Here is a 55,220-nt window from a genome sequence, read left to right as displayed (position 1 = left end):
CTGCGCCGCTACCGCCCCGGCCAGCCGCTGGTGCCGGGCCCGGTGTTGCTCGACTCCGCCCCTGGCGGCCGCCTCCACGAGCCGGTCCGCGAGATCCTCAAGGCCGCCGGCGTCGCCGAGGAGGGCGAGTGGCACAGCGCGCTCGTCTTCGACGCGTCCGGCGTCACCGACTCCACCGGCCTCCGCGCGCTGTACGACTTCTTCCACCCCAACGCCCGCTCGGTCACCCCGTCGGGCCGGGTGATCGTGCTGGGCACCCCGCCCGAGGCGTGCGAGACGCCCCGGGAGGCCACCGCGCAGCGGGCGCTCGAAGGGCTGACCCGCAGCATCGGCAAGGAGTTCGGCCGGGGCACGACCGCACAGCTCGTCTACGTCACCCCGGGCGCCGAGGGCGCGATCGAGTCGACGATCCGCTTCCTGCTCTCCGGCCGCTCGGCGTACGTCTCCGGGCAGGTCATCCGCATCGGCCCGGCCACCGCGGTCAACCCACCGGCCGACTGGGAGCACCCGCTGGACGGCAAGGTCGCCCTGGTCACCGGCGCGGCCCGCGGGATCGGCGCGGCGATCGCGAGGGTCCTGGCCCGCGACGGCGCGCACGTGATCGGCCTCGACGTGCCCGCCGCCGGCGACGCGCTCGCCGCGGTGGCCAACGACATCCGGGGTACCGCCTACCAGCTCGACCTCACCACGGCCGGCGCGCCCGACCGGCTGGCCGACCACATCGGCGGGCGGCACGGCCGCGTCGACATCGTGGTGCACAACGCCGGCATCACCCGCGACAAGACGATCGCCCGCATGGACGCCGACCGCTGGGATTCGGTGCTCGACGTCAACCTCTCCAGCCAGGAGAGGATCAACGAGGTACTCCTCGACCGCGGCCTGATCACCGACGGCGGGCGCCTGATCGGCGTCGCCTCGATCGCGGGCATCGCCGGCAACCGCGGCCAGACCAACTACGCCACCAGCAAGGCGGGCGTGATCGGGCTGGTGCAGTCGATGGCGCCGGTGCTCGCCGAGCGCGGCATCACGATCAACGCGGTCGCGCCTGGCTTCATCGAGACCCGCATGACCGCCAAGATGCCGGTGATGATCCGCGAGGCCGGCCGCCGGATGAACAGCATGGCGCAGGGCGGCCTCCCGGTCGACGTGGCCGAGACGATCGCCTGGTTCGCCTCGCCCGCGTCCGGAGGCATCACAGGCAACGTCGTCCGCGTCTGCGGGCAGAGCCTGCTGGGGGCGTGATGTTCGCCCGCGCCGCGATCGGCCTGGTGCCCGGGTTCAACCGGCCCGGCTGGCTGCCCGAGGTCGTGCTCGACCGGTCGGGTGTGACCGTCGACCGCACCCACCTCGCCGACTACAACCGCGTCTGCGGATTCCGCCTCTCCGACACGCTGCCGGCGACGTACCCGCACGTGCTCGCCTTCCCGCTGGCGTTCCGGCTGATGTCGCGGCGAGACTTCCCATTTCCGGTCGTCGGGCTCGTGCATGTGGCCAACCGCATCGAGCTGCTGCGTCCGATCGACGCGGGCGAGCCGCTCGACCTGTCGGTGCACGCCGCCGACCTGCGCGAGCACCCGCGCGGCCGCCAGCTCGACGTGGTCGCCACCGCCTCGGTCGGCGGCGAGGTCGTGTGGCGGGACGTGTCGACATACCTGCGCCGCGAGGGCAAGGCAGCCGGCGGGCGGCGCGAAGCCGACCAGACCGAGCCGCCGGCGGCGTCGGCCCGCTGGCGCCTGAGCCCCCGCGTGGGCACCGACTACGCGCGCGCCTCCGGCGACCACAACCCGATCCACACGTCGCGGCTCGGCGCGCGCCTGTTCGGATTCGCCCGGCCGATCGCGCACGGCATGTGGAGCAAGGCCCGGTGCCTGGCCGCGCTGGAGGGCCGCCTGCCGGACGCGTACACAGTGGAGGTTTCGTTCAAGCTGCCCGTGTTCCTACCGTCCACAGTGGCGTTCTCTACGACTCCAGAGTGGACGTTCGCCCTACACGGCGCCAAGTCCGGCAAGCCACACCTGACCGGCACGGTAACGCCCACCTAGTGGGTGCGTCTGTCTTCGTGGCTTTGAAGCCAATTTCCAAAGATGTGAGCTACCGCGATGTGCGTCGTGGTCCATGCCGTTGCTCCCGCGGCCTCACCCATCCGCTGTTGCTCACGCTCACCCCAGCGAGGGCGTCGGGATTCATCGCCCAGAGCAGTCGCCGCGACGGTGCGGTCGCCGCGACTTCTGGTTACGCGGCGTTGCCCGCGGCTCTGCCGAGGTGCTGCCCCCGGGCCTCGCGGTGACCGTGACCAGCGGCGGACGGGTGAGGCCGCGGGAGCAGCGGTCCGGACCACCGCGGACGTCGCGGTAGCCCAAATCTTGATCTTGGGTTGGATCTTATCTTGAGGTCGTGAGTGGAGCGACTACGGAGTCCAGGTCTCGCCGTGCAGGAGTTGGGCGGCGCCGAGCCAGGTGACGTTCATCATCCGGGTGGCGGTCTTCTCCGGGTCGGCCTCCGGGTGGTCGGCGAGCCAGTCGGCGAGCGACTCCGAGGCGCCGACCAGCGCGTACGCCATGACCTGGAGATCGGTGTCGCGGACCTCGCGCCCCTCCGCGGCGAGCGCGCGCCCAAGCATCATCTCGACGACCTCGACCATGCGCTCGCGCATCTCGGTCAGCGCGCTGGCGAAGGGCTGCTCACCGCGCGCCTGCCGGTAGAGCACCGCCCAGCCGTCGCGGTGCGCGCCGACGAACGCGAAGAACGCCCGCAGGCCCCGCCAGAGCTGCTGGTCCGGGGTGTCCGCGCCGACGACCTCGTCCGCGATCGCCTCCATCAGGCGGTTGCCCTCGCGCTGGAGGCAGGCGACGAAGAGCTCCTCCTTGGGGCCCAGGTAGGCGTACACCATCGGCTTGGAGATGCCGGCGTCCTCGGCGATCTCGTCCATGCTCGCCGCGTGAAAGCCACGCCGGGAGAAGACGCGGACGGCGGAGTCGAGCATCATCTGCTCACGTACCGCCCGCGGCAGTCGTTTGAAGGTCGGGGTACCTGATACCGCGGTCACCCTTGCCACCATACCTACTCGTGCGTAAGGTTACGCACGAGTAACTACTCAGCCGGAGGCCACAACGATGACCGACTTCGACCTATCTGACTTCTCCAGTGTCGACCCGAAGCAGTTCGCCCAGATCGTAAAGTCCGCTCCGGACTCGCAGATCAAAGAGGTGATGTCGAGCGACATGCGCGGGAAGATCCTCGACGAGGTGTTCGCCCGCATGCCCTCGCTCTTCCGGCCCGACCGGGCCGGCTCGACCAACGCGGTCATCCACTGGAACGTCACGGACCGCCCCGACGGCGGGGTCGACACGTACGAGGTCGTGATCGAAAACGGTGTCTGCACGCTCTCGCCGTCGCCCGACCGTGACCCCAAGCTGAGCCTCACGATGGGTCCGGTCGAGTTCCTAAAGGTGGTGTCCGGCGCCGGCAACCCGGTGATGATGTTCATGACCGGCAAGCTGAAGGCGAAGGGCGACCTGGGCCTCGCGGCCAACATCGCCAACCTGTTCGACATCCCCAAGGGTTGATATGTCGGAATTCTCGCTCGACCTGAACGAGGAACAGCGGGACCTGCGGGACTGGGTGCACGGCTTCGCCAAAGAGGTCGTGCGCCCGGCCGCCGCCGAGTGGGACGCCCGCGAGGAGACGCCCTGGCCCGTGATCCAGGAGGCCGCGAAGATCGGGCTCTACGGCTTCGAGTTCCTCGCCAACTGCTGGTCGGATCCCACCGGTCTCTCGCTGCCGATCGCCAACGAGGAGCTCTTCTGGGGCGACGCCGGCATCGGGATGGCGCTGCTGGGCACCTCGCTCGTCGTCGCCTCGATCTACGGTTCGGGCACCCCTGAGCAGATGCTCGAGTGGGTGCCGCAGTGCTACGGCACGGTCGACGAGCCGGCCGTCGCGGCGTTCTGCAACACCGAGCCCGAGGCCGGCTCCGACGTCGGCGCGATCCGCACCCGCGCGGTGTACGACGAGGCCACCGACGAGTGGGTGCTCAACGGGCAGAAGGCGTACGCCACCAACGGCGGGATCGCGACCGTGCACGTGGTGACCGCCGTGGTCGACCCGGAGCTCGGGTCGCGCGGGCACGCCGCTTTCGTCGTACCGCCCGGCACGAAAGGGCTGTCCTCGCCCGGCAAGCTCAAAAAGCTCGGCCTGCGCGCGTCGCACACCGCGGACGTGTTCCTCGACGACGTCCGCGTACCCGGGCGGTGCCTGCTCGGCGGGCGCGAGGCGCTGCGGGAGCGGCTCGACCGCGCCCGGTCCGGGCAGCGGGCGGCCGGCCAGGCGGCGATGCGCACGTTCGAGCTGACCCGGCCGACCGTCGGCGCGCAGGCGATCGGCGTGGCCCGCGCGGCGTACGAGTACACGCTGGAGTACGCCCGGAGCCGCGTGCAGTTCGGCCGCCCGATCGTCCAGAACCAGGCCGTCGCGTTCGCGCTCGCGGACATGAAGATGGAGATCGACGCCGCGCGGCTGCTGGTGTGGCGGGCCGCCTGGATGGGTCGCAACAACCGCGCCTTCGAGGCGGGCGAGGGCTCGATGTCCAAGCTCAAGGCCGGCGAGGTGGCCGTGGCCGTCACGGAGAAAGCGGTGCAGCTGCTCGGCGGCGCCGGCTATCTGCGTGAGCACCCGGTCGAGCGCTGGTACCGCGACGCCAAGATCTACACCATCTTCGAGGGCACGTCCGAAATCCAGCGCCTTGTGATCTCCCGTGCCATCTCTGGAGTACAGATTCGATGATCACCCCGTTCGTCGTGGCCACCTTGACCCGACGAGGGTTGCTCACGCCCGGATCGCCGGTGCGGGTGGCCGCCCAGCTCAACGCGCTGCGCCGATGGGGTTTCAGCCTCTCCGGCGAGCTGCGCCAGGCGGCCGCCCGCGACCCGGAGGGCGTGGCGATCGTCGACGAGTGGCGCGGCGCGGTGACCTACGGCCAGCTGCTGGGCAACGCCGAGCGGCTGGCCCGGGCGCTGCGCGGCACCACGGGTGTCCGCTCCGGCGACCGCATCGGCCTGCTCTGCCGCAACCACGCCGGCATGGTCGAGGCGATGGTGGCCGGCACGCTGATCGGCGCCGACACCGTGCTGATCAACACCGGGCTCTCCCCGGCCCAGCTCACCACGGTCGCCGACGAGCAGGAGCTGCGCATCCTGATCCACGACGCGGAGTTCGCCGAGAAGGTGCTCGCGGTGCCGGCCAAGGTGGAGCGGATCACCGAGGAGCGGGCGGCCGAGCTGATCGCCGACGCACCGCCCGGCGAGCTGCGCCCGCCGGAGCGCGACGGCCGCACGATCGTGCTCACGTCCGGCACCACCGGCACGCCCAAGGGCGCCCGCCGCCGCACGCCGGCCGGCTTCGGCCCGCTCGTGTCGATCATCCATCGCATCCCGCTGCACGCCCGCGACCGCATCATGATCGCCGCGCCGCTCTTCCACACCTGGGGGTACGCGGCGCTCCAGGTCTCGTTCGCGCTCCGGGCCACCGTCGTGCTCCAGCGCCGCTTCGAGCCGGCCGGCTGCGTCGGGCTCGCGGCCCAGCATCGGGTACGTGCGCTCTTCGCCGTGCCGGTGATGGTGCAACGACTGCTGGAAGTGGCGCCACCCCAGCCCAACCCGCTTCGGATCGTGGCGGTGAGCGGCTCGGCGCTGCCGGGCGGGCTGGCCACGCGCTTCATGGACGCCTACGGTGACGTGCTCTACAACCTGTACGGCTCGACCGAGGTCTCCTGGGCCTCGATCGCCACGCCGCGCGACCTGCGTGCCGCGCCGCAGACCGCCGGCCGCCCGCCACACGGCACCCGCCTGGCGATCCTCGGACCTACCGGCCAGCCCGTGGCGGACGGGCAGGTCGGGCGGATCTTCGTGGGCAACGAGATGCTCTTCGAGGGGTACACCTCGGGAGCCGACAAGGAGTCGCACGACGGCCTGATCGCGACCGGCGACCTCGGCCACGTCGACGGCGACGGGCGGCTCTTCGTGGTGGGCCGGGAAGACGACATGATCATCTCTGGCGGCGAAAACGTCTTCCCGTCCGAAGTGGAAAACCTGCTCGCCGAGCTGCCACAGGTACGCGAAGTCGCGGTGATCGGCGTGCCCGATCCGGAGTACGGCCAGCGCCTCGCCGCCTTCCTCGCGCTGCACCGCGGCGAGACACTCGACGCCGACGCGGTACGCGAGTACGTGCGCCGCTACCGGGCCCGCTACTGCATCCCGCGCGACGTGTACTTCGTGCCGTACCTGCCGCGCAACGCCACCGGCAAGGTGGTCGTCCGCGACCTGCGCCCGTTTTGAGCGGGCGGATCAGACGTCGGCGACCTCGTAGGCCTCGGCCGTCGCGCTGAGCTGCTTCGACTTCACCGACCCACCACCGACGGTCTTCAGCAGGTAGGTGTGTCTGACCGTCTCGCCCGGGTCGTGGCCGCCGCAGGAGAACGTGAAGGTCTCCGAACCCTCGGCCGGATACGTGCCGTAGATCCCCGGGCCGTCGACGGAGATCGTGACCTTGTCGGTGCCGGTCACCTTCCACTCCAGGATCACCGGGGTACCCTCCACCGGGTACTCGCTGCTCCCTTGTGGACATTGCGGCTTTTGCTTGACGCGAAACACCACGATCCGCGGGCCCTGGTTTTGCGGCGGGCGTGTCGTGGTCGGCGCTCTCGTCGTCTCCGTATCCGTGGGCGTCTCGCGCGTCGCATCGGGGCTGGGGCTCGGAGTCGCCTCCGCCGTGCCGAGACCGGCGTCGGCGCTGGGTGACGGCGTGCTACCGGCACCGCTACCCGTTTCTCCGCCATTGGTCAGGGAGAGGCAGCCAGCGACCGCGCCGATGGTGCTGGCGAACACCACAGCGCCCGCCAGCACGAGCGTTGCCGTCTTGTTCTTCATGACACAGACGGTAGGGTCGCGGTGGCGCTGGGGTAATCCCTTGTTCGTGCCGTTAGGGCACGTAGACGCGCCCTTCCACCGCGGCGAGCGCGATGTCCGAGCGCCGGTGCGAGCCGGCCAGCGTCACCCCGTCGACGAGCGCGTAGGCGGCTTCGCGGGCGGAGGCCAGATCGGGGCCGGTCGCTGTTCCACAAAGGACCCGGCCGCCCGCGGAGACGAGCGCACCGTCGGCGGCCCGGCGCGCGGTGCCGGCGTGGATGATGCCGGCGCGATCCGCGCCGGTGATGACATCGCCAGAACGAGACGACGTCGGGTAACCCTCCGACGCGAGCACCACCGTGACAGCCGCGCCCGGACGCCACCGCAGCGGCGGGTGGTCGCCGAGCGTGCCGGTGGCGGCCGCGCGCAGCAGCCCGGCCAGCGGCGTCTCCAGCAACGCGAGGACCACCTGCGTCTCGGGGTCGCCGAAGCGCGCGTTGAACTCGATCACCCGCGGCCCCGCCTTGGTCAACGCCAACCCGATGTAGAGCAACCCGGCGAACGGCGTGCCCCGGCGCCGCATCTCGGCGAGCGTGGGATGCGCGACCGAGTCCATGACCTCGTCGACAAGTCCGGGCGGTGCCCAGTCCAGGGGCGCGTAGGCACCCATGCCGCCAGTGTTGGGGCCGGTGTCGCCGTCGCCGACCCGCTTGAAGTCCTGCGCCGGCATGAGCGGCAGGGCCGCCTCGCCGTCGGTCACGACGAAGAGCGAGACCTCGGGCCCGTCGAGGTACTCCTCGATCACCACGCGCCCACAGGCCTCCGCGTGGGCGAGCGCCGCGTCCCGATCGTCCGTGACGACCACGCCCTTGCCGGCGGCGAGCCCGTCGTTCTTGACGACGTACGGCGCGCCGAACTCGTCGAGCGCCTGCTCAGCCTCGGCTCGCGTGGTGCACGCCCGGGACTTGGCGGTAGGCACACCGGCCGCGCCCATCACGTCCTTGGCGAACGCCTTCGACCCCTCGAGCTGAGCGGCCGCGGCAGACGGCCCGAAGCAGGCAATCCCCTTGGCCCGCACCGCATCTGCAACGCCCGCGACAAGCGGCGCCTCCGGCCCGACGACGACAAGATCGGCCGCGACCTCGACGGCAAGGGCGGCGACCGCGTGGGGACTGGCGCCGTCGACATCGCGGGTGATCGCCAAGTCGGCGATACCCGGATTGCCAGGCGCCGCGACAAGCTGTGCAACGGCAGGGTCAGCGTAAATCCCCAGGGCGAGGGCATGCTCTCGCCCTCCACCCCCGATAAGCAGTACGCGCACCCGTCGGATCCTAGCCCTGCCCGTTGATCATGGTCCGGGCAGCGACAATTCGGACGAAGTTACAGGAGGTCGTGGCGCACTACGTTTTCTTCGCGGCCCGGGCCCACGCCCACGATGGACACTCGCGTGCCGACGAGCTCCTCGATGCGCTCGACATACGCGCGCGCGTTTGCCGGCAGGTCGCTGAACGCGCGGGCCTTGGTGATGTCTTCCCACCAGCCGTCGTGCTCTTCGTAGACGGGCTTGGCGTGGTGGAAGGCGGTCTGCGTCATCGGCATCGTGTCGATCCGCTCGCCGTCGATCTCGTAACCCACGCAGATCGGCACCTTCTCCATGCCGGTCATCACGTCGAGCTTGGTCACGACCAGGTCGGTGATGCCATTGAGGCGGGTGGCGTAGCGGGCGACCACCGCGTCGAACCAGCCGCACCGGCGTTCGCGGCCGGTGGTCGTGCCGTACTCGGCGCCGATTTTGCGGAGGTGTGCGCCGTTTTCGTCGAAGAGCTCGGTCGGGAACGGGCCGGAACCCACCCGCGTCGTGTACGCCTTGCTGACGCCGATCACCTTCGAGATCGCGGTGGGCGGGATGCCGGCGCCGACACACGCCCCGCCCGCCGACGGGTTGGACGACGTCACGAAGGGGTAGGTGCCGTGGTCCATGTCGAGCATCGTGGCCTGGGCGCCCTCCAGCAGCACCGTGTCGCCACGGTCGAGCGCGTCCCACAGGATCGTGCGCGTCTCCGCGATGTACGGCCGCAGCCGCTCCGCGTACGCCAGGTACTCCTCCACGACCGCGGACGTGTCGAGCGCCTTCCGGTTGTACACCTTGAACAGGATCTGGTTTTTCTCCCGCAGCACCAGCTCCAGCTTCTTGCGGAGGATGCCCGGGTCGAGGAGGTCCTGGAGGCGGATGCCCATGCGGGCGACCTTGTCGCCGTACGCCGGGCCGATGCCGCGACCGGTGGTGCCGATCCGCGACGAGCCGAGGTAGCGCTCCACCACGCGGTCGAGTGCCCGGTGGTGCGGCATGATCAGGTGGGCGTCGCCGGAGATGCGGAGCCGGGAGACGTCGACACCCCGCTCGGCGAGGCCGTCGATCTCGCCGATCAGCACCTTGGGGTCGACGACCACGCCGTTGCCGATGACGATCATCGCGCTGGGCGAGAGCGCGCCGGATGGCATGAGGTGGAGTGCGTACTTCTGGCCGTCTGGTGTGATCACCGTGTGGCCGGCATTGTTGCCGCCCGAGTAACGCACCACGTAGTGGACCCGCTCTCCCAGCAGGTCGGTAACCTTGCCCTTGCCCTCGTCGCCCCACTGGGCGCCGATGAGCACGATCGCTGGCATCTCTTTCCCGCCTTACTGGGGGCTCGGGTGCCAATGTGGCGACCGCGTGGCGAGCCCGAGGTGTCAGGCTAACAAGAAGTTACGACCAGCTCAGCGCTGGCCATAGAGATCAGCAGGGGGTCACCACCGGTGTACGACGTGGTGTTGCTCACGCTCGGCGGCGGTTGTGGCGCTCCGCGCGTGCCGGTGCTCGCCTGTGCCGACGCGTTGACGGCGGCCGGTGCCACCGTACAGACGGTAACGGCCGAGTCCGACGCCGACATCGACGCGACCCTCGACAGCCGCCGGCTTGTCGTCGCCACCGCCACCAACGGGCAGCTGCGCGCCGTCGTGCGGCGCATGGTCCGCCGGTACGCCCCGGCGCCCAGCAAGCGCCCCGCCGACCTGCCCGCCGACCGCACGGTGCCCGACCTGCCGCCGATCGGCGTGTTGCCGCTCGACCCCACGGCCGACGACTTCGCCGCCCAGCTCGACCTCCCGCGCGACCCCGCCGAGGTGGCCAAGGCCGTACTCGGCGACAAGGTGCGCCGCCTTGACCTCCTCCGCAACGATGGTGGGTCGGTCACGCTCGACGGTGCGCTGGTCGGCGGCGAGCGGGGCGCGTGGCGCGGACGTGTGGAGGTGGACGACGCGGTGCTGAGCGACGGGTCCGACCCCATACTGGCTTGTGCGGTCGGCAACGGCGCCGGCTACACGCGGCTCGACGGGCTGCCGCTGCTCACTACCCCCGACCCGGCCGACGGCGTGATCGAGGTCGCCGTGGCGGTGCCGGTGGTCGTGCCGCGCCTGCTGCGCCGCCCCCGCGTGCGCATCGAGGTACGCCGGGCGCGCGGCCGCGCGGTGGCCGTCACCCCCCGCGAGTCCGAGATCGGGTACGTCGACGACGGCGTCAGCGGCACCCTGAGCCACAAGCGGTCGTGGTGGATCGAGCCAGGAGCCTGGGCGGTATACGTCCGCTGAGTCCTGTGCGAGGCTGCCGGTTGGGAGAGGAGGTTGCACGGTGGACGAGGAACGGCCGAAGTCGCGGCAGGTGCCGGTCGGCCCAAACCGCGGCGTCAAGCCGCTCTGGCCCACGGCCGACTACGTGCCGGAGGAAGACCTCGCGCCCGCTCCCGCGGCGCCGCCACCGCCTCCGCAGCCGGTAGCTGAGCCGTTCCCACCGCCGCCGGTGGGTCACGTCGGCGAGCAGCCTTTCACCGACCCGCCCGCGCTGGGTGGCGGCGGCCCGGAGCCCGCTGTCTATGGGCAGCCCCCGGCTCAGGAGGAGACACCCGCACCCGCACCCGGCTTCGGCGAGCCGCAGGGGTGGGCCAACGGCAGCGACAACCTCCCCCCGGGCGTCTGGCACCTGGCCGGCGCGGCACCGGAGGTCGAGCCACCCACTCCGGTGCACAACGGCCCGCCGATCGCCACCACGCCGCCGGCCGGCATCCCGGTCTCCTCGGGCCACCACTCGGGCGGCATCCCGTTTCCGTCGCTGCCACCCACGTCGGCGCCGCCGGTGACGTCTTCACCACCGGCTGAGTACGCCCCGCCGATCCCATCCGCGCCGGTGCCGCCACCCACCTCCGCGCCTCCGACATCCGCTCCACCGGCTGTCTTCGGCGCCCCGGATCTGTTCGGCCCGGCAGCGGCATACGGCCAGCCCACGTCCGGCCCACCGTCGTCCGGCCAGCCGCCGTCCGGCCCACCCGCACACGGCCACCCTGGGGCCGCCCAGCCCGCCTACGACCAGCCGGCGTCCGGCCCACCCGCACACGGCCACCCTGGGGCCGCCCAGCCCGCCTACGACCAGCCGGCGTCCGGCCCACCCGCACACGGCCACCCTGGGGCCGCCCAGCCCGCCTACGACCAGCCGGCGTCCGGCCCACCCGCACACGGCCAGCCCACCTCGGCGCCACCCGCACACGACCAGCCTGCCTACAACCAGTCGGCGTCCGGCCCGCCCGCACACGGCCAGCCCACCTCGGTGCCGCCCGCATACGGCCCGCTTGCGCAGGGTCAGCCCGCGCCGCCGCCTGCTGGGCCGCCTGGCTGGGCGCCGCAGCCGAGTGAGGCGCCGACGCACAACCAGCCGCTCCAGCCGCCGGCCGACCCGTGGGCCGGTGCGGCGCCGCTCCACCACCCGCCCGGCTCGCCTTGGGCTACCCCGCCGGGCCAGCCCAGCGCTCCACCCGCCGCCCCTGAGGTGGCGCCCGCTCAGCCAGGCCACCCCGCACAGGGCTGGGCCGGCCCGGGTGAGCCGGCGACGCTGCCCACCCAGCCGCACCAGGCGCACCCCGGCGTCACCGCGATGCCGCCCCAGCCGGAAGCACCGGGGGTCTACCGGGTGCCACCGCAGGCGTACCAGGAACAGCCTGTCCGCCCGACGGAGCCGGGCGTGCCGACGGCGGAGGAGTTCGCGCGGCGCCGTGCGGTCCGTCCGCCCGAGCCGGTGGCCCGCACCGGCGTGCGCGCGGCCGTCAACAAGAGCACGCTGGGCCTGGTCAAGCTGGCACCGGGGCGGCACGAGCAGGAGTTCCGCCAGGACGTCGAGAAGGTCCGGCGCAACTTCGGCGGCCTGCGCCAGGTGACCGTGGTCAACCCCAAGGGCGGTGCCGGCAAGACCGTGGCGGTGCTGCTGCTCGCGATGACGTTCGGGCAAAAGCGCGGCGGCTACGTGCTGGCCTGGGACAACAACGAGACCCAGGGCACGCTCGGCATGCGGGCGCAGCAAGACTTCCACAGCCGCACCGTGCGCGACATGCTCCGCGACCTCTCCAGCTTCCAGGGCGCGCGGGGCCGGGTGGGTGACCTGTCGCAGTACGTGCGGGCGCAGGGCGAGGGCATGTTCGACGTGCTGGCCTCGGACGAGTCGGCGACGGCCGGAGAGATGCTGACGGCACACGCGTTCGGCGAGATCCGCGAGGTGGTCAGCCGCTTCTACAAGCTGATCTTCGTGGACACCGGCAACAACGTGCGGGCGCAAAACTGGCAGGCCGCGATCGACGCCACCGACCAGCTCGTCGTCACCATGTCGGCCCGCAACGACTCCGCCGAGACGGCCGCCCGCATGCTCGACCATCTCGAAGAGTCCGGGCGCACCCGGCTCGTGCGGCAGGCGGTCACAGTGGTGTCGATACCGCCGCGCGCCAAAGACATCGACCTGCCACCGATCCAGCGGCACTTCGAGGCACGCACGCGGGCAGTGCTGCTGGCGCCCTACGACCGCTTGATCGACACAGGCGAGCCGATGCGCTACGGCCAGCTCTCCAACGCCACCCTCGACGCCTGGCTCAAGATCGCCGCAGCGGTGTCCGAAGGCCTCTAGAGATCTTTCGGGGTCGGGGTCGCGTGGCCCCTGAATCCCTGGTCCAGACCGTTGCTCCCGCGGCCTCACCCTTCGCGGTGGTTGCGGCTACCCCTTCTGGCGTGAATTTTTGTCCACATTGTCTGTTGCCGGATCGGCGGTGAGGGGCGAACAGCGGGGCGTCGTCGTGGCAGGGGCTGCGACTGCCGCGGAGACCGCCCGACGAGCAGCGACCCGCTGCTGGTCGCGGCAGCCCCGCCATGCCGCGCGCCGGTCGGCTCTTGTCCACGATGGCGGAGGCGATGGCCCCGACCCCGTGCGCCCAGCTCGACAGCTCCCGCGACGGGGTCAGCCACAAGGGCTCATGTCGAAAGGCGTCCGGTGGCCTCGACGTATGGGATAAGGAAACCAGGAGGTACCCGATGAAGTATTTGATCATGATCTGGCATAACCCGAAGTCGCGGGAGATCTGGGAGAGCTTCTCCGACGCTGAGCGGGCGGAGGGTTGGCGGGCGTACGCCGCCCTCGACGAGAGCCTGATCGCCTCCGGCGAGATGGTGATCTCCGAGGCGCTGGCCGACCCCTCGCAGGGGCGGCGGCTGCCGGCGACCGAGGGGCAGTCGCTCGCCACCGACGGGCCCTTTCCCGAGGCGAAGGAGCAGCTTGCTGGCTTCTACCTGGTCGACTGCGAGAGCTTCGAGCGCGCGCTGGAGATCGCGGCGCAGGTGCCGGAGGCGAGCCTCGGTCTCGTCGAGGTGCGGCCGGTCCTGGCGATGAACGGTCCGGACATGTGACCGAGGTCGAGGTCCTCCTCCGCGCGCACGCACCGCAGGTGCTCACCGCGCTCGTGCGGCACCACGGCGGCTTCGAGGCGTGCGAAGACGCCGTGCAGGAGGCGCTGCTCGCGGCCGCAACCCAATGGCCGGTCGAGGGTGTGCCGGCCAACCCGCGCGGCTGGCTGATCAGGGTCGCGTCGCGCCGCCGCACCGAGCTGTGGCGCAACGAGACGGCCCGGCGGCGGCGCGAGGAGACGGTGGCGCTGCTCGAGCCGCCGGAGGTGGAGCCGCTCCCGGAGGTCGACGACACGCTCACGCTGCTGCTCCTGTGCTGCCACCCCGCGCTCACGCCCGCGTCGCAGGTGGCGCTGACGCTGCGCGCGGTCGGTGGCCTCACGACCGGCGAGATCGCCCGCGCCTTCCTGGTGCCCGAGGCCACGATCGGCCAGCGGATCAGCCGGGCCAAGCAGCGGATCAAGTCGACCGGGGCGGAGTTTCGGCTGCCGCCGCCGGATGAGCGGCCGGCGCGTGTGGCGGCGGTGCTGCGGGTGCTCTACCTGATCTTCAACGAGGGGTACACCGCCACCTCTGGCCCGGCCCTCCACCGGGTGGAGCTGACCGCCGAAGCGATCCGGCTCGCCCGCCAGCTCCACGCCCGCCTGCCGGACGACGGCGAGGTGGCCGGCCTGCTCGCGCTGATGCTGCTCACCGACGCCCGCCGGCCGTCCCGCGCCCGCCCGGACGGCAGCCTCGTGCCCCTCGCCGAGCAGGACCGGAGCCGCTGGGACAGGGCGGCCATCGCGGAGGGTGTGGCGCTGGTCAGCACCGCGCTGACCACCACCCGGGTCGGGCAGTACCAGCTTCAAGCCGCCATCGCCGCCGTGCACGACGAGGCCGCCCGCGCCGAAGACACCGACTGGGCGCAGATCCTCGGCCTCTACGACCTGCTCGACCGGGTCGCGCCCGGACCGATGGTCACGCTCAACCGCGTCGTCGCCGTCGCCATGGTGTACGGCCCGCGGGTCGCGCTCGACCAGCTCGACCGTGCCGAGGCCGACCCGGCGCTGGCCGGGCACCACCGGGTGCACGCGGTCCGGGCGCACCTGCTTGACCTCGCCGGCGAGCCGGAGGCGGCACGCGAGCAGTATCGGCTGGCCGCCAAACGCACGCTGAGCGTGCCCGAGCAGCGCTACCTGGAGATGCGAGCGGCCGGCTAGACCCCGGAGAGCGCGTCGCCCGCGGCCGGGTCGCAGTCGCGCAGGAACTGCGCGCAGCGCGCCGCCTCGTCCGACTCGCCGATCTCGTCGGCGGCCCGGGAGAGGGCATGCAGTGAGCGCAGGAAGCCCCGGTTGGGCTCGTGCGACCACGGCACCGGGCCGTGCCCCTTCCAGCCGCTGCGGCGCAGCTGGTCGAGGCCGCGGTGGTAGCCGGTCCGGGCGTACGCGTACGCCGTCACGAACTTGCCGCCGGCGAGCGCGCGGCTGGCGAGCGTCGCCCACGCCGCGCTGTATGCCGGGAAGTGGCCCGCCACCTCGGCATACGCCTCGTCGGTGTCGACCCGCTCCGCCTGCGCCAATGCGGCCGCGGCCTTGTCGTCGGCGGGCAGCAGCGTGGCGGGCGGTTCGGGCAACAGGTTCTGCATGGGCACATTCAACCCGCAACCTCGCTCATACAGTGCCTGAAAGGCTGAGGGATTCGTCACGCGTGCGGCCGGTGTGCGAGAACCCACACTGGCGTAGAAATGAAGGTCCGGAGCCTCCCCAGGACCCGGTAACGGGAGCCCGGTGGTCTTGGCCGCCGGGCTCTCTCTTGTGCTCCGCCAGGCGCCCTCTTGTGCATATGGGGCAGGATTGGCACGTGCCGTCCCTTGATGTCCTTGAGCCGTTCGACACCACTCCGGAGGAAGTGGAGTCCCGCGCCGAGCTCGATCTGCACCTTCAGGCCGGCAGCCTGGCCGGGTTGACGATCCAGGGGCTGCGCCTGGACGCCGAGCCGGTGCCCGATCTGTCACGCGTCGACGTCACGGGCACGCTCTTCGTCGGCTGCCACTTCGCCACGATCGAGGCCGAGTGCGACGTGGTGCGGCGCGGCGCGCACGTGGTGCCGCCCTTCCGCGACCTGCCCTTCCCGACGCATCCGGCCCACCTCTACACCCCGGAAGAGCTGGCCGCCGGCTTCGAGACTGGTGGCTTCGCCGGCATGTACGACACGGTGGTCTACGAGCACTTCCTGACGGTGGGCGGCGCCCTGCCGTCGGTCCGCGAGGCGCTCGCCCAGCGGCTGCACGACCATGGCATCGACAACGCGCTCGCCGACCTGACGCTCACCTGGCTGGGCAGCCACGGCCCCGGTTCGGTGATCGGCGTGATGGGCGGCCACGCCGTGCCGCGCGGCTCGTCGGCGTACCGGCTGGCGGCCGCCCTCGGCTGGGAGCTGGCCCGCGCCGGCCGGCTGGTGGTCACCGGCGGCGGCCCCGGCGTGATGGAGGCCGCCAACCTCGGCGCCTACCTCGCCACGCGCGACGCCGAGGAGCTGACCACCGCCATCGACCTGCTGAGCGTCGCGCCCGACTTCCTGGACCACGAGCCGTACACGAGGGTGGCGCTCGAGGTGCGGTCCCGTTTCACGCCGGGCGACGGCGTCGACTGGGCCCAGCGCGGTGGCCTCGCCATCCCCACCTGGCTGTACGGGCACGAGCCGGCCAACCTCTTCGCCGGCCGGATCGCCAAGTACTTCTCCAACGCCATCCGCGAAGACACGATCCTGCGCCTCGCACGCGGCGGCATCGTCTTCGCCGCCGGCCGGGCCGGCACCGTGCAGGAGGTCTTCCAGGCGGCGACCAAGACGTTCTACGGCACCGACGGCGCGAGCGGGGCGTACGTCTTCCTCGACCGTGCGTTCTGGACGGAGACGCTGCCGATCGAGTCGCTGCTCCGCCCGCTACTGGCCCTCTCGCCGGCCGGCGACCTCTCCACCACGATCCACGTCACCGACGACGTCCACGAAGCGGTCCGGGTGCTCACCGCCGAGGCATAGGAGCAGATTTCCCGGCCCGCGTCAGCTGCGGACCGCCGCTCCCGCCGGAGACCGCGGCGGCCGGCGGCTCGCCAGGGCTCGCCGAAACCCCCGGCCCCCGCTGCCGGGTCCGCGGGCCAAGACCCCACCTGCCCCAAGAGGGCAGCCCTCTTGGGCGTGAATTCCCAGCGGGGGTCCCGTATACCCGCCCAGACGGTGACACGGCTGCCCTCTTGAGGGCAGGGGCGGGAGGTGAGCGGGGGCCAACAGCGGACGGGTGAGGCCGCGGGAGCAACGGCATGGACCACGACGGACGTCGCGGTAGCTCGAATCTGTATGTGAAAGAGGCCTACGCGATGGGCACTCGGCACCAGAAGCCGACTGGCAGGTCGACGTCGGTGGCGTCGGTGATGCCGTTTTCGTCGAGCGCGTTGTAGATCGCGAGCCGGGAGCCCTCGAAGAGGAACTCGACCGCGTGCAGCACCCGCGGCCGCCAGTGTGACGGCATGATCCGCTCGATCACGTTGATCTCACGCAGACGGCGGCCGCGCGCGCTGAGCAGTGCGGGGTGGGCGTCGGGTCGCCAGTCGAGCGTGAGGCCGGGCCAGTCGAGCGGCATCGACATGTCCACCTGGCCCCAGGTGATGCCGCACTCGTCGAACTTGCGGTGGGTGACCTCGACGTTGACGTCGCCGAAGCCGAGGATCACCGGACCGTCGGCGAACCACCGGTGGCGCTCCAGGTCCCACATCAGCCAGGCGCCCTCCAGCGTCCGGCCGACGATCCGGGAGAAGCGGGGACGGTGGACGGCTGCCAGCGTCTTTCCGCTGTGACACCACTGCGGCTCGTACCCTTCGATGCCGAGCACGACCGACCTCCCGGGGGCATTATCGGGCGATCATACCGAAAAGCCGCCCATGACCACGGAACGGCGCGCGGCCGGCCCTCAACGAGGGACCGGCCGCGGATGCCGTGGTTCGTTTACTTGGAGAGCGTGGTGCCGGTCGAGCGCAGGTGCTCGCAGGCCTCGACCACGCGCTTGCCCATGCCCTCTTCGGCCGCCTTGCCCCAGGCGCGCGGGTCGTACGACTTCTTGTCGCCGACCTCGCCGTCGATCTTGAGCACACCGTCGTACTTGCTGAACATGTGCGCGGCCACCGGGCGGGTGAACGCGTACTGGGTGTCGGTGTCGATGTTCATCTTCACCACGCCGTAGTCCAGCGCGGAGCGGATCTCCGACAGCAGCGAGCCCGAGCCGCCGTGGAAGACCAGGTCGAGCGGCTTCTCCTTGCCGTACTTGGCGCCGATCGCGTCCTGGATCTCCTTGAGGATCTCCGGGCGCAGCTTGACGTTGCCGGGCTTGTAGACGCCGTGCACGTTGCCGAAGGTGAGGGCGGCGATGTAGCGGCCCTTCTCCCCCAGGCCGAGGGCGGCGACCGTGGCCATGCCGTCTTCGACGGTCGTGTACAGCTTTTCGTCGATCGCGCCGACGATGCCGTCCTCTTCCCCGCCGACCACGCCGACCTCGATCTCCAGCACCACGTGCGCGGCGGCCGCCTCGGCCAGCAACTCCTCGGCGATCTGGAGGTTTTCGTCGAGTGGCACGGCCGAGCCGTCCCACATGTGCGACTGGAACAGCGGAGCCTCGCCGCGCGCGACCCGGTCCTTCGAGATCGCGAGCAGCGGCCGGACGAAGCCGTCGAGCTTGTTCTTCGGGCAGTGGTCGGTGTGCAGGGCGATGTTGACCGGGTAGTTCTTCGCCACCTCGGCGGCGTACGCCGCGAACGCGACCGAGCCGGTGACCATGTCCTTCACAGTGGGGCCGGACAGGTACTCGGCGCCACCGGTGGAGACCTGCACGATGCCGTCGCTCTCCGCCTCCGCGAACCCGCGCAGCGCCGCGTTGAGCGTCTGCGACGACGTCACGTTGATCGCGGGGTACGCGAACGCGCCAGCCTTGGCGCGGTCGAGCATCTCGGCGTAGACCTCAGGGGAAGCGATAGGCATGTCGAACGCTCCTATGTATGCGGGCTTGAGTGCGCCGGACCGCGCTGTCCTCCGCGGGAAGTATCGCGCAGGTCAGCGAGGGCCAGGCCACCGCCCCAGGGAGCGTTACGCCTTGCCTTCCCACCGGTCAGGGATCACGAGGCTGATCAGCCAGCTCACCACGGCCATCACGATCGCGCCCCAGAAGGCGGGCCAGAAGCCGTCGATGTGGAACGGCAGGTCGGCCTGATCGGCGATCCAGTCGGTGAGCAGGAAGAGCAGGGCGTTGACGACGAGTGCGAACAATCCCAACGTAAGGATGTAGAACAGGCACCCGACGACATGGATAATCGGCTTGAGTACGGCGTTCACCAGGCCAAATATCAGCGCGACGATGATCAGCGTCAGCGCGTTACGACCGCTGGAACTACCGGTCACGTCGATGTCGGGCACCACCAGCGTCGTGATCCACAACGCTACGGCGTTAATCGCCCATCGGACCAGAAAACCCACCGTCCCATCCTGACACCGCAGCACCCGGGCGGGGGCCGGTTTCCTCGCCTTGATCCCTGGGCACCCTGCCCCGGGTACCCCCGGGAAGAGCGGAAGGAGGCCACCCATGGCCAACCCCGACGAGGACTTCGCGCTGGGAGATCACCTCGCGCCGGAGGAGCGTGACCCGGAAGCGCCGCAGGAAGACGCGGTGGAGCAGGCGACGGCCCTCGACCCGGCCGACCGCGAGCCCGAGGTGCACCGCGGTCTCGAGGTGGACGAGTGGGACGCGCTCGAGCAGGCCCGGGTCGTCGACCTGGACGACGAGTACCGGTAAGTCGGCCTTCAGCGACCACACAGCTTTACCTGGCCGGGCCCCGGTAGCCTATGTGCCCGTGGACACAGCCGAGAAGACCCGCGCGCTCACCGAGCAGCTCGCCGTCAACCCGCTGGACCCCAAGGAGCTACTCCAGACGTTCGGTCTGGTGGGCGTATGGGTGATCCTTTTTGCCGAGACCGGATTGTTGCTCGGCTTCTTCCTCCCCGGTGACTCGCTGCTCTTCCTCGCCGGCGTGGGCGCCTCGCCGGTCGCCGACGCGATGTTCGGCGACGGCACCCGGATATCGCTGATGGGCCTGCTGATCGGCGCGCCGATCTGCGCGATCACGGGGGCGCAGTTGGGCCACTTCCTCGGCGCGCGCTACGGCCGCAGGATGTTCGAGCGGCCGGACTCGCGGCTCTTCAAGCGGGAGTACGTGGAGAAGGCCGAGTACTACTTCGAGAAGTTCGGCCCGGCCAAGGCCGTGGTGCTGGCCCGCTTCATCCCGATCGTCCGTACGTTTCTCAACCCGGTGGCGGGCGTGCTCGGCATGCCGGCCAAGACCTTCTTCTTGTGGAACGTCGTGGGCGGCATCATCTGGACCGACGGGATCATCCTCGGCGGTTACTTCCTGGCGGACAGCATCTATGACGCGGTCGGCGACCACATCGACCGCTACATCCTGCCGGTGGTGGCCCTCATCGTGTTGATCTCGGTGTTGCCGATCTTTATCGAGATCATCCGCGACCGGCGGGCCCGCCGTCGCGCAGCGGCCATCGCCGCCGAAGACCCTGCGACGCCTGCCGCTCAGGGCCGGCACTCTCAGGTTTGATCAAAACTCTGGCGACTACCGCCCGTGATGGGCGAAATCTTGCCAGGGAGCCTTCATGAGGCATGAGGAAATCGCCCGGTGTCACCGAGAATGGTGACGCGCTCCAGTGACGCCGGGCGATTCCGCGCTAACTCAGCGAGCCTTCTTGGTGGCGCGCTTACGCGGCGGAGTCAACAGGTCCGCGATCGTAGCGATCGCGGTCGGCACCAGCCTGTAGTAAGCCCACACACCGCGCTTCTCCCGCTCCAGCAAGCCGGCTTCGGTGAGGATTCGCAGGTGGTGGCTTACCGTCGGCTGCGAGAGGCCGAGCGGTGCGGTGAGGTCGCATACACACGCCTCACCCTCCGGTGCGGACTGGATGAGGCTCAAGAGCCGCAACCGGGCCGGATCGGCGAGTGCTTTGAGGACCCCAGCGAGACGCTCGGCATCAGCGCGCTCGATCGGCTCGCCGCCAAGCGGCGAGATCTGGGGCATGGTCGTTTCAGCCAACGCAGTTCCCACGTACTCCATCCTTCCACCTACACCATCGATCCGCCTGCATATCAGCAGGTCCGAATCGACAAACTTGTTAGGCCTAAAGGCCGAGGTCGCCCAACGTGTAGGCAGCGCGATACGGGAGTCCCACGTCCCGAACCGCCTCACCCGCACCTCGATCAACGATAACCGCTACACCCACAACCTCGGCTCCGGCCTGTTTCAGCGCCTCGACCGCGGTCAGCACGCTGCTGCCCGTCGTCGAGGTGTCCTCAACCGCCACCACCCGGCGGCCAGCTACATCGGGACCTTCGATCCGGCGCTGCAACCCGTGCGTCTTCTCCGCCTTGCGCACCACGAACGCGTCGAGCTGCCGACCCCTCGCCGCGGCCGCGTGCAGCATCGCGGCGGCCACCGGATCCGCACCCAGCGTCAGCCCGCCGACGGCGTCGAAATCCCAGTCGGCGGTGAGGTCGAGCATCACCCGACCCACGAGCGGGGCGGCCTCGTGGTGCAAGGTCACTCGGCGTAGATCGACATACCAGTCGGCCTCGCGACCTGAGGACAGCACGACACGGCCCCGGACGATGGCCAGTGCAGTGATGGATTTACGCAGGTCGTCATGGTCCCCCATGGCGCACAAGGGTACTTGCCGTATGCCCGGTTCGTACCGTCGACCCGGTCACATCACCGATTACTGTTCGTCGCGACCGGTGCGTCCCCGCGTGTCGCGCGCGACAGTCTGAAGCAAACCGCGCGGCAGATGGCGCATCCCGAAGACCGTCACCTTGTATTTCCAGTCGGGCACGCTGACGACCTTGCCGCGGCGCAGGTCACGCAGGCCGTCCGCCACGACGCGGTCGACCTGGAGCCACATCCACTCTGGAGTCTTGGACATGTCGATGCCGGCCCGCTCGTGAAACTCGGTGTGCGTGTAACCAGGGCAAAGTGCCATCACACGAACGCCGTGCCGGCGCACCGAATGGGCGACGGATTCACTGAAGTTGGTGACCCACGCCTTGCTCGCCGAGTAGGTGGAGCCGGGCATCACGGCGGCGAAGCCGGCGACCGAGGAGACATTTATCACGTCACCCCGGCCCCGCTCGATCATGCTCGGAAGAGCAGCGAGGGCGAGGCGCATGACCGCGTGCACGTTGACCCGCAGCAGCCGCGTCTCGGCCTCCACCGTTGACTTCACGAACGACTTGTTGAGGCTGAGCCCGGCGTTGTTGACCAGCATCTCGACGCCCTCGGCGAGCCGCTTCTCCACCACAGCGCAGCCGTCGTCAGTGGACAGATCGGCCGGGAGTGGGGTGACCGTGACGTCGTGCCGGCTCGACAGCTCGCCGGCCAGGCTGGCCAGCCGCTGCTCGTCGCGGGCCACTAGCACCAGGTCGTAGCCCTCGGTCGCGAGCCGGCGGGCGAACGCCGCCCCGAACCCGCTGCTGGCACCCGTGATCAGGGCCGTTCGGGAGGCTGCCAATCGGAGTTCCTCACCTCGGGGAGCGGGGGCGGGGTGACGGGGAGGGGCGGTGCCGTGGTCGGGGGTGTGGGCGCCACCGGCTCCACCTGGCGGCGGAAGTACGGGTGCGAGGCGGGCAGCGCCAGCAGCAGAGCTACTACAAGGTAACCCAACGCCTGGCCGGCGGAAACCACGCCGTTGAGGCCGATCCACCAACCCGGATACGCGTCGGTAAGCGCCTGCGTGAGGTCTTCGGTGCGGCTGTCCGTGGAGACGTTCCACGTGAGTGCGCTCTGGCTGACGACCGCGAGGAGGCCGCAGCAGCCGCAGAAGAGGCCGAGCCCGCTCACGATCCACGTGGCGATGCGGGCGCCGTTGCGGCCCCGGAGGTTGCCTACGCCGAGCGCGATCAGCAGGCCACCGAAGAGGACCGCGAGGACCGCGCCGGCTATCACCGTGCCCCAGGCCAGCCCGGCGAGGCCGTCGATGTCGGAGTCGCTCGCGCCGGTGGCCTGCGCCGCTTCGCGGAAGCGGTCGACCACACCCCCGATAGCGGCCAGGCCGACGACCGCGTTCACCAGGCCGGCGGCTCCCATGAAGATCATGATTGCCGCCGCGGCGGTGACGGTCGCCGGCCGTGGCCGGGTCGGCTCGATGATCGAGGCGTCGGTCATGCAGTTAGAACTACAGGACCGGCAGCTTGATCACTGACTGGGGGGTGAATTCGGGTCGTCCTTCTTGTCCTGCGCCGGCGGCTCCGCCGCGGGCGGCGCGGCCGGTGGTGCACCCTCCGACGGGGCGGGCGGAGTGCCAGGTGCCGGCGGCGCACCAGGTGCCGGCGGTGCGCCGGGAGCGGGCGCCGCCGTGGCCGGCGGATAGGCGGGGTATGCCGCACCCGGGACCGGAGGCTCCCAGGCCGGCGCCGGCTTGCGGAAGAACTCGTTCGACGCCGGGAGCGCCAGCAGGATCAGCGCCACAAGCAGCGCGAGCAGGCTGATCACCGCGATGGTGATGGAGGTCGGCGTGTACCAGCTCGGCAGCGCGTCGTCGAGCCGCCGCTGGATCTCCGCCGCGTCCGGCACGTCGTTGTCGCCGGAGTCGATGTTCATCGAGTTGCTAAACGCCGTGCCGGCGAGCGAGACGCCGGAGCAGCAGAGCGAAATGCCACCCAGCACCCAGGTGACGATCCGGGACGCGTTCTTGCCCCGGTTATTGAAGGTCGCCAGCACCACGAACGCGATGGCGAAGAGCACACCGACGACCGCCACGATGACCGAAACGACGGTCACGAACGCCTCAGCGCCCTCGGCCGACGTGCCTTCGTACGCTTCGCGGTACACGTCGGACGTCGTGCCGATCACCGACAGGCCGATGATCACCCCGATCAGCCCGAGCGCGGCGTACAGGTAGAGCATGTAGCTGGAGATGGTGACGCTCCCCGGACGCGCGGGCGCGGCCGGGCTCGTGGGATCCGCCACGACGCTCCTTCCCTAGATCACGGTCAGTACGTATGCATACCCTGCCAGTTCACCGCCGCAAACGGCGCCCCGCCGGGCGTCCTCATGCGACGGTCAACTGGCCGGTGGCGTACTGCCCCAGCGTCGTGCGATCCATGATGCAGCCATGGAAGGTCGTAAACTCCGCGGCCTCGTGGCTGAGTGAGCCCCACGCGGCACGGGCCGCCTCGGGATCGAAGGTCGCCAGCAGCGTCGCCGCGTACGCCTTGCCGGCCGGCGAGCCGTTTGCCAGCAGCCAGGCGATGTGCGGGCGGGCATCGTCGGCGCCCTCGGGCAACGTGGCCTCGACCGTGCGGTAGGCCTCGGTGACCGGCAGGATGCGCGCGGCCAGCCCCACGCCGGCGAACGCGACGACCTCCGCGCTCGCCAGCTCCCGCACCGCTGCGGCGATAGAAGCGGTCATACCCGATTCTTACCCACCGTGACCTGCGCTTATGCCGAACTTCGCGCAGCCGATACCGACAGCCCTTCCTTGGAGTCGGCCAGGTCGACCCGCACCGTGTCGCCATCGCGGATCTCACCGGCCAGCAGCGCCTTGGCGAGCCGGTCGCCGATCGCCGACTGCACCAGCCGGCGCAGCGGGCGAGCGCCGTAGATCGGGTCGTACCCGTGCTCGGCCAGCCACGTCCGCGCGGCGTCCGAGACGTCGACGGTCAGTCGCCGGTCGGCCAGCCGCTTGCCCAGGCGTTCGAGCTGGATGTCCACGATGGACGTCAGCTCCCGCCCGGTCAGCGAGTGGAAGACCACGATGTCGTCGAGCCGGTTGAGGAACTCGGGCTTGAAGTGCGAGCGCACCACCGCCAGCACCGCCTCGCGCCGCTCGTCTTCCGACAGGGTCGGGTCGGCGATCACCGACGAGCCAAGGTTGGCGGTGAGCACGAGGATCGCGTTGCGGAAGTCGACCGTGCGCCCCTGGCCGTCGGTGAGCCGGCCGTCGTCGAGCACCTGGAGCAGCACGTCGAAGACGTCCGGGTGGGCCTTCTCCACCTCGTCGAGCAGCACCACCGAGTACGGCCGGCGGCGCACCGACTCGGTCAGCTGGCCACCCTCCTCGTATCCGACGTAGCCGGGCGGGGCGCCCACGAGCCGGGCCACGGAGTGCTTCTCCCCGTACTCACTCATGTCGATGCGGACCATGGCCCGCTCGTCGTCGAAGAGGAACCCGGCGAGCGCCTTGGCCAGCTCGGTCTTGCCCACGCCGGTGGGACCGAGGAAGAGGAACGAGCCGGTGGGGCGGTCCGGGTCGGCCACGCCCGCGCGGGCCCGGCGCACGGCGTCGGAGACCGCGGCGACCGCCTCGGCCTGGCCGATCACCCGGGAGCCCAACGACTCCTCCATGCGCAGCAGCTTGGCGGTCTCGCCCTCCATCAGGCGGCCGGCCGGGATGCCGGTCCAGGAGGCCACCACCGCGGCGATGTCGTCCGCGCCGACCTCCTCCTTGAGCATCGCGCCGTCGGCCTGGAGCACGGCCAGCTCCGCCTCGGCGCGGGCCAGCTCGCCCTGTAGCTGAGGGATCCGGCCGTATCGGAGCTCGGCCGCCCGCTCCAGCTCGCTGTCGCGCTCCGCCCGGTCGGCCTCGCCGGTGAGCCGCTCCAGCTCCTCCTTCGCGGTGGAGATCTTGGTGATGTGCTCCTTCTCCAGGCGCCACCGCTCGGAGAGGGCGGTGAGCTGCTCGCGCTTGTCGGCCAGCTCTCGCCGCAGCCGCTCGAGCCGGTGGGCCGAGGCCTCGTCCGGTTCCTTGGCCAGCGCCATCTCCTCGATCTCCAGGCGGCGAACGGCCCGCTCGATCTCGTCGACCTCCACCGGCCGCGAGTCGATCTCCATGCGCAGCCGGGAGGCGGACTCGTCGACAAGGTCGATCGCCTTGTCCGGCAGGAAGCGGTCCGTGATGTACCGGTCGGAGAGCGCGGCCGCCGCGACCAGGGCGGCGTCGGTGATGCGCACGCCGTGGTGCACCTCGTAGCGCTCCTTCAGGCCGCGCAGGATGCCGATCGTGTCTTCGATCGTCGGCTCGCCCACGAACACCGGCTGGAAGCGCCGCTCCAGCGCCGGGTCCTTCTCGATGTTCTCCCGGTACTCGTCCAGCGTGGTGGCGCCGACCATGCGGAGCTCTCCACGCGCGAGCATCGGCTTGAGCATGTTGCCGGCGTCCATGGAGCCCTCGCCCTTGCCGGCGCCGACGACCGTGTGCAGCTCGTCGATGAACGTGATGACCTGGCCGTTCGAATTCTTGATCTCTTCGAGCACCGACTTGAGGCGCTCCTCGAACTGCCCTCGGTACTGCGCGCCGGCCACCATCGCGCCGAGGTCGAGCGAGATCAGCCGCTTGTCGCGCAGCGACTCGGGCACGTCGCCGGCCACGATCCGCTGGGCCAGACCCTCGACGATGGCGGTCTTGCCGACGCCGGGCTCGCCGATCAGCACGGGGTTGTTCTTGGTACGCCGGGAGAGCACCTGGATCACCCGGCGGATCTCCGAGTCGCGCCCGATGACCGGGTCGACCTTGCCGTCGCGGGCGCGCGTGGTCAGGTCGACGCCGTACTTCTCCAGCGCCTGGTAGGTCTGCTCGGGGTCGGCGGTGGTGACCCGGCGGTCGCCACCCCGCACGCTCGGAAACGCGGCCACAAGGTTGTCTTCGGTCGCGCCGGCCGCCTTGAGCGTCTCGGCCACGGCGCCACCCACCCGGGCGAGGCCGGCGAGCAGGTGCTCGGTCGAGGTGTACTCGTCGCCGAGCGGGCGGGCGATCTGCTCGGCCGCGCCGATCGCGTTGACGAACTCGCGGGACAGGCTCGGCTCGGCGACGCTCGACCCGCGCGCGCTGGGCAGCTGCTCGACGGCGCGCGCGGCGGCCCGGCGGATGTCGGCCGGGTTGGCGCCGACCGCGCGCAGCAGGCCACCCGCGGTGGACCCGCCGGTGTCGAGGAGCGACAGCAGCAGGTGCCACGGCTCGACGGTGGCGTGCCCGCGCTGGTTGGCGATGGCGACCGCGCCGGTGATCACCTCGCGGCTCTTGGTGGTCAAACGTTCGGCGTTCAAGCTGACTCCCCAGAGTTGAGCGTGGACCGCTCAACTTTAGCGCGCCATCGCACCGATGGCTCGTCAGCTCACCAACGCCAGCGCCAGAACTGGTACTGGTGGCGAACCACCAGGTCACCCATCCGCTGCCGGCCGGTGACCACGAAGTGCGCGCCGCCGCCCTGCTCGCCGATCTGGTGGCGGACCTTGAGGCTGCCGGCCATCGTGTGCACGTCGGACGCGTCGACCGAGGCGCCCGGCGGCATCACGAGCACCGTCGTGCCGGCCAGCACCTCGAGGTGGATCTCCACGATCGGATGCGTGATCAGTGCCTCGGTGAAGTCGAGCTTTACGCTGCCCGCCGAGTTGCGCACGATGATCCGCCGCGGCACGGTCCACCTGCCGGTGCGCTTGAGGTCGGACGCCATCGACTTCAGCTCGATGACCTCGCGGACCGGCGGCACCACCTGGGGCAGGTCGGCCACATACGGCTCGACCTCGCCGAATGTGCGTGCGGCCAGCACCCCGGCCACCCGCTCCTCGAACTCGGCCAGCGTGATCCGGCCCTCCCCGACGGCGGCGTTGAGATGCTGCACGACCCGCTCCCGGTCGGCATCGGACATGCGTAGCTCGCGACGCTGAGGGGATAGCTCGCTCACAGCAGAAAGGTACCGTGTTCGGGGTGCGAGTACGGGTGGAGCAGACCGCGCTGCCGGGCATCGGCGTGCGACACGACCTGGTGACCGAGTCCGGCCGGCGCGTGGGCGTCGTGACCCACCGCTCGGGGCGGCGCGACCTCGTCCTGTACGACGAAGACGACCCCGACTCGTGCCTCGCCTCGATCCCGCTCAACGACGACGAGGCGGAGGCGCTGGCCGACGTGCTCGGCGCGTCGCTCATGCTCGGCCAGCTCGCCGGGCTGCGCCAGCAGGCCGCCGGACTGCTCACCGAGCAGATCTCGATCCCGGCCGGCTCGCGCTTCGTCGGCCGGCTCCTGGGCGAGACCAAGGCCCGCACCCGCACCAGCGCCTCGATCGTGGCTGTGCTGCGCGACGGCCAGGTGATCGCCTCCCCCGGGCCGGAGTTCGTCTTCCAGGCGGGCGACGTGGTCGTGGTGGTCGGCACCCGCGAGGGTCTCGACGGCGTCGGCCGGATCCTCGCCGACGGCGATCCGGACAGCTGAGCGGATGCACGACACCACGGTTCTGCTCATCGAGCTCGGCGCCATCCTCTTCGTTCTCGGCCTCCTCGGCCGGCTCAGCCGGCGGATCGGGCTCTCGCCCATCCCGCTCTACCTGCTCGCCGGCCTCGCCTTCGGCCACGGCGGCGTGCTGCCGCTCTCGGCCAGCGAGGAGTTCATCGCGGTCGGCGCCGAGATCGGCGTGATCCTGCTGCTGGTGATGCTCGGCCTGGAGTACACCGCGCGCGAGCTGATCGGCAACCTGCGTACCAACGCCCGCGCCGGCATGCTGGACGGGCTACTCAACGCGCTGCCCGGCCTGGCGTTCGGCCTGCTGCTGGGCTGGGGGTGGGTGGCCGCGCTGGTGCTGGCCGGCATCACCTGGGTCTCCTCGTCCGGCGTGATCGCCAAGGTGCTCGCCGACCTGGGCCGGCTGGGTAACCGGGAGACCCCGGTCATGCTCTCGATCCTGGTGATCGAAGACCTGGCGATGGCGCTCTACCTGCCCCTGCTCACGGCCGTGCTGGCCGGCACCGGCTTCATCGGCGGGGCCAAGGCCCTGTCGATCGCGGTCGGCACGGTCATCGTCGTGCTGCTGGTGGCGCTCCGGTTCGGCCACGCGATCTCCGCGTTCATCTCCGCCCGCGATCCGGAGGCCCTCCTGCTGGGGGTACTCGGCCTCACCCTTCTCGTCGCCGGCCTGGCGGCGGAGCTTCAGGTGTCCGCGGCCGTCGGCGCCTTCCTCGTCGGCATCGCGCTCTCCGGCCCGGTCGCCCACCACGCCACCGAGCTGCTCTCGCCGCTACGTGACCTCTTCGCCGCCGTGTTCTTCGTCTTCTTCGGACTGGCCACCTCGCCGGGAGACATGCCGCCGGTGTTGCTGCCCGCGCTCGGCCTCGCCGTCGTCACCATGGGCACGAAGATCATCACCGGATACGTGGCCGCGAAGCGCGTGGGCATCGCCCTGCCGGGTCGCGTCCGGGCCGGGCTGGGTCTGATGCCACGCGGCGAGTTCTCGATCGTCATCGCGGGCCTCGCGGTCGCCACGCCGGGCATCGAGCCCAAGCTCGCGCCCCTGGCCACGGCCTACGTCTTGATCACAGTGGTGAGCGGGCCGATGCTCGCCCGGCTGCCGGACTTCGCCTGGTTCAAGCGGATTATCCGGCGCAGCCGGAGCCCCATACCGCGTGCCGAGCCGTTACCGACGACGGACTGACAAGGGCCGCTTACGTAACGGGTTGGCGAATGGCGCTAACCGCCCCTTCCGTAAATAGCTCGCGACGCGTTACCGTTTCGCCGCAGAATCCTGGGGGCCGGGGCCCCGGGGCTGCGGGGGCATGCTCGCGAGGGGAGCGGCGGGTGACCTTACAGCAGTCGACATTTAGGGGCTTCGCCAACGCTGTCGATCCCACTGCGGCTGAGCTGCGCGCCTGGGCCTACCAGCCCGATTCGGTGCCGCTTCAGACGATGCCGCAAGACTGGGATCTGCTCGTGTCCGGCGACCGCCTGATCGGCACCCTTTTCGACCTCGCCATGGACCGCTCGTGCCCGGCCCGCCGCTTCGCGCTGCACTGCCTGTACATCTACGCGGCCGACGGCATCCGCACCAACTTCCGCGCCCACCCCAAGCGGCGGCTGCGCAAGCTGGTGGAGCAGGCCGAGGAGTACGGCGACGAGCTGATGGTCACCTGGGCGCACAACAGCCGCGTGCTGCTCGCCAAGCCCGACCTCTTCGACTACCACGACTGGTGCGAGGGCGGCCTCGTACGGCAGTCCCGCCGCTTGGCCTGATTTCCACCCGATCCTGACAAAAGAGACGGGCGGGGACCCCCCGTGGATCCCCGCCCGCGCGCTGTCGCCATTTCGCGCCGACAAAACTCAGCGGTTCGAGTCGTCGTCCATCTTGTCGATGTAGTCAGACGCGGCGTCCTGACCCTTGTCGACGTGACTGGCGTACTTGCCGCCGGTCATGTCGTCGACCTTGTCGCCGGCCTTCTCTACGCCCTGCTTGGCCCGGTCGCCACCGATCTTGTCGATGGCCTGGTCAGCCTTGTCCTTAAAAGAATCGGCGATCCCCATTGACCCCTCCTCAATTTTGCCTTTGGCCCGGAATGTGCCGTCCAAGCCAAAGGTCAGGTTAGTCGACGGGGACCGCCTGCGCTGCGGAAACGCTGATCAGGAGGAGCGGCGTGGCCGCCACACGACCAGCGCGTTGGAGGTGCGGGTGGTCGGGACGAGATCACCCCGGCGGGGGTACGCACCGGCCTCGTACTCGGCGAGCCGCTGGTAGGCCTCACCCAGCGCGGCCTCGAGCTCGCTCACCCGCTCCTGGAGCTCGGCGACGAGCTGCTCGAGCCCGATGATCCGCTTGATGCCGGCGAGGTTGACGCCGTCTTCCTGGCTCAGCCGCTGCACCTCGCGCAGCAGCGCCACGTCACGGGCGCTGTATCGCCGCCCGCCGCCGGTCGCTCGGCCGGGCTGCACGAGCCCCAGCCGGTCGTACTGGCGGAGGGTCTGTGGGTGCATCCCCGCCAGCCGTGCCGCGACGGAGATGATCAACACCTTCGCGTCGGAGGCGGCTTCGACGGTAATCGAGAACTCCTCTTCCACCACGGCTCACCTCCTCTGGTCAACCATATCGACGCACTCGCGCGTCCAACTGTTCCCGCGAGGCGGGTGGGATCTCCCCGGCCAGCGTCTCCAGTGCGTCGCGGGCCTTGTCGGTCAGGTCCGTCGGTACCTCGATCTCGACCGTGACCAGCAGGTCGCCGACCTTGCCGTCCCGCCGGGCCACGCCCTTGCCGCGGGCCCGGAGCGTGCGCCCGCTAGGTGTGCCCGGCGGCACCCGCAGCGTCACCGCGCCGTCCATCGTCGGCACCCGCAGGTCGGTGCCGAGCAGCGCCTCCGGGATCGTGATCGGCACGGTGAGGGTCAGGTCGTCGCCATTGCGGCCGAACAGGTCGTCACGGCGGACCTTGACCAGCACGTACAGGTCGCCGGAAGGGCCGCCCCGCTCACCCGGCTCGCCCCGGCCGCCCAGCCGGATGCGCTGGCCGTCGGCCACGCCGGCCGGGAAGCGGACGTTGATCGTGCGGGTCTTGGTCACTCCACCGGTGCCGTGGCACTCCGGGCACTTTTCGTCGACGATCGAGCCGACGCCCTGGCACTCGCGGCACGGCTCGGAGAAGCTGAACGACCCTTGGTTGCGTGTCGTCAGGCCGGAACCCATGCAGACCGGGCAGGTGCGCGGCTGGGTGCCCGGCTTGGCGCCGTTGCCGTGGCAGGTGTCGCAGACGCCCGGCGAGCGGAGCGAGAGGGGCAGCGTGATGCCGCGTACGGCGTCGCCGAAGTCGAGCACGACCTCGGCCTCGACGTCGCGCCCGCGCACCGGCCCGCGGGTGCGGGTGGCGCCGCCGCCACCACCCGAGAAGATCGTGCTGAAGAGGTCGGAGAACCCGGCACCGCCGAACCTGCGGTCACCGCCACCGCCACCCGCGCCCGGAAACCCGCCGAAGAGGTCGGACGGGTCGAACCCGCCGCCGCGCGCGTTGCGCCGGAACTGGCCCGAGCCGAACAGCGCGCGCATCTCGTCGTACTCCTTGCGCTTGCGCTCGTCGGAGAGCACGGAGTACGCCTCGGACACCGCCTTGAAGCGGTCTTCGGAGTTGGTGTTGCCGGGGTTGTGGTCGGGGTGCAGCTCGCGGGCGAGCTTGCGGTACGCCTTCTTGATGTCGTCGGAGGAGGCGGACTTGGGCACCCCCAGGACGGCGTAAAAGTCCTTCTCCAGCCAGTCCTTTGAACTCACTAGCTCCTCCGTCTTTGCTGCTGATCAGGGAGTCGGCGGGCGGGCTGCCGACGCCAACTCCCTGATCAACTGAGGGGTGTTATTCGGGGTCGGCTACCGCTACCAGTGCCGCCCGCAGGAGGCGGTCGCCCAGCAGGTAGCCGCGGCGCATGACCTCGACGCAGGTGGGTTCGGTGACCTCGGACGAGGTGCGGTGCGCGACCGCCTCGTGCCGGGTCGGGTCGAAGGGGTCGCCCTTTTCGCCGAACGCGGTCAGCCCGAACTTGCCCAGCGCCGCGACAAGCTGCTCGGCCACCGCGGCGAAGGGACCCACGAGGTCGCCGTGCTCGCGGGCCCGGTCGAGGTCGTCGAGCACCGGCAGGAGCGCGCTGATCACCAGCCCGGTGGCCTGCTCCGCCTGTACGCCCCGGTCGCGGTCGACCCGCTTGCGGTAGTTGGCGTACTCGGCGGTGACCCGCTGGAGGTCGCGCGTGCGCTCCTCCAGCTCGGAGCGCAGCGCCTCCAGCTCGGCGCCCAGCGGCGGGGCCGACTCGGCCTTTTCCTCCGGCGCGGGCTCATCCACAGTGGACGTTTCCTCGTCGGGCTCGGGTGCGGCGTGGCTGGGCTTGCGCTCCTTCTTGGCCGGGCCGTCCGGCGTGGCACTGTCCTTTGTGGCCTCGACTGGCGCCGCGTCGGTCTGGTCCGGCTCGGCGGTCTCGGCTTCCTTCGTCTTGCCGCCGGACGGATCTATCTTCCGCTTGTCACGGATGACGACCCGCTCGGCGGCCTGGCCATCGTCTCGTGCTGAGCTCACTTCTTGTCGTCCTCGTCCACAATCTCGGCGTCGACAACGTCATCCTGCTTGGCGCCACCGGCACCGGCACCGGCGGCACCAGCCGCACCCGCACCGGCGTTGGCGTCACCCGGCTCGCCCGGGGCGGCCTGCTCGGCCTGCTGGGCGTAGAGGAGTGAGCCGGCCTGCTGGGAGACCGTGGCCAGCTTTTCGTGCGCAGACTTGATCTTTTCGATGTCGCTGCCGCCCAGCGCGCTGCGCAGGTCGCCGAGCGCCTCGTTGATCTGGTCCTTGGACTCGGCCGGCAGCTTGTCGCCGCTCTCCGCGATGAACTTCTCCGTCTGCCACTGGAGCTGCTCGGCGAGGTTGCGGGTCTCCGCCTCTTCGCGGCGCCGCTTGTCGTCGTCGGCGTGCTCCTGAGCGTCGCGCATCATCCGGTCGATGTCGTCCTTCGGCAGCGCCGAGCCCCCGGTGATCGTCATCGACTGCTCCTTGCCGGTGCCCAGGTCCTTGGCGTTGACGTGGACGATGCCGTTGGCGTCGATGTCGAAGGTGACCTCGATCTGCGGCACTCCCCGCGGCGCCGGCGGCAGGCCGGTCAGCTCGAACGTGCCGAGCTTCTTGTTGTACGCCGCGATCTCGCGCTCGCCCTGGAACACCTGGATCAGCACCGAGGGCTGGTTGTCGTCAGCCGTGGTGAAGACCTCGGAGCGCTTGGTCGGGATCGTGGTGTTGCGCTCGATGAGCTTGGTGAAGATGCCGCCCTTGGTCTCGATGCCCAGGCTCAGCGGCGTCACGTCGAGCAGCAGGACGTCCTTGACCTCGCCCTTGAGCACGCCGGCCTGGAGCGCGGCACCGACGGCCACGACCTCGTCCGGGTTGACGCCCTTGTTGGCCTCCCGGCCGGTGAGCTGCTTGACCAGGTCTGAGACCGCCGGCATACGGGTCGAGCCGCCGACCAGGATCACGTGGTCGACGTCGGCCAGCTTGACACCGGCGTCCTTGATCGCCTGCTCGAACGGGCCCTTGCAGCGGTCGAGCAGATCCTGCGTCATCCGCTGGAACTCGGCCCGGGTCAGCGTCACGTCGAGGTGCAGCGGCGCGGACGGGCTGCCGTCGGAACCGGCCGGGCCGGCCGTGATGTACGGCAGGTTGATGCTCGTCGTGGTGGCCGCGGACAGCTCGATCTTGGCCTTCTCGGCGGCCTCCTTGAGCCGCTGCATGGCCATCTTGTCCTGCGACAGGTCGACGCCGTGCTGGCCGCGGAACGTCTTGACCAGGTGGTCGATGATCCGCTCGTCCCAGTCGTCGCCACCGAGGTGGTTGTCACCGCTGGTGGACTTCACCTCGATGACGCCCTCGCCGAGCTCGAGCAGCGACACGTCGAACGTGCCACCGCCGAGGTCGAAGACCAGGACGGTCTGCTCCTTGGTGCCCTTGTCCAGCCCGTACGCCAGCGCGGCCGCGGTCGGCTCGTTGACGATCCGGAGGACGTTGAAGCCCGCGATCTCGCCGGCCTCCTTGGTGGCGGTGCGCTGCGCGTCGTTGAAGTACGCCGGCACCGTGATCACCGCGTCGGTGATCCGCTCGCCGAGGTAGGACTCGGCGTCGCGCTTGAGCTTCATCAGCACCCGCGCGGAGATCTCCTGCGGGGTGTACTTTTTACCGTCGATGTCGATGCTCCAGTTGGAGCCCATCTCCCGCTTGACCGAACGGATGGTCCGGTCGGGGTTGGTCACCGCCTGGCGCTTGGCGACCTCACCAACGAGCACCTCACCGTTACGGGCGAACGCGACGATCGACGGCGTGGTGCGCGATCCCTCGGCGTTCGCGATGACGGTGGGCTCGCCACCCTCGAGCACGCTTACGACGGAGTTCGTAGTGCCGAGGTCGATGCCGACCGCACGTGCCATGTTCGCTTCCCTCGCTTCTGACGTGAGTCTTTGTGTCAAGTTGAGTGGACCGGACTCAATAGTGCCACGGGCTTCGTCAGCGTCAAGTCAAAGGTTGAGTCCGACACGCGCAACGTTGCCCACACGTAGATCCTGATGAATCGAGCGCGCGACCCGGGCCCTCCCGAAACGGGCAAAGGCGAGCGGAAGCGGCACGGTTCCTGTTGTCTGCGATGCGTGGATCGGGCAGTCTTTACCCGTGACGTCGCACGGTGACATGCCGGCGGGCAGATCTGGCACGCCTACCGTGACTCCCGAGGAGCCGCCGGCCAGTCCGGAGCCGGGGCCTGACCAGGGCACCGGCACCGAGTCTGACGCTGAGCGCGAGACGTCCGCAGCCGCACAGGACAAAGACCCGAAAACCACAAAAAAGAGCACAGACCCGACGGTGAACGAGGCGGAGCCACCCGCCGAGGACGAGCCGACCGCCGAGGACGAGCCGACCGCCGAGCCCCCGGCCGACGAGGAGCCCTCTAAGGAGGCGGCCGCCGAAGCAACACCGGCGGCCGAGGCGAGAGCGACCGATCCGCCCGAGTCGTCCAAAGCGCCCGACTCACCCGAGCCGCCCCCGAAGCCGGCAGCGGCTGACGCGACCGAGACCCCCGCGAAGGCGCCGGAGGGTGCCGAGGCCGAAGCGCCCGGCGAAACTGGCTCCGCCGCCGAGACCGCCGTGGTCGGCAAGACCGACGCGCCGATCGAAGCGCCCGTGGGAGCGGCCGAAGCCGCCGGGCCTGGCGTGCCCGCTCCGGCGGCTGAGATGGCCGACGCGGCGGAGATGGCCCCGGCTGAGGCCGCGGCAGAGCCGGACAGCGCCAAGGCGGACGCCACCCCGACCGAGCCCATCACCAACGAGCCTGGCGCCTCCGAGCCCGGCGCCAGCGAGCCCGGCGCCAGCGAGCCCGGCGCCAGCGAGCCCGGCGCCAGCGACGCCGTCCCGGCGGAGGTGGAGGCCGAGGCGGAGGCGGCACCCGCACCCGCGGCGGTCGCGGCCAAGACGCAGCCGACGTTCGAGCCCGCCCTGCGGGTCCAGCCGGTCGTCCCTGCCGACGACCCGGCGCCGCCCCTGCTCGCCGCGCCCGCCGACGGAGACGACGACACCGAAAACGACGACGACACTGGCGCGGAGATCGCCTCGGCGCTCCGCCGGCTGCGGTCCGCGATCGCCGGCTCGGCCTATCCGCTGGTCCTGCCGTCCGCCGAAGACGCCCGCCGGGTCAGCGCGGCCCTCCTCGGGCAGCTCGACGACTACCTGCTCCCCCGCCTGGCCCGGCTCGACGCGCCGCTGCTCGTCGTGGTCGGCGGCTCCACCGGCGCGGGCAAGTCCACATTGGTCAACAGCTTCGTGCGGGCGCCCGTCAGCCCGGCCGGCGTGCTGCGACCGACCACGCGCACGCCCGTACTCGTCTGCAATCCCGCCGATACCCAGTGGTTTCGCCGCGGCGACCTGCTGCCGGGGCTGACCCGCACGGCCGAGGCGACCGCCGACCCGCACTCGCTGCAAATCGTCGCGGCGCCCGCGCTGGCGCCCGGGCTGGCCTTTCTCGACGCGCCCGACATCGACTCCGTCGTGGACGAAAACCGGGCCCTCGCCGCGCAGCTGTTGGCTGCCGCTGACTTCTGGCTCTTCGTCACGACCGCGGCCCGGTACGCCGACGCGGTCCCGTGGGAGCTGTTGCAGACCGCGCGCTACCGGGGCACGGTGACCGCCCTGGTGCTCGACCGGGTGCCGTCCGAGGCCACCGACGAGGTCACCGCCCACCTGCTGGAGATGCTCTCCATCCACGGCCTCGACACCGCGCCGCTCTTCGTGCTCCCGGAGACCGAAGTGGACCGCCAAGGGCTGCTGCCCGAGGGGGTGACCGCTCCGCTGCGCGAGTGGTTCCAGCGGATCGCGACCGACGCGGCCACCCGCGCTGCCGTGGTGCGGCAGACGCTCGACGGCGCGCTCGCCGCGCTGGTACCCGCGGTGGAAGGGCTGGCGTCCGCGGCGGACGAGCAGGTGACCACGGCGGACGCGCTCGACGAACGGGTGCGGACCGCGTACCGGGCCAGCCGCCGCACGGTCTCCCAGGGCGTGCAGGACGGGCGGCTGCTGCGCGGCGAGGTGCTCGCCCGGTGGCAGGAGTTCGTCGGCACCGGCGAGCTGCTGCGCACCCTGGAGGCGCGGGTGGGGCGGCTGCGCGACCGGATCGTCGCGGCGTTCACCGGCCGCCCCCAGCCGGGCCGCGAGCTGAAGTCGGCGATCGAGGCCAACCTCGTCACGCTGATCCGCGGCGCGGCGGCCGACGCGGCCGACACGGCCTATACGAGCTGGCAGGCCCACCCGGCCGGCGCCGCTCTCCTTGAGCCCTCACTGGGCCGGCCCAGCCCCGACCTGGCCGAGCGGGCCGAGCGGCTGGTCCGCGACTGGCAGCGCGGCGTGCTGGAGCTGATCCGCAAGGAGGCGGGGCACAAGCGCGCGACCGCCCGGGGAGCGGCCTACGCGGTCAACGCCACCGGGCTGCTCGTCATGATCGGGGTGTTCGCCTCGACGGCGTTCATCCCCACGGGCGCGGAGGTGGCGGTGGCCGGCGGCACCACGGTCGCGGCGCAGAAGGTACTCGAAGCGATCTTTGGTGATCAGGCGATCCGCAGGCTGGCGGCGAAGGCCCGCGACGACCTGATCGCCCGCACCAACGCCCTGCTGGACGCGGAGGCCGGGCGGTACGCCGACCGCCTCATCGCGGCCGGCATCAGCGCCGACCCGGGCAAGGACCTGCGCGACGCGGCCGCCCTGGTGGAGTACATGCGGGCGAAGGCGGAGCTGACCAGCGGCACCGGCCTGACCCTCCCGGGGGTGGATAGGTGAGCCTTCTGAGTAGGTTGCGCGGCGAGGAGCGGATCGACGCCGACCGGCTCGCCGGGCGGGTGGAGGCGATCGACAGGTTCGTCCGCGTGGTCGCCGGCCACCTGCCGGAGCAGCGGCTGATCGCGGCACACACCGTTGTCGAGCGGGCCGGTGCACGCCTCGCGCTCTCCCGCGACCACACCGTCGTCGCGCTCGCCGGCGCGACCGGCAGCGGCAAGTCCAGCCTCTTCAACGCGCTCGCCCGCCTCGACCTGTCGCCCGTGGGCGTGCGGCGGCCGACGACCGGCATGGCCCACGCCTGTGTGTGGGGCAACCTACAGGGCGCCAACCGGCTGCTCGACTGGGTCGGTGTGCTGCCCCGGCACCGGTTCATCCGGGAGAGCGCGCTCGACGGCGACGACGAGGCGGCGCTGCGCGGCCTGGTGCTGCTCGACCTGCCCGACTTCGACTCGGTGGAGCGCTCGCACCGGCTGGAGGTCGACCGCCTCCTCGGCCTTGTCGACCTTGTCGTGTGGGTGGTCGACCCGCAAAAGTACGCCGACCGGGTGGTGCACACGCGCTACCTGCGGGAGTTTCGCAACCACAAGGACGTCACGGTCGTGGTGCTCAACCAGGCCGACCGGCTCCCCCAGGACGAGGTGGAGCGGGTCCTCGACGACCTGCGCAAGCTGCTCGACGCCGACGAGCTCGACGGCGTGCCGCTGCTGGCCACCACCGCACTGCACCAGCGGGCCATCACCGAGCTGCGCGGCCTGCTCGAACACACCGTCGCCGAGCGCCAGGCGTCCCTGCGGCGCCTCTCCGGCGACGTCGACACCGTGGTCGACCAGCTGTCCGATGTGGTCGGAGCGGCGGTCGCCGAGGACGAGATCGACCGCAACACCGTGCGCGGGCTGACCGACGCGCTCGCCGTTACGGCGGGCGTGCCGGCGGTGGCCGAGGCGACCGAGCGGGCATACCAGCACCGGGCCGCACGGGCCACCGGTTGGCCGATCGTGCGCGGCTGGCGGCGGCTGCGGGCCGACCCGCTGCGCCGGCTGCATCTGCCCGAGGGGCCGGTCGAGCCGGGCACCCCGATCGGCGCCACCTCGGTCCCGGATCCGGACGCCGCCCAGCGCGCCGCGGTCGGCCTCGCGGTGCGCGCGGTCGCCGACCGGGCCGCCACGCCGCTGCCCGCGCCCTGGTCCGCCGCGGTCAACACGGCCGCCCGCTCGCGCCTGCACGACGTACCCGACGCGCTCGACAAGGCGGTGGCCAGCACCAATATCCACATGGACCACAGCCCCACCTGGTGGCGGGCGGTCGGTGGGTTGCAGTGGCTTGTCACGCTCGCCGCGTTGGCCGGGCTGCTCTGGCTGGTCGTCGGGTACGCCCTGCGGGTGCTCGGCCTGCCACCGCTCGACTATCCCGAGGTCGGCGTAGTGCCGCTGCCCACCGTCATGCTGCTCGGCGGCCTGCTGTTCGGGCTCCTGCTCAGCCTGCTCGTGCGCCCGCTGATCCGGCAGGCGTCCCGGCGGGCGCGGCGGCGTGCGGAAAACCGGCTCCGCGCGGCCGTCACCGAGGTGGCCCGCGAGCACATCGTGGCGCCGGTGCGCACGGTCCTGCACTCGTACGCGGAGGCCCGGCAGGCGCTCGACTCCGCCCGCTCGTGACGGTCCCGGCCGCACTTTTTGTATTTGATCGCCGCGAGCGGGCGTAGGGTCTGGCACATGGCCACGCCAACGACTCCATACGACGCGGTGCTCCGGGCCGCGCGTGACGTGACCAAGCTGGACTGCGCGCTCGACGCCGAGATGCTCGGGACCGCCCTGCTGGGCAGCGTCTACGCCATCGCCGAAGAAGACCGCGCCGGCGCGGTGCGTGACTTCGTGAGCGCGTTTCTGGCCGCCACCTCGCGTCGCCGCACCGCAGCCGCGACCACCATCCGGGAGATCTTCGCCACGCTCGTGCCCGAGGCTCCCGGCGCCGCCACCGTCAAGCGCGGGCCGCAGGCGCCGTCGTGGGCCGACCAGCTCGGCCGGGTACGCCTGACCGGCACGTACGCGTACGGCGACGTGTGGGGCGACCAGACCTCCTACCTGGCCACCTTCGCCTACGACGACCGCGACTCGGGCGGGCCGGAGCACGCCGTGGTGGCCCTGGTCGACCACAACATCGGCATCACCAAGGACGTCTTCGTGGGTGGGCCGGCCGAGCGCATCCTCGAGCAGGTGCGCGAGATGTGCGCGGGCGACGAGCTGACCTGGTTTCGCGAGGAGGACCCCCGCCGGCTCCGCGGTGAGGTGGCCCGCCATCTGCGGATCACCGACGGCCTGACCAACCTGCCGGAGGAGGGCTCGCTCGCCACCGACCGCGCGCTGGCCGGCGCCCGGCTGGCGCTGCTGCCCGCGCCCGCGCTCGCCGCGGTGCCGGCCGAGCCCGAGCCGCTCTCGCCCGACGAACGCACGCAGTTGGTACGCCGGTTTCTCGACTCTTCGGAGGCGGCCCGTTTCGGGCTGACCCACGTCTCCGAGGCGGAGCTGCCGTCGCTGCACTTTTGCCTCAGCCTGGTCTTCGACCACACGGCGACGTTTCCCGACCCGGACCCGATGCGGTGGAGCCCGGCGGTGGCCGGCCTCTTTCTGCTCGACTGGGTGCACCGGCGGGCGGTGCTCGACATGGACGACGCCGCGATGCTGCCGCGCGTGGTGCGGGCCTGGGCCAAATACGCCAACCGTCAGCGCGGCCTGCCCGCGACGGCGGCGGAACGCACCGACGCCGCGATCGAGGAGATGGTGCCGGAGTTCGTCCGCCTCTACACGACCGGCGAGCGGCGCAGCCCTGCCACGGCGGCGGTGGCCCAGCTGATCGCGGAGGGCATCGACCCCAGCGACCCGGCGGCCCTGGACGCCTGGCTCGAGGCCAACCGCGACGACCTCAACTGACGCAGATCTCGTTGCCGTCGGGGTCGGCCATCGTGACCCAGCTCATCGGGCCGAGCGAGGCGTCCCACAGCCGGCGCGCGCCGAGCTTGGTCAGCTGCTCGACCACCTCGGCCTGCCGGTCACCGACGTGCAGGTCGAGGTGCAGCCGGTTTTTGGCGGTCTTGGGTGTCGGCTCGTCCTGGAAGAGCATCCGCCCGCCGCGGCCGGCGCCGGAGAACTCGTCGAATGGGCCCTCGGGGTCACGGATCGCCGCGTACTTGCGCCAGCGCAGCCGCCCGTCGACGGTCTCCACCTCCGCCTCGGTGGTCTGGCCCTGCTCCAGCAACGACTTGATCAGGGCGGAGTGGTCTTCCACCACGTAGCCGACCGCCTCGGCATAGAACGCCGCCAACCCGTGCGGATCGGCGGTCGAGAACGTCACCTGATAGTGAACAGTCATGGCCGGACGCTAGCGCTCGGATCCGACAGGCAGGCATCGAGATCGGGCCAGCAGGTCGGCAGTCCGGTGGGCGGCACCGAGTGGCTCGCCGACGGTGGCAGCGGCACATATGGCGCGGATGGCAGCGGCGGCCGGGGAATGAGCGGCGGCCGCGGCGACGGCGTGGGCGAGGGAGACGGCGAAGGCGAAGGCGAGGGCTTCGTCGGCTTCACCGGCCTGCTCGGCCGGGGTGGTGCGGGCGCGGGCGCCGACTCGGTGGCGCGCACCGGCCGCTTGAGCTTTCGCACCGGGCGTCGCTGGCGGGGCTCCCGCTTGGGTGCCACCGCGCGCAGCTGCTCCGCCACGCCCGCCGGCACGGGCACCTCGACCGGCACGGTGGGCGGCGGGGGCGGCGGCACGACCGCCGGCCCTTCGGAGGGCGGCGCGATGAACGGCGTGGTGCCGCTCGCGTCGACCGAATCACCCACGTTTGCCGAGCCGGTGCCGATGGCCGCGATGATCGGCAGTGACGACATGGTGGCGAGCATGACCACGATCACCGTGTACCGCCTGGTGGGACCTGCCAGGCCGCCTGCCCGGTGCACGCCGGCGACCCGCCGCACCGCGACGTGTGTGCCGCCCGTCCGCCGGTGGCGAACGAGCAGTGGCACCGGGCTGTCCCCGGACTGCGGCACGACCGAAGCTCCTTTGCGTCAAGGTCCTCACACAGAGTGGGCCAACGCGACACACAGCGCCACCGCTGGCGGGCGTGTCAATGTGCCAACTTTCCGCCTTAATCCGCCCAATCCGCTCCCAGTGGCGATCTTGGCCCACTGCTGGTGGCCTTGACCGAAGAGGGGAAATACGCCACTACCAGCCAACAGATGAAGATGGCGGCCGCCGGATCTGAGGTGGCTCTATAGAGAGCCTCCTCACCTCTGCGAATATGGACCCGACGGCACCGCCGCCGTAGTCTCCGCCCAGCCGCGGTGATCACGAGACGGTCCGCCGCCACCGCCACGCGGCAACCCACACCCGGGCTAGGCGTGGCGACCGAGCCGCGCGGTCCGGGACACCCCCGGCAGCCGCACCGACGACAGGGAGAGACGGATGGCGAAGGGCGACCGCGGAGCTCCAGCCCGCGGCAAGGAGGTTGCCGGCGAACCAGCGCCGGATTTCGTCCAGTTACTCACCCCGGACGGGGAGCGGATCGAAAAGTCCGTCGGCGCCGACGGCGTGGAGTACACGGTCGACTTCACCGACGAGGAGTACCGGGGCCTCTACCGGGACCTGGTGGTGATCCGCCGCCTCGACGCCGAAGCCACCGCCCTCCAACGCCAGGGTGAGCTGGGCATCTGGGCCAGCCTGCTGGGGCAGGAGGCGGCGCAGGTGGGCTCCGGGCGGGCCCTGCGGCCGCAGGACATGGCCTTCCCCACCTACCGCGAGCACGGCGTGCTCTACTGCCGGGGCATCGACCCGATCATGCCGCTCAGCCTCTTCCGCGGCGTCGACCAGGGCGCGTGGGATCCGATCGAGTTCAAGGTCAACATGTACACGATCGTGATCGGCGCTCAGACGCTGCACGCGACCGGATACGCCATGGGCATCACCAAGGACGGCAAGGTCGGCGGCGACGACGGCGAGGCCGTGATCTGCTACTTCGGCGACGGCGCCGCCTCGCAGGGCGACGTCAACGAGGCGTTCATCTGGGCCAGCGTGTTCCACTCGCCGATCGTCTTCTTCTGCCAAAACAACCAGTACGCGATCTCCGAGCCGATCGAAAAGCAGACCCGCATCCCCCTCTACCGGCGGGCGGACGGCTTTGGCTTCCCCGGCCTGCGGGTCGACGGCAACGACGTGCTCGCCACGTACGCGGTGACCCGGGCCGCGCTCGACAGCGCCCGCCACGGGCAGGGGCCCACCCTGATCGAGGCGTACACGTACCGGATGGGCGCACACACCACCACCGACGACCCGACGCGCTACCGCGTGGCCAGCGAGGTCGAGGAGTGGGCGGCCAAAGACCCGATCGCCCGCGTACGCGCGTTCGTGGAAAAGCAGCAGATCGCCGACGCCGACTTCATCGCCGAGGTCGACGAGCAGGCCAAGCAGGAGGCCCTTCATCTGCGCGAGCGGGTGCTCGCCATGCCTGATCCGCACCCGCTGACCCTCTTCGACCACGCCTATCCCAACGGCTCACCCCTGGTGGACGCCCAGCGGGAGCGGCTCGCCGAGTACCTGGACTCGTTCGAGGGGAGTGCGCACTGATGGCCGAAAAGCTCACCATCGGCAAGGCGCTCAACGCCGGTCTCCGCCGCGCCTTGGAGCAAGACCCCAAGGTGCTCATCATGGGCGAAGACGTGGGCAAGCTGGGCGGCGTCTTCCGCATCACCGACGGCCTGCAAAAAGACTTCGGCGAGGACCGGGTCATCGACACCCCGCTGGCCGAGTCGGGCATTATCGGCACCGCCATCGGCCTCGCGATACGCGGCTACCGCCCGGTGTGCGAGATCCAGTTTGACGGCTTCGTCTACCCGGCGTACGACCAGATCGTCTCCCAGGTCGCGAAGATGCACTACCGGTCGCAGGGCAAGGTCAAGGTGCCCATGGTGATCCGCATACCGTTCGGCGGGGGCATCGGCGCGGTCGAGCACCACTCCGAGTCGCCCGAGGCGTACTTCTCGCACACCGCCGGCCTCAAGGTGGTGGCGTGCAGCTCGCCGCAGGATGCGTACACGATGATCCAGCAGGCCATCGCCTCCGACGACCCGATCGTGTTCTTCGAGCCCAAGCGGCGCTATCACGAAAAGGGTGACGTCGACACGGAGGCCACCTACCCGCTGCACGCCTCGCGGCGGCTGCGCCCCGGCACCGACGCGACGGTGCTGGCCTACGGCCCGATGGTGCGCACCGTCCTCGACGCGGCGACCGCCGCGGCCGAGGATGGCCGCGATCTGGAGGTCTTCGACCTGCGCACGCTGTCGCCGCTCGACCTCGAGCCGGTCTACGAGTCGGTGCGCCGCACCGGCCGATGCGTGGTCGTGCACGAGGCGCCCAGCAACGTGGGGCTCGGCGCCGAGATCGCCGCCCGGATCACCGAGGAGTGCTTCTACTCCCTGGAGGCGCCGGTGCTGCGGGTGACCGGCTTCGACACGCCCTATCCGGCCGCGCGGCTGGAGGAGGACTTCCTGCCCGACCTCGACCGGGTGCTCGACGCCGTCGACCGCACCTTCGGCTGGTGAGCGGGATGTCGCGGATCAAGGAGTTTCCCCTCCCCGACCTCGGCGAGGGCCTTGTCGAGGGCGAGATCCTCAAGTGGCTCGTGGCCGTGGGCGACACCATCGAGCTCAACCAGCCGATCGTCGAGGTCGAGACCGCCAAGGCCGCGGTCGAGATCCCGGCCAAGTGGGCCGGCAAGGTCCACGCGATCCACCAGGCAGAGGGCACGACAGTCGAGGTCGGCACCCCGATCATCTCGATCGACACCGACCCGGACGCCGGCGAGCCGCCGGCCGAGCCCGAGCGCACCCCGGTCCTGGTGGGTTACGGCCCGCGGACGGCCGCGGCGTCGCGTCGCCCCCGAAAAGCAAATGGGAGTACCGCCGCGGTCTCCCCGCCTCCGGTAGAGGTAGCTCCCGCTCCCCCGCCGCCTCCGCCGGTCGAGGAGGCGCCAGCGCCTCCGGCGCGGGCCCTCGCCAAGCCGCCGGTACGCAAGCTCGCCCGAGACCTCGGCGTCGACCTCGCCGGCCTGACCGGCACCGGCCCGCAGGGCTCGATCACGCGCGACGACGTGCAGGCGGCGGTGTCGGCTCCCGCGGCCGCGCCGGCCTTCTCGTCCGAGCGTGAGCAGCGCATCCCGGTCAAGGGCGTGCGAAAGCTCACCGCGGAAAACATGGTCTCGTCGGCGTTCAGCGCGCCGCACGTCACCGAGTTCCTGACGATCGACATGACCCGGTCGATCAAGGCGCTCGACCGGCTGCGCACGCTGCCGGAGTGGCGCGATGTGCGCATTTCCCCACTGCTGGTGGTCGCCAAGGCGGTCCTGCTGGCGATCGGCCGCCACCCCATCGTCAACTCGACGTGGGCCGGCGACGAGATCGTCGTCAAGCAGTACGTCAACCTGGGCATCGCCGCCGCCACCGACCGCGGCCTCATCGTGCCCAACATCAAGGACGCCGGGCGGCTGTCGCTGCGCGAGCTCGCCGACGCGATGACCGAGCTGGTGCAGACCGCCAAGTCGGGGCGCACCTCGCCGGCCGACATGTCCGGCGGCACCTTCACCATCACCAACGTCGGCATCTTCGGCGTCGACACCGGCACGCCGATCCTGCCGCCTGGTGAGTCGGCGATTCTGGCGCTCGGCATGGTGAAGGAGGCGCCCTGGGTGCACAAGGGCAAGATCCGTGTGCGCCAGGTCACGACGCTCGGCCTCTCGTTCGACCACCGGGTCATCGACGGCGAGCAAGGGTCCAAGTTCCTCCGCGATGTAGGCGCTTTCCTCACCGATCCGGAGGCCACACTCCTGGCTTGGTCTTAGTTTGTTCGGCGGGTGGCCGACCTCACCTAATAATCGTTGGCCGCCCACCCCTCCCTCGCGCTTCAATAGACGAGAGCACAGGGGGAGGGAATGCCATGAAGATGATCGACCGCTACCGCAGCCGCCGGGAGGCCTCGCGCCGCGCTCGCGCCATCGAGCGCGCGCTCAGCCAGGCCAACTCGCCTGCCGTGCGCGACGAGATCCGCATCATCGCGCAGCGTCACTACGGGTAGTTTCGCTACTCAGATCGACGGCCCGTCCGGTTTCACCGGGCGGGTCGTTGGCATGTGTGCCGGCCTCTACGGGCATTTACAGGTCCTGAGACCGGGATTCCTCATGGCTGCGAGCGCCCGGTACGGTTGGCGGGGTCGCCGCCACTGACCACGCACCCGCCGTCATCGATCGACCACCGTTTGACAGCGCAGCGTGCGAAGGGCCGGCGATTTGCACGGCCGGCCCAGCCGGACCTCCCGCGCGGAGGCGGCTCGGCCGAGATGCGATGGAGGAGGCGCAACATGACGTCCGAGGGCCCGCAGCACCCCGGCCACGAGCCGGACGACGCTGCGCGGGGCGCCAGCGGACCCGCGCCCCAGGCGGCGCACGACAGCGAGTGGGGTGCCGCCCCACCGTGGGACGCACCACCGCCCGGCGGTGCCGAGCCGGCTCCGCCCGCACCTACCTTCCCCGCTGGCTGGTCTCCCCAGCCCGACGCATACCCGCCGCCGGCCGCTTACCCGCCCCCGCCAGCCGCATACCCGCCACCACCCGGTCCGGGTGGCACCTCGGGTTCGGCGTCGGTGCCACAGGGTGGCGCTTACGGCAGCGCCCGCCCGCAGGGCGCCGCCTCCGTCCCGCAGGGCTCCGCGTCCGTGCCGCAGGGTTCGGCCTCGGTGCCGCAGGGTTCCGCCTCCGTGCCGCCGGGCTCCCACTCGGTGCCGCCCCCGGCTGCCGAGCCGGTGGGGCTGCCACCCGAGGCATGGGCACCAGCTGGCTCCTGGCCGCCGGCCCCGACCGCGCCGCCCGCGACCTTCCCGCCGCCGGTCCCGCCCGGCACACCACCGCCGGCTTCCGCCCCGGTCCATGGCGATGATCGTGGCTTCCCGCCCGGATACCAGCCGGGCCTCGGCTTCCCCCCGCCTGACCTGCCGCCCCCTGGCTCACCACCTGAGCCCCTCGCCGCGCGGGGCGACCTGCCCAAGCGCGAGCCCGGTCGCTACGAGCCGCTAGAGCCGATGCCCCGCGACGCGGCATTCGGCCCGGCGGGCGGTCCACCTCGTGAAGGCTTCGGCCCCGCAGGCGATCGTGAAGGCTTCGGCCCCGCCGGCGGTGGGGTTTACGGGCAGGGCGGTCGCGAAGGCTTCGGTCAGGCCGACCGCGGGGAAGGCTTCGGCGCCAACCCAGGCCAACGCGACGACGGCGGCTTCGCCGGTCCAGGCCAGCGCGACGACGGCGGCTTCGAGCCAGGTCCAGGCCCGCGCGACAGCGGCGGCTTCGGTGCCGGCCCAGGCCAACGCGACGACGGCGGCTTCGCCGGTCCAGGCCAGCGCGACGACGGCGGCTTCGAGCCAGGTCCAGGCCCGCGCGGCAGCGGCGGCTTCGGTACCGCGTGGCCGGACGCCTTCGACTCCGGCCGCTCCGGGCGCGCCGAGCCACCAAGCCGCTACGAGGCCCTGGGACACCCCGACGGTGGCCCGGCCGAGCCCGACCGGTCCTTCGACGCCGGTCCGCCCAGCCGCGCCGACTTCGGCGGCCGCGACTCAGACGGATCGGAGCCCGGCTCGTTCGGCCCCAGTGCCGGTGGTGGCGGTCGCTTCCCCGAGGGCGGCGTCGACTTCGGCGGCCGCGCCGGCAACGGCTTCCGGCCCGGCGATTTCGAGCCCGCCCGCGACGATGCCGGCAGCTTCGAGCCAGGCCGCCCCGACGCTGGCGGCGGCTTCGAACCGACCCGCCACGACGCCGGCGGCTTCGACCACGGCCGTCATGACGCTGGCGGCTTCGAACCGACCCGCCACGACGCTGGCGGCTTCGACTCCACCCGTCATGAGCCAGCCGGCTTCGAGTCCGGCCGTCATGACGGCGGGTTCGAGCCGGGCCATCGCGAGCCGGGTGGCTTCGAGCCCGGGCGGCCGGAGCCGGGTGGCTTCGAGCCTGGTCGTCCCGAAGCGGGTGGCTTTGAAAACAGCCGCCATGACGCGGGCGGCTTCGAGCCTCGGCGCCATGAGCCCGCCGCCTTTGAGCCGGGCCGCCACGACGCCGGCGGCTACGAGCCCAGGCGCCACGACGCCGGCGGCTTCGAGCCCGGTCGGCAGGACGCCGGCGGCTTCGAGCCCGGGCATCCCGATGCCGGCGGCTACGAGCCGGGCGGTCGCGAGCCTGGCCGACCGGCGCCAGGCGGCTTCGAGCCGGGGCACTACGAAGGCGGCGGCTTCGAGTCGAGCCGCCCAGCTGGCCGCGGCTTCGAATCCGGCCGGCCGGGTAGCGGCGGCTACGAACCAGCACGCCCCGACAGTGGCGCCTACGAACCAGCACGCCCCGACAGCGGCGGCTACGAGCCGGCGCGCGCCGAAGCGGGTGGCTACGACCAGCCCCGCTTCGCTGCCGGTCACCGCCAGCCGGAGCGTGAAGACACACCGCCACCGCGGCCCTTCGAGGGTCAGGAGGTGCGGGTACCGGGCGCCAACCTCGGCACGCCTCCGCCGGATGAGCCGAGTAGTGGCCGTGGGCTGTTCAGTGTGGACGACGACGCGCCGCCCGCGCGTGCGTCGGCGCCCCGGCCCAGTGGCGCCGCGTCGGTGCCGGGTGCTGGTCCCTTTGGCTCCAATGGCCACGAGTTCGGCCAGCCGCATCCGGATGCCGCGCCGCCGGTGCCGCAGCCGCGTACGCCCGGTGTCGAGCCCAAGCCGGTGTCGGCTAGTGCCTCGGTGCCCGTCGCCAGCCGGGTCACGCCGCCTACCGAGCAGCCGGTGCCGCCGCAGGTGTCGACGCCTCAGCCGCGTGTTTACGGCCGGCCGGCGCCGGTTGACCCGGACGATGCGCCGCCACCGCCGCCTCCCGCGCCCCGCCAGGGCAGCGTGTCGGCCAGCGCGCGCGTCGCCCCGCCGCCGTCCAGCGCTCCGCCGGGACCGCCCGGTTCGCCGGCCGCGCCGTACTCCGAGCCCACCGGTGTCTTTTCGGGCGGCTCGCCATACGGCGACGGCCACCCTGGCAGCCCGGTCGGACCTGGCAGCCCGGTCGGGCCCGGCAGTCCGGTTGGCATCGGCAGCCCGGTCGGTCCGCCGCCGGGCAGCCCTGCCGGCCCGATGGGGCCCAACCAGCCACCGCAGGGGTTCGGCGGCCCGCCTGGCCCTGCGACGTTCCCACCTTCGACCTACCCGCCGCCACCAGGCGGCTTCCCGCCACCGCAGGGCCAGCCCGGAGGGTTCGACCCGCGCCAAGGGCCGCCTCAGGGGCCACCTGGGGGCTTCGACCCGCACCAGGGGCCACCCGGCGGTGGATTCGGGCCACACCAGGGGCCACCTGGAGGGTTCGAACCACCCCACCAAGGGCCACCCGGGGGCGGCTTCGGGCCGCACCAAGGGCCGCCCGGAGGCTTCGAGCCACCGCACGGTCCACCAGGTGGTTACGGATCCCAGGACCCGCCCGGCCCCCACGGTGCGTTCCAGCCGCCGCAGGGGCCGCCGCACGGCACGGCCACCTTCCCAGCCGCCGGCTTCCCGCCGGGGGCACCCCAAGGCGGCGCCTGGGTTGGGCCGCAAGACAACGAGCAGGACCGCTTCAATTCGTTCCAGCCGGACCGGACGGCGGCCACGGAGGCACCTGCCAAGCCTGAGGGAGACGCGCCGCCGAAGGAGCGCAACCTGCGCGTCTTCGTGCTGGTGGTGGTCGCCGCGGCACTGCTGGTGATCGTCCCGTTGGGCTTCGTGTGGCTCCTCACGCTGCGCGGCTCCGACGGCGCCTTCAGCCCGGACGTCGGCACCTGCGTCAAGCAGTCCGGCACCACCGGCGCGGTCGCGGCGCAGTGCGACGAGGCCAATGCGTTCACGGTGGTGTCCAAGGAGGACACCGCGGACAAGTGCGCCGACAAGAGTCAACCGCACATCGTGCTCGCCGGCGACGGTGGCAAGGACGAGGTGCTCTGCCTCAAGCCGGCGGCCAGTGGCTGACAGCACGAGAGCCGAAGGGCCATTGGCTGACAACACGAGAGCCGACCAGCCACTGGCTGACCGCGCGAAAGCCGACCAGCCACTGGCTGACCGCGCGAAAGCCGAACGGCCAGTGGCGGAGCGTCCGTCCCCCACCGGCCGGCACGCCCGGGTGAGGGCACCCGAGCTGCGCGGGCGGGGCTGGCTCAACACCGGGGGAAGGCAGCTCAAGCTCGCCGACCTGCGCGGCAAGATCGTGCTGCTCGACTTCTGGACGTTCTGCTGCATCAACTGCCTGCACGTCCTCGACGAGCTGCGCCCCCTCGAAGAGACGTACGGCGACGTGCTCGTGGTCATCGGCGTGCACTCGCCGAAGTTCGAGCACGAGCGGGACGCCGACGCGCTCGCCGCCGCCGTCGAGCGGTACGGCGTGGCTCACCCGGTCCTCGACGATCCGGAGCTGGAGACCTGGCAGCAGTACGCGGCCAAGGCCTGGCCAACCCTCTCCGTCGTCGACCCGGAGGGGTACGTCGTCGCCTCGATGGCGGGCGAGGGGCACGCCGAAGGGCTGAGCCGCCTGTTCGACGAGCTTGTCGCGACCCACGAGGCCAAGGGCACGCTGCACCGGGGCGACGGGCCGTACGTGCCGCCGGCCGACCCGGCCACCACCCTCCGCTTCCCCGGCAAGGCGCTCGTGCTGCCCAGCGGCAACCTGCTCGTCTCCGACTCGGCGCACCATTCGCTGGTGGAGCTGGCGCCCGACGGTGAGACGGTCGTGCGGCGGATCGGTTCGGGACAGCGCGGGCGGGCCGACGGCGGGCCGGAGGCAGCGGCCTTCTCGGAGCCGCAGGGCGTGTGCCTGCTCCCCGAGCACGAGGCCGGCATCGCCGGATACGACGTCGTGGTCGCCGACACCGTCAACCACCTGCTCCGCGGCCTGCGGCTGGAGACCGGCGAGGTCACCACGATCGCCGGCAGCGGAAATCCTTGGCGTTCCACTGTGGACGACCATGCGCACGACGCGCTCGCCGCCAACCTATCCTCGCCGTGGGACGTCGCCTGGTACGACGACCGGGTGATCGTCGCGATGGCCGGCATCCACCAGCTGTGGTGGTTCGACCCGGTCAAGCGCACCACCGGCATGTACGCGGGCACGACCGTCGAGGCGCTCCGCGACGGCCCGATCCCGGATGTGTGGCTCGCGCAGCCCTCCGGCCTTTCCGCGGAGGCGCGGGGGACGACGCTGTGGCTCGCCGACAGTGAGACCTCGGCCCTCCGCTACATCCGCGACGGTGTGCTGCACACCGCGGTCGGCCAGGGACTCTTCGACTTCGGCCACATGGACGGGCCGGCGAGCCAGGCGCTGATGCAGCACCCGCTCGGCGTGTGCGCCCTGCCGGACGGCTCGGTGCTGGTGGCCGACACCTACAACGGCGCCGTCCGCCGCTACGACCCCGCCACCGACGCGGTGTCCACTGTGGCCAGTGACCTGGCCGAGCCGAGCGACGTGGTGCTGGCGGCCGACGGCGGCGTGCTCGTCGTCGAGTCGGGAGCCCACCGGATCGTGCGGCTGGCGCCCGGCGCGATCCCGCAGGCGGCGACGGTGGCCGGTGCCCGCCATCGCACCGAGCGCCCACCGACCGACCTCACCCCCGGCGAGGTGCGGCTCGACGTGGTTTTCACACCGGCGCCGGGGCAAAAGCTGGACGAGTCGTTCGGCCCGTCGACGCGCTTGGAGGTGTCGGCGTCTCCACCCGAGCTGCTGCTCGACGGCGCCGGCACGACCACCGAGCTCTCCCGCCGGCTCGTGCTCAACCCCGCCGTAAAAGACGGCGTGCTCCAGGTGATGGCGCAGGCCGCGACCTGCGACGCCGAGGCCGAGCACGCCGCCTGCCACCTCACCCGCCAGGACTGGGGTGTGCCGATCAACGTCACCGCGGAAGGCACCGCACGCCTACCGCTCGTCCTCAGAGGACTTGACGAAGGCGCCTAGCGAGACGCCCGCCCCTTCCAAAGAAGAACGCACCCCACGAGCGAGCGCGACCGCACCGGGCGTGTCGCCGTGTACGCAGATCGACTCCACCGGCAGGCGCAGCTCCACCCCGTCGACCGTGCGCACCCTCGACTCCACCGCCATCCGCACCGCCCGCGCGGCCACCTCGTCCGGCGACTCCACCAGCGCGCCGGGCGACGATCGGGGCACGAGCGCGCCGCTCGCCTGGTATCCCCGGTCGGCGAAGCCCTCCGCCACCGCCCGCAGCCCCGCACCGGTCGCGAGCTGGGCGAGCACCGAGCCGGGCGGGCAGAGCACCGGCAGCGAGCTGTCGTAGTCGACCACCGCGGCCACCACCGCCGCCGCCTGCGCCTCGTCGACGGCCGCCGTGTTGTAGAGGGCGCCGTGCGGCTTCACGTATCGCACGCGGATGCCCGCCACCCGGCAGAAGCCGTCCAGCGCCCCGATCTGGTAGAGCACGTCGTCGCGCAGGTCGGCGAAGGTGTACTCGATCCGCCGCCGGCCGAAGCCGGCAAGGTCGCGGTAGCCGACCTGCGCGCCCACCGCGACGTCCCGCTCCGCCGCGGCCGCGCACACGCGCCGCATCGTGCCCGGGTCGCCGGCGTGGAAGCCGCACGCCACGTTTGCCGAGGTGACCACGTCGAGCAGCGCGTCGTCGTCGCCGAGGCGCCAGGCGCCGAAACCCTCGCCCAGGTCAGCGTTGAGGTCCATGGAAGGTCACGGTAGTACCGGGCACCGCCTGCGCGAGCGGCGTTACGTCTTCGATCACCCCGATCACCGGGTATCCGCCGGTGGTGGGGTGATCCGCCAAGAAGATCAGCGGTTGGCCGCTCGCCGGCACCTGTACCGCCCCGAGCACGATGCCCTCACTCGGCAGCTCCTCGACCACCGCGCGGGTCAGGGCGACGCCGGTGAGTCGCGCGCCGACGCGGTTGCTGACCGGACTCACCGTGTACACCGTGCCGAGCAGCGCCGCCACCGCCTCGTCCGTGAACCAGTCGGCTCGCGGTCCCAGCGCGATGCGGAGCGCCAGCGCCGTCGGCGGCGGTCGCCACGGCACGAAGTCCACAGTGGACGGCTCGGCGGCCGGCCCGAGCGGGAGCGCGTCGCCGTCGCGAAGGGGTGGCGGCCCCAGCCCGGAGAGCGTGTCGGTCGACCGGCTCCCGAGCACCGGCTCCACCTCGATGCCACCGCCGACGGCCAGGTACGAGCGGACGCCGTGCACCGCGCGACCGACCGTGACCACGCCGCCGGCCGGCACCGGCACGGGCAGCCCGAAGCCAGCCGGCCGCCCGGCCACCAAAAACGGCGCGCAGGCACCGGTCAGCGCCACAGTCCCGGCGGACGGCAGCCGCAGCGAACACCCGCCCGCCGTCACCTCCAGCCCCGCCGCGCCTGCGGGGTTGCCGACCAGGCGGTTGGCCAGCCGCAACGCCGGCGCGTCGAGCGCACCGGCGCGTGGCACACCGAGATGGGCGAAGCCGGGGCGGCCCAGATCCTGCACCGTCGTGAGCGGACCCGCCCGCAGCACCTCGATCACGCGGCGACCAGCCGCACGCGCGTGCCGGGCGCCAGCAGGGCCGGTGGATCCCGGTGTATGTCGAACAGCTCGGCGTCGGTGTGACCGATCAACCGCCACCCACCTGGCGAGGCGGTGGGATAGATGCCCGCGTACTCCCCGGCCAGGGCCACCGAGCCGGCGGGCACGCGAGGCCGCGGGGTGTCGAGGCGGCGTACCGACCACGGCAGCCCGGTCAGGTATGCGAACCCGGGTGCGAAGCCGCAGAACGCCACCCGCAGCTCTGTGCCGGCGATGCGTTTCACCGCCTCCGCAACTGGCACGTGCCACTCGGCTGCTACCGCGGCGAGGTCTTCTCCCTCGTACCAGACGGTGATTGTGACGAGCGGGCCCGGCGCGGTGCTGGCGGCCGGCGGCGGCGCCCAACTGGCGACCAGGCCGGCCGTTTCTTCGGGGTCGGCCAGGCCGTCGAGGAGGACGGTGCGCGCGGCCGGGACGATCTCGGCGGCGGCCAGCTCGCCCCGCTCGCGGCGGCGCCACAGCTCGGCCCGCCACGCCTCCACCTCGGCGCCGTCCGCGCACTCGAGCAGCAGGGCGGCGGAGCCGGCGCGGCGGGTGTGCATGACGTCATCGTGCCCGATGTCTCAGGTCTACTTGCAAGTAACCTACGGTGTCGTAACCTGGATGCCGTGACGACTGACGCACCTGTCCGGCTTCGCCCGGTCGACGTGGGCAAGCCGCGGATGCGCGGTTGGCTGCACGCGTACGCGTTCTTCGTGGCCGCGGTCTGCGGCGTCGTGCTCTGCTCGCTGGCCGCCACGCGTCCCGGCACCGCGCCACTGGTGACCTGCGTGATCTACAGCCTCACGGTGTGCGGGCTCTTCGGCACGAGCGCCCTCTACCACCGCCGCGTGTGGACGCCGCGCGGCTTCCAGATCATGCGGCGCCTCGACCACTCCATGATCTTCATCTTCATCGCGGGCACATACACGCCGTTCTGCGCGCTCCTGCTCCCGCAAAAGCCCGCGACGATCCTGCTCGCGATCGTGTGGATCGGCGCCGTGGGTGGCGTGGTGCTCAAGCTTTTCTGGCCGCACGCGCCGCGCTGGGCGTCCGCGCCGCTCTACATCGGGCTGGGCTGGGTCGCGATCGCGGTGCTGCCCGACATCGGGCGGCGCGGCGGCACCGCCGCGCTGGTCCTACTGATCGTGGGCGGCGTGGCGTACACGGTCGGCGCCGTGTTTTACGCGCTACGCCGCCCCAATCCGTGGCCGACGGTCTTCGGCCACCACGAGTTCTTTCATGCCTGCACGCTGGTGGCCGCGCTGTGCCACCACATCGCGATCTACTTCGCGATCTACTCGTAGAGCCGGCCGCTCGGGCGGCGCACCTCGCGGCGTTCCTCGATCCGCTCGGTCTGCGCCGGCACGACCCGCTCGGTTACGGTCGGCTGGACGATAGTGCGGCGGCGGTTCTGCCAAAACCAGAGAGTGAGCACGAGTCCGGCGAAGCCGGCGATCATGAGCACCCAACCGACGACGTTGATGTCGAGCCAACCGAGGTTGGCCTCGACCGCGAACGCGAGGATCGCGCCCAAGGCGATGAGGAAAATGCTTCCACCGATACCCATAAGCCTTGCTTACCCAGGTGTTTCGTCCCTCAATCAGGCAAGCTGTGACACATGACGGAACGCACCATCGTGCTGTTGCGCCACGCCAAGGCCGAGCGCCCCGCGGGCACCGCCGACATCGACCGGCCACTCACGGCACGTGGCCACGCCGACGCCGCCGCGGTCGGGGCCTGGCTCCACCGCCGTGACCTGCTGCCGGCCGAGGTCATCTGCTCGCCGTCGAAGAGGACCCGCCAGACCTGGCACGGGGTCGCCCTGGCACTCGGCGGTTCCGGGCCCGAGGTCCGTTACGAGCCGATGGTGTACGGGGGGACCGCGCGCGACCTGCTCGATCTCATCCGAGGGGCGGCCGGCGACGCGGGCACTGTGCTGGTCATCGGGCACAATCCGACGATCTCCGACCTCTCCGGCCTGCTCGACCCGGTCGCCATGCGTGACTCCGACGGCCTGCGGACCAGCGGCCTGGCGGTGCACCGCTTCGAGGGCGCGTGGGCCGACATCGAGCCAGGCAAGGCGGCGCTCGCGGACACGCACACGGCTCGGGGCTAACCCGACGGCGACGGTGGCGGTGGGGCGTCCGGCGGGATCGGGGGCTGCGAGCCACCGTCACCCGTCTGGTGTGAGAGCCGGTTTTCCTCGACCCACGAGCGGACGACGCGCCGCCGCCGGTCCTGCCAATACCAGAGGGTCACGAGGATCACGGCTACGCCGGCGAGGATGAGCACGATGCCGA

Annotated in this window: 56 protein-coding genes (2 of these 56 running past the window's edge); 26 read left to right on the top strand and 30 right to left on the bottom strand. The window is 71.4% G+C overall.

Going from position 1 to position 55,220, the window contains the following annotated elements; all coding sequences use genetic code 11:
* Together ACTMTJ_RS11570 and ACTMTJ_RS11565 are read left to right on the top strand one after the other, a co-directional pair.
* A protein-coding gene (locus ACTMTJ_RS11570) for a 3-oxoacyl-ACP reductase (protein ID WP_441216149.1) crosses the window boundary here: on the top strand, window positions 1-1,242 show its 3' portion. It extends 84 nt beyond the left edge of the window; only the last 1,242 of its 1,326 coding nucleotides appear in the window; the start codon falls outside the window, past its left edge; the stop codon is at window positions 1,240-1,242.
* The gene (locus tag ACTMTJ_RS11565) at window positions 1,242-2,042 is read left to right on the top strand and encodes a MaoC/PaaZ C-terminal domain-containing protein (protein ID WP_441216334.1); all 801 of its coding nucleotides are present in this window, start codon (window positions 1,242-1,244) and stop codon (window positions 2,040-2,042) included. The genes ACTMTJ_RS11570 and ACTMTJ_RS11565 overlap by 1 nt, the downstream gene beginning before the upstream one ends.
* 365 nt (window positions 2,043-2,407) lie before the next feature.
* On the opposite strand, the gene ACTMTJ_RS11560 is transcribed toward ACTMTJ_RS11565, so the two are convergent.
* Complete coding sequence (locus tag ACTMTJ_RS11560) at window positions 2,408-2,986, bottom strand: TetR/AcrR family transcriptional regulator (protein WP_441216333.1); 579 nt, start codon at window positions 2,984-2,986, stop codon at window positions 2,408-2,410.
* 127 nt (window positions 2,987-3,113) lie between these two features.
* On the opposite strand from ACTMTJ_RS11560, the gene ACTMTJ_RS11555 reads away from it, so the two are divergent.
* The 3 genes from ACTMTJ_RS11555 to ACTMTJ_RS11545 are packed head-to-tail and all read left to right on the top strand — an operon-like array spanning window position 3,114 to window position 6,332.
* Window positions 3,114-3,566, top strand: coding sequence for an SCP2 sterol-binding domain-containing protein (locus ACTMTJ_RS11555; protein WP_441216148.1), 453 nt, complete (start codon window positions 3,114-3,116; stop codon window positions 3,564-3,566).
* 1 nt (window position 3,567) lies between these two features.
* Window positions 3,568-4,782: an acyl-CoA dehydrogenase family protein gene (locus tag ACTMTJ_RS11550; RefSeq protein ID WP_441216147.1), complete on the top strand. Its 1,215-nt coding sequence runs from the start codon at window positions 3,568-3,570 to the stop codon at window positions 4,780-4,782.
* Entirely contained in the window at window positions 4,779-6,332 is a 1,554-nt protein-coding gene (locus tag ACTMTJ_RS11545; protein ID WP_441216146.1) for an AMP-binding protein, read from the top strand. Before ACTMTJ_RS11550 ends, ACTMTJ_RS11545 begins: the two co-directional genes overlap by 4 nt.
* Window positions 6,333-6,341: 9 nt before the next feature.
* Here the strand turns inward: ACTMTJ_RS11545 and ACTMTJ_RS11540 are convergent, their stop codons facing one another.
* From ACTMTJ_RS11540 to ACTMTJ_RS11530, 3 genes are read right to left on the bottom strand one after another with little or no spacing between them, the layout of a single operon-like run.
* Complete coding sequence (locus ACTMTJ_RS11540) at window positions 6,342-6,923, bottom strand: hypothetical protein (protein ID WP_441216145.1); 582 nt, start codon at window positions 6,921-6,923, stop codon at window positions 6,342-6,344.
* 52 nt (window positions 6,924-6,975) lie between these two features.
* Entirely contained in the window at window positions 6,976-8,223 is a 1,248-nt protein-coding gene (purD, locus tag ACTMTJ_RS11535; RefSeq protein ID WP_441216144.1) for a phosphoribosylamine--glycine ligase, read from the bottom strand.
* Window positions 8,224-8,282: 59 nt separating this feature from the next.
* Window positions 8,283-9,569, bottom strand: a complete 1,287-nt coding sequence (locus tag ACTMTJ_RS11530) for an adenylosuccinate synthase (protein WP_441216143.1) — start codon at window positions 9,567-9,569, stop codon at window positions 8,283-8,285.
* A gap of 129 nt (window positions 9,570-9,698) precedes the next feature.
* On the opposite strand from ACTMTJ_RS11530, the gene ACTMTJ_RS11525 reads away from it, so the two are divergent.
* The 4 genes from ACTMTJ_RS11525 to ACTMTJ_RS11510 all read left to right on the top strand — a co-directional run bounded on the left by ACTMTJ_RS11525 (window position 9,699) and on the right by ACTMTJ_RS11510 (window position 14,851).
* A complete protein-coding gene (locus tag ACTMTJ_RS11525; protein ID WP_441216142.1) occupies window positions 9,699-10,529 on the top strand; it encodes a hypothetical protein in 831 nt (276 codons plus the stop codon).
* A gap of 40 nt (window positions 10,530-10,569) precedes the next feature.
* The gene (locus tag ACTMTJ_RS11520; RefSeq protein WP_441216141.1) at window positions 10,570-12,879 is read left to right on the top strand and encodes a chromosome partitioning protein; all 2,310 of its coding nucleotides are present in this window, start codon (window positions 10,570-10,572) and stop codon (window positions 12,877-12,879) included.
* Window positions 12,880-13,280: 401 nt separating this feature from the next.
* Window positions 13,281-13,652, top strand: coding sequence for a YciI family protein (locus ACTMTJ_RS11515; RefSeq protein WP_441216140.1), 372 nt, complete (start codon window positions 13,281-13,283; stop codon window positions 13,650-13,652).
* The gene (locus ACTMTJ_RS11510) at window positions 13,649-14,851 is read left to right on the top strand and encodes an RNA polymerase sigma factor (RefSeq protein ID WP_441216139.1); all 1,203 of its coding nucleotides are present in this window, start codon (window positions 13,649-13,651) and stop codon (window positions 14,849-14,851) included. The genes ACTMTJ_RS11515 and ACTMTJ_RS11510 overlap by 4 nt, the downstream gene beginning before the upstream one ends.
* Here the strand turns inward: ACTMTJ_RS11510 and ACTMTJ_RS11505 are convergent.
* The gene (locus tag ACTMTJ_RS11505; RefSeq protein ID WP_441216138.1) at window positions 14,848-15,276 is read right to left on the bottom strand and encodes a DUF3151 domain-containing protein; all 429 of its coding nucleotides are present in this window, start codon (window positions 15,274-15,276) and stop codon (window positions 14,848-14,850) included. The two genes, ACTMTJ_RS11510 and ACTMTJ_RS11505, sit on opposite strands and share 4 nt — an antisense overlap.
* Before the next feature lie 197 nt (window positions 15,277-15,473).
* Here ACTMTJ_RS11505 and ACTMTJ_RS11500 point away from each other — a divergent pair, with 197 nt between their 5' ends.
* On the top strand, window positions 15,474-16,670 hold the full coding sequence (locus ACTMTJ_RS11500) for an LOG family protein (protein WP_441216137.1): 1,197 nt from the start codon (window positions 15,474-15,476) through the stop codon (window positions 16,668-16,670).
* Window positions 16,671-16,998: 328 nt separating this feature from the next.
* Here the strand turns inward: ACTMTJ_RS11500 and ACTMTJ_RS11495 are convergent, their stop codons facing one another.
* The 3 genes from ACTMTJ_RS11495 to ACTMTJ_RS11485 all read right to left on the bottom strand — a co-directional run bounded on the left by ACTMTJ_RS11495 (window position 16,999) and on the right by ACTMTJ_RS11485 (window position 19,148).
* Window positions 16,999-17,517 (bottom strand): hypothetical protein, encoded by a 519-nt coding sequence (locus tag ACTMTJ_RS11495; protein ID WP_441216136.1) that lies wholly within the window; start codon window positions 17,515-17,517, stop codon window positions 16,999-17,001.
* A gap of 113 nt (window positions 17,518-17,630) precedes the next feature.
* A complete protein-coding gene (gene fbaA, locus ACTMTJ_RS11490; RefSeq protein WP_441216135.1) occupies window positions 17,631-18,656 on the bottom strand; it encodes a class II fructose-bisphosphate aldolase in 1,026 nt (341 codons plus the stop codon).
* A 105-nt stretch (window positions 18,657-18,761) separates the two neighbouring features.
* The gene (locus ACTMTJ_RS11485; RefSeq protein ID WP_441216134.1) at window positions 18,762-19,148 is read right to left on the bottom strand and encodes a phage holin family protein; all 387 of its coding nucleotides are present in this window, start codon (window positions 19,146-19,148) and stop codon (window positions 18,762-18,764) included.
* Window positions 19,149-19,254: 106 nt separating this feature from the next.
* Here ACTMTJ_RS11485 and ACTMTJ_RS11480 point away from each other — a divergent pair, with 106 nt between their 5' ends.
* Together ACTMTJ_RS11480 and ACTMTJ_RS11475 are read left to right on the top strand one after the other, a co-directional pair.
* Window positions 19,255-19,464 (top strand): hypothetical protein, encoded by a 210-nt coding sequence (locus tag ACTMTJ_RS11480; RefSeq protein ID WP_441216133.1) that lies wholly within the window; start codon window positions 19,255-19,257, stop codon window positions 19,462-19,464.
* 52 nt (window positions 19,465-19,516) lie between these two features.
* Window positions 19,517-20,278 carry a DedA family protein gene (locus ACTMTJ_RS11475; RefSeq protein WP_441216132.1) on the top strand — a complete coding sequence of 254 codons (762 nt, stop codon included), beginning with the start codon at window positions 19,517-19,519 and terminating at the stop codon, window positions 20,276-20,278.
* A 132-nt stretch (window positions 20,279-20,410) separates the two neighbouring features.
* Here the strand turns inward: ACTMTJ_RS11475 and ACTMTJ_RS11470 are convergent, their stop codons facing one another.
* From ACTMTJ_RS11470 to ACTMTJ_RS11435, 8 genes are all read right to left on the bottom strand, one after another.
* Complete coding sequence (locus ACTMTJ_RS11470) at window positions 20,411-20,788, bottom strand: ArsR/SmtB family transcription factor (protein WP_173040617.1); 378 nt, start codon at window positions 20,786-20,788, stop codon at window positions 20,411-20,413.
* 64 nt (window positions 20,789-20,852) lie between these two features.
* Window positions 20,853-21,386 (bottom strand): orotate phosphoribosyltransferase, encoded by a 534-nt coding sequence (pyrE, locus tag ACTMTJ_RS11465; protein ID WP_441216131.1) that lies wholly within the window; start codon window positions 21,384-21,386, stop codon window positions 20,853-20,855.
* 60 nt (window positions 21,387-21,446) lie between these two features.
* The gene (locus ACTMTJ_RS11460) at window positions 21,447-22,235 is read right to left on the bottom strand and encodes an SDR family NAD(P)-dependent oxidoreductase (RefSeq protein ID WP_441216130.1); all 789 of its coding nucleotides are present in this window, start codon (window positions 22,233-22,235) and stop codon (window positions 21,447-21,449) included.
* Window positions 22,211-22,888, bottom strand: coding sequence for a hypothetical protein (locus tag ACTMTJ_RS11455; protein ID WP_441216129.1), 678 nt, complete (start codon window positions 22,886-22,888; stop codon window positions 22,211-22,213). Before ACTMTJ_RS11455 ends, ACTMTJ_RS11460 begins: the two co-directional genes overlap by 25 nt.
* 30 nt (window positions 22,889-22,918) lie before the next feature.
* Window positions 22,919-23,692, bottom strand: coding sequence for a hypothetical protein (locus ACTMTJ_RS11450; RefSeq protein WP_441216128.1), 774 nt, complete (start codon window positions 23,690-23,692; stop codon window positions 22,919-22,921).
* Window positions 23,693-23,774: 82 nt separating this feature from the next.
* Window positions 23,775-24,134: a hypothetical protein gene (locus ACTMTJ_RS11445; protein WP_441216127.1), complete on the bottom strand. Its 360-nt coding sequence runs from the start codon at window positions 24,132-24,134 to the stop codon at window positions 23,775-23,777.
* A gap of 29 nt (window positions 24,135-24,163) precedes the next feature.
* On the bottom strand, window positions 24,164-26,767 hold the full coding sequence (clpB, locus tag ACTMTJ_RS11440; RefSeq protein ID WP_441216126.1) for an ATP-dependent chaperone ClpB: 2,604 nt from the start codon (window positions 26,765-26,767) through the stop codon (window positions 24,164-24,166).
* Between the two features lie 68 nt (window positions 26,768-26,835).
* Window positions 26,836-27,405, bottom strand: a complete 570-nt coding sequence (locus tag ACTMTJ_RS11435) for a DUF1707 SHOCT-like domain-containing protein (RefSeq protein WP_441216125.1) — start codon at window positions 27,403-27,405, stop codon at window positions 26,836-26,838.
* A 23-nt stretch (window positions 27,406-27,428) separates the two neighbouring features.
* On the opposite strand from ACTMTJ_RS11435, the gene ACTMTJ_RS11430 reads away from it, so the two are divergent.
* From ACTMTJ_RS11430 to ACTMTJ_RS11420, 3 genes are all read left to right on the top strand, one after another.
* Window positions 27,429-27,929, top strand: a complete 501-nt coding sequence (locus ACTMTJ_RS11430; protein ID WP_441216124.1) for a cation:proton antiporter regulatory subunit — start codon at window positions 27,429-27,431, stop codon at window positions 27,927-27,929.
* 4 nt (window positions 27,930-27,933) lie between these two features.
* Entirely contained in the window at window positions 27,934-29,142 is a 1,209-nt protein-coding gene (locus ACTMTJ_RS11425) for a cation:proton antiporter (RefSeq protein ID WP_441216123.1), read from the top strand.
* A gap of 143 nt (window positions 29,143-29,285) precedes the next feature.
* Complete coding sequence (locus tag ACTMTJ_RS11420; RefSeq protein ID WP_173057268.1) at window positions 29,286-29,717, top strand: hypothetical protein; 432 nt, start codon at window positions 29,286-29,288, stop codon at window positions 29,715-29,717.
* Window positions 29,718-29,804: 87 nt separating this feature from the next.
* Here ACTMTJ_RS11420 and ACTMTJ_RS11415 read toward each other — a convergent pair whose 3' ends face one another.
* From ACTMTJ_RS11415 to dnaK, 5 genes are all read right to left on the bottom strand, one after another.
* Window positions 29,805-30,005: an antitoxin gene (locus ACTMTJ_RS11415; RefSeq protein ID WP_441216122.1), complete on the bottom strand. Its 201-nt coding sequence runs from the start codon at window positions 30,003-30,005 to the stop codon at window positions 29,805-29,807.
* A 96-nt stretch (window positions 30,006-30,101) separates the two neighbouring features.
* Window positions 30,102-30,536, bottom strand: coding sequence for a heat shock protein transcriptional repressor HspR (locus ACTMTJ_RS11410; protein ID WP_441216331.1), 435 nt, complete (start codon window positions 30,534-30,536; stop codon window positions 30,102-30,104).
* Between the two features lie 19 nt (window positions 30,537-30,555).
* Window positions 30,556-31,731, bottom strand: a complete 1,176-nt coding sequence (gene dnaJ, locus ACTMTJ_RS11405) for a molecular chaperone DnaJ (RefSeq protein WP_441216121.1) — start codon at window positions 31,729-31,731, stop codon at window positions 30,556-30,558.
* Window positions 31,732-31,810: 79 nt separating this feature from the next.
* Window positions 31,811-32,524 (bottom strand): nucleotide exchange factor GrpE, encoded by a 714-nt coding sequence (gene grpE / locus ACTMTJ_RS11400; RefSeq protein WP_441216120.1) that lies wholly within the window; start codon window positions 32,522-32,524, stop codon window positions 31,811-31,813.
* Entirely contained in the window at window positions 32,521-34,416 is a 1,896-nt protein-coding gene (gene dnaK, locus ACTMTJ_RS11395) for a molecular chaperone DnaK (protein WP_441216119.1), read from the bottom strand. The genes grpE and dnaK overlap by 4 nt, the downstream gene beginning before the upstream one ends.
* Window positions 34,417-34,843: 427 nt before the next feature.
* Here dnaK and ACTMTJ_RS11390 point away from each other — a divergent pair, with 427 nt between their 5' ends.
* Genes ACTMTJ_RS11390 through ACTMTJ_RS11380 form a run of 3 tightly spaced genes read left to right on the top strand, consistent with a single transcriptional unit; the run spans window position 34,844 to window position 40,227 of the window.
* Window positions 34,844-37,303: an ABC transporter gene (locus tag ACTMTJ_RS11390; protein ID WP_441216118.1), complete on the top strand. Its 2,460-nt coding sequence runs from the start codon at window positions 34,844-34,846 to the stop codon at window positions 37,301-37,303.
* The gene (locus tag ACTMTJ_RS11385; protein WP_441216117.1) at window positions 37,300-38,955 is read left to right on the top strand and encodes a GTPase; all 1,656 of its coding nucleotides are present in this window, start codon (window positions 37,300-37,302) and stop codon (window positions 38,953-38,955) included. The genes ACTMTJ_RS11390 and ACTMTJ_RS11385 overlap by 4 nt, the downstream gene beginning before the upstream one ends.
* A gap of 57 nt (window positions 38,956-39,012) precedes the next feature.
* Window positions 39,013-40,227 carry a hypothetical protein gene (locus ACTMTJ_RS11380; protein WP_441216116.1) on the top strand — a complete coding sequence of 405 codons (1,215 nt, stop codon included), beginning with the start codon at window positions 39,013-39,015 and terminating at the stop codon, window positions 40,225-40,227.
* Here ACTMTJ_RS11380 and ACTMTJ_RS11375 read toward each other — a convergent pair.
* Both ACTMTJ_RS11375 and ACTMTJ_RS11370 read right to left on the bottom strand, forming a co-directional pair.
* Window positions 40,220-40,666: a VOC family protein gene (locus ACTMTJ_RS11375; protein ID WP_441216115.1), complete on the bottom strand. Its 447-nt coding sequence runs from the start codon at window positions 40,664-40,666 to the stop codon at window positions 40,220-40,222. The two genes, ACTMTJ_RS11380 and ACTMTJ_RS11375, sit on opposite strands and share 8 nt — an antisense overlap.
* Window positions 40,663-41,340 (bottom strand): hypothetical protein, encoded by a 678-nt coding sequence (locus tag ACTMTJ_RS11370; protein ID WP_441216114.1) that lies wholly within the window; start codon window positions 41,338-41,340, stop codon window positions 40,663-40,665. Before ACTMTJ_RS11370 ends, ACTMTJ_RS11375 begins: the two co-directional genes overlap by 4 nt.
* A 415-nt stretch (window positions 41,341-41,755) precedes the next feature.
* Between ACTMTJ_RS11370 and pdhA the strand changes: the two genes are divergently transcribed.
* The 4 genes from pdhA (at window position 41,756) to ACTMTJ_RS11350 (ending at window position 45,415) form a co-directional block, all read left to right on the top strand.
* Complete coding sequence (pdhA, locus tag ACTMTJ_RS11365) at window positions 41,756-42,913, top strand: pyruvate dehydrogenase (acetyl-transferring) E1 component subunit alpha (protein WP_441216113.1); 1,158 nt, start codon at window positions 41,756-41,758, stop codon at window positions 42,911-42,913.
* Window positions 42,910-43,887: an alpha-ketoacid dehydrogenase subunit beta gene (locus ACTMTJ_RS11360; RefSeq protein WP_441216329.1), complete on the top strand. Its 978-nt coding sequence runs from the start codon at window positions 42,910-42,912 to the stop codon at window positions 43,885-43,887. Before pdhA ends, ACTMTJ_RS11360 begins: the two co-directional genes overlap by 4 nt.
* 5 nt (window positions 43,888-43,892) lie before the next feature.
* The gene (locus ACTMTJ_RS11355; RefSeq protein WP_441216327.1) at window positions 43,893-45,182 is read left to right on the top strand and encodes a dihydrolipoamide acetyltransferase family protein; all 1,290 of its coding nucleotides are present in this window, start codon (window positions 43,893-43,895) and stop codon (window positions 45,180-45,182) included.
* A 95-nt stretch (window positions 45,183-45,277) separates the two neighbouring features.
* Window positions 45,278-45,415 carry a hypothetical protein gene (locus ACTMTJ_RS11350; RefSeq protein WP_441216112.1) on the top strand — a complete coding sequence of 46 codons (138 nt, stop codon included), beginning with the start codon at window positions 45,278-45,280 and terminating at the stop codon, window positions 45,413-45,415.
* 990 nt (window positions 45,416-46,405) lie between these two features.
* Here ACTMTJ_RS11350 and ACTMTJ_RS11345 read toward each other — a convergent pair.
* Together ACTMTJ_RS11345 and ACTMTJ_RS11340 are read right to left on the bottom strand one after the other, a co-directional pair.
* On the bottom strand, window positions 46,406-46,861 hold the full coding sequence (locus ACTMTJ_RS11345) for a hypothetical protein (RefSeq protein WP_441216111.1): 456 nt from the start codon (window positions 46,859-46,861) through the stop codon (window positions 46,406-46,408).
* Window positions 46,862-46,939: 78 nt separating this feature from the next.
* Window positions 46,940-47,788, bottom strand: a complete 849-nt coding sequence (locus ACTMTJ_RS11340) for a hypothetical protein (protein WP_441216110.1) — start codon at window positions 47,786-47,788, stop codon at window positions 46,940-46,942.
* Between the two features lie 1,263 nt (window positions 47,789-49,051).
* Here ACTMTJ_RS11340 and ACTMTJ_RS11335 point away from each other — a divergent pair.
* Both ACTMTJ_RS11335 and ACTMTJ_RS11330 read left to right on the top strand, forming a co-directional pair.
* Complete coding sequence (locus ACTMTJ_RS11335; protein ID WP_441216109.1) at window positions 49,052-49,345, top strand: LppU/SCO3897 family protein; 294 nt, start codon at window positions 49,052-49,054, stop codon at window positions 49,343-49,345.
* A 112-nt stretch (window positions 49,346-49,457) separates the two neighbouring features.
* Window positions 49,458-51,317, top strand: coding sequence for an NHL domain-containing thioredoxin family protein (locus ACTMTJ_RS11330; protein WP_441216108.1), 1,860 nt, complete (start codon window positions 49,458-49,460; stop codon window positions 51,315-51,317).
* On the opposite strand, the gene ACTMTJ_RS11325 is transcribed toward ACTMTJ_RS11330, so the two are convergent.
* The 3 genes from ACTMTJ_RS11325 to ACTMTJ_RS11315 are packed head-to-tail and all read right to left on the bottom strand — an operon-like array spanning window position 51,279 to window position 53,480.
* Window positions 51,279-52,049, bottom strand: a complete 771-nt coding sequence (locus ACTMTJ_RS11325) for a LamB/YcsF family protein (protein ID WP_441216107.1) — start codon at window positions 52,047-52,049, stop codon at window positions 51,279-51,281. The two genes, ACTMTJ_RS11330 and ACTMTJ_RS11325, sit on opposite strands and share 39 nt — an antisense overlap.
* Window positions 52,033-52,977, bottom strand: coding sequence for a biotin-dependent carboxyltransferase family protein (locus ACTMTJ_RS11320; RefSeq protein WP_441216106.1), 945 nt, complete (start codon window positions 52,975-52,977; stop codon window positions 52,033-52,035). The genes ACTMTJ_RS11325 and ACTMTJ_RS11320 overlap by 17 nt, the downstream gene beginning before the upstream one ends.
* On the bottom strand, window positions 52,875-53,480 hold the full coding sequence (locus ACTMTJ_RS11315; protein ID WP_441216105.1) for a 5-oxoprolinase subunit B family protein: 606 nt from the start codon (window positions 53,478-53,480) through the stop codon (window positions 52,875-52,877). Before ACTMTJ_RS11315 ends, ACTMTJ_RS11320 begins: the two co-directional genes overlap by 103 nt.
* A gap of 66 nt (window positions 53,481-53,546) precedes the next feature.
* Here ACTMTJ_RS11315 and trhA point away from each other — a divergent pair, with 66 nt between their 5' ends.
* Window positions 53,547-54,224: a PAQR family membrane homeostasis protein TrhA gene (gene trhA, locus ACTMTJ_RS11310; RefSeq protein WP_441216104.1), complete on the top strand. Its 678-nt coding sequence runs from the start codon at window positions 53,547-53,549 to the stop codon at window positions 54,222-54,224.
* Here trhA and ACTMTJ_RS11305 read toward each other — a convergent pair.
* Window positions 54,215-54,487: a DUF6458 family protein gene (locus ACTMTJ_RS11305; RefSeq protein ID WP_441216103.1), complete on the bottom strand. Its 273-nt coding sequence runs from the start codon at window positions 54,485-54,487 to the stop codon at window positions 54,215-54,217. The two genes, trhA and ACTMTJ_RS11305, sit on opposite strands and share 10 nt — an antisense overlap.
* Window positions 54,488-54,538: 51 nt before the next feature.
* On the opposite strand from ACTMTJ_RS11305, the gene ACTMTJ_RS11300 reads away from it, so the two are divergent.
* Window positions 54,539-55,036 (top strand): SixA phosphatase family protein, encoded by a 498-nt coding sequence (locus ACTMTJ_RS11300; RefSeq protein WP_441216102.1) that lies wholly within the window; start codon window positions 54,539-54,541, stop codon window positions 55,034-55,036.
* On the opposite strand, the gene ACTMTJ_RS11295 is transcribed toward ACTMTJ_RS11300, so the two are convergent.
* Window positions 55,033-55,220 carry the 3' portion of a DUF6458 family protein gene (locus ACTMTJ_RS11295; RefSeq protein ID WP_441216101.1) on the bottom strand. The gene runs 94 nt beyond the window's last position, so 188 of the gene's 282 nt are visible here — the last part of the coding sequence; the start codon falls outside the window, past its right edge — the gene reads right to left on this strand; the stop codon is at window positions 55,033-55,035. The genes ACTMTJ_RS11300 and ACTMTJ_RS11295 overlap by 4 nt on opposite strands.

The organism is Phytohabitans sp. LJ34, assembly GCF_052068095.1.
Classification (GTDB): Bacteria; Actinomycetota; Actinomycetes; order Mycobacteriales; family Micromonosporaceae; genus Phytohabitans.
Note: the sequence above shows the minus strand (reverse complement) of the source record. Positions and strands in the feature narration are given on the sequence as shown.

Coding starts and splice junctions, on each gene's coding strand:
- ACTMTJ_RS11505 (WP_441216138.1), bottom strand. CDS start 15,276: ATGCAGAACCTGTTGCCCGAACCGCCCGCCACGCTGCTGCCCGCCGAC.
- ACTMTJ_RS11415 (WP_441216122.1), bottom strand. CDS start 30,005: ATGGGGATCGCCGATTCTTTTAAGGACAAGGCTGACCAGGCCATCGAC.
- ACTMTJ_RS11455 (WP_441216129.1), bottom strand. CDS start 22,888: ATGACCGACGCCTCGATCATCGAGCCGACCCGGCCACGGCCGGCGACC.
- ACTMTJ_RS11470 (WP_173040617.1), bottom strand. CDS start 20,788: ATGGAGTACGTGGGAACTGCGTTGGCTGAAACGACCATGCCCCAGATC.
- ACTMTJ_RS11445 (WP_441216127.1), bottom strand. CDS start 24,134: ATGACCGCTTCTATCGCCGCAGCGGTGCGGGAGCTGGCGAGCGCGGAG.
- ACTMTJ_RS11555 (WP_441216148.1), top strand. CDS start 3,114: ATGACCGACTTCGACCTATCTGACTTCTCCAGTGTCGACCCGAAGCAG.
- ACTMTJ_RS11540 (WP_441216145.1), bottom strand. CDS start 6,923: ATGAAGAACAAGACGGCAACGCTCGTGCTGGCGGGCGCTGTGGTGTTC.
- ACTMTJ_RS11545 (WP_441216146.1), top strand. CDS start 4,779: ATGATCACCCCGTTCGTCGTGGCCACCTTGACCCGACGAGGGTTGCTC.
- ACTMTJ_RS11350 (WP_441216112.1), top strand. CDS start 45,278: ATGAAGATGATCGACCGCTACCGCAGCCGCCGGGAGGCCTCGCGCCGC.
- ACTMTJ_RS11315 (WP_441216105.1), bottom strand. CDS start 53,480: ATGCACACCCGCCGCGCCGGCTCCGCCGCCCTGCTGCTCGAGTGCGCG.
- fbaA (WP_441216135.1), bottom strand. CDS start 18,656: ATGCCTATCGCTTCCCCTGAGGTCTACGCCGAGATGCTCGACCGCGCC.
- dnaK (WP_441216119.1), bottom strand. CDS start 34,416: ATGGCACGTGCGGTCGGCATCGACCTCGGCACTACGAACTCCGTCGTA.
- ACTMTJ_RS11305 (WP_441216103.1), bottom strand. CDS start 54,487: ATGGGTATCGGTGGAAGCATTTTCCTCATCGCCTTGGGCGCGATCCTC.
- ACTMTJ_RS11355 (WP_441216327.1), top strand. CDS start 43,893: ATGTCGCGGATCAAGGAGTTTCCCCTCCCCGACCTCGGCGAGGGCCTT.
- ACTMTJ_RS11515 (WP_441216140.1), top strand. CDS start 13,281: ATGAAGTATTTGATCATGATCTGGCATAACCCGAAGTCGCGGGAGATC.
- ACTMTJ_RS11375 (WP_441216115.1), bottom strand. CDS start 40,666: ATGACTGTTCACTATCAGGTGACGTTCTCGACCGCCGATCCGCACGGG.
- ACTMTJ_RS11380 (WP_441216116.1), top strand. CDS start 39,013: ATGGCCACGCCAACGACTCCATACGACGCGGTGCTCCGGGCCGCGCGT.
- ACTMTJ_RS11550 (WP_441216147.1), top strand. CDS start 3,568: ATGTCGGAATTCTCGCTCGACCTGAACGAGGAACAGCGGGACCTGCGG.
- ACTMTJ_RS11300 (WP_441216102.1), top strand. CDS start 54,539: ATGACGGAACGCACCATCGTGCTGTTGCGCCACGCCAAGGCCGAGCGC.
- ACTMTJ_RS11325 (WP_441216107.1), bottom strand. CDS start 52,049: ATGGACCTCAACGCTGACCTGGGCGAGGGTTTCGGCGCCTGGCGCCTC.
- ACTMTJ_RS11565 (WP_441216334.1), top strand. CDS start 1,242: ATGTTCGCCCGCGCCGCGATCGGCCTGGTGCCCGGGTTCAACCGGCCC.
- ACTMTJ_RS11500 (WP_441216137.1), top strand. CDS start 15,474: ATGGGGCAGGATTGGCACGTGCCGTCCCTTGATGTCCTTGAGCCGTTC.
- ACTMTJ_RS11425 (WP_441216123.1), top strand. CDS start 27,934: ATGCACGACACCACGGTTCTGCTCATCGAGCTCGGCGCCATCCTCTTC.
- pdhA (WP_441216113.1), top strand. CDS start 41,756: ATGGCGAAGGGCGACCGCGGAGCTCCAGCCCGCGGCAAGGAGGTTGCC.
- ACTMTJ_RS11530 (WP_441216143.1), bottom strand. CDS start 9,569: ATGCCAGCGATCGTGCTCATCGGCGCCCAGTGGGGCGACGAGGGCAAG.
- pyrE (WP_441216131.1), bottom strand. CDS start 21,386: ATGGGGGACCATGACGACCTGCGTAAATCCATCACTGCACTGGCCATC.
- ACTMTJ_RS11560 (WP_441216333.1), bottom strand. CDS start 2,986: ATGATGCTCGACTCCGCCGTCCGCGTCTTCTCCCGGCGTGGCTTTCAC.
- ACTMTJ_RS11480 (WP_441216133.1), top strand. CDS start 19,255: ATGGCCAACCCCGACGAGGACTTCGCGCTGGGAGATCACCTCGCGCCG.